The organism is Acinetobacter radioresistens DSM 6976 = NBRC 102413 = CIP 103788 (assembly GCF_006757745.1).
GTDB lineage: Bacteria > Pseudomonadota > Gammaproteobacteria > Pseudomonadales > Moraxellaceae > Acinetobacter > Acinetobacter radioresistens.
In genome coordinates this window covers 2705021-2761067 of the sequence record NZ_AP019740.1, presented here as the reverse complement: position 1 = coordinate 2761067, position 56047 = coordinate 2705021, and the positions used below count along the sequence as shown (strand labels likewise).

The window sequence follows — 56047 nt, the reverse complement described above, 5'->3', positions numbered from 1 at the left end:
ACAGGCACTGCATGAGCAGCAAGCTAAAGAGCGCACCTTTAACATGGGGCTGTTTATTTTAATTGCCGGTATTTTCGGTTCATTTATTGTCGGTAATCGTTTAAGTGCTTCCACTGCTGGTGTAGCTGCAGTGGCTGCAGGTCTGGTAAATGGTGCAGGTATAATTACCAGTTTATTACTCGGTTTTGGGATTTTCTTTTTACTAATTACTTCAATTGCCCAGACCATACTACATCTTTTTATTGCTTCACGTGGTGGAGGCGGTGGTGGCAGAGGCGGATTTGGTGGAGGTGGCTTTAGTGGTGGAGGCGGTGGCTTTGGCGGGGGAGGAGCATCAGGCTCATGGTAACTAAAACAGATACGACAGAGATTGTCACACAGCCAAAATTAGAGGAGAAAACTTCTCATAGTTTAAAACGCTGGTTTAAACACTTCTTTTATATGCCAGCCAGCAAGCGGTATTTCAGTCGTGAAGACCAGAATGCGATTGCCCAAGCAGTACAACAGGCTGAACAGGGACATGTTGGTGAAATTCAGGTAGTGATTGAAGGTCACATTCCCTGTCAGCAGGCTTATAGTCAAGATACCTGTTTGCGCGCCCGGCAGCTTTTTGCAGAGTTAGGCGTCTGGGATACCGAATATAATAGTGGCGTTCTTTTATATCTAAACCTGTGTGAGCGTACTGTTGAGATCGTAATTGATCGTGGTATAAAGCAGGCTACTGAGCAGCATACCTGGAATGAAATCTGTCAGCAGATTACTACTGGTTTAAAACAGCAGCAGTACCGTGAGGCAGTGGTAGAAGGTATATTAAGTATTGGACAGGTTTTAAACAGTTTTTATGTGAACCAGGTCATTGATGATGATAATGAAATAGAAAACCGTCCTATTATATTAAATTAATAAGACGTATTTTTAGACTGATAGTGACATTTTTTGTCAATTTATGACAATTAAATTAGAAATAGATTAAAGTAAAAAAATTTATTTATATAAGTGTCTGTTCTTGTAGCAAAAATAATTATAATATGCCTTGGCACAGTTAGTGCTATATATAAATTAGCTGTACAGCTATATAAAAATCACATGTGGTGGAGAATGTTATGAATACACAAAAAGGTTTTACCTTAATCGATACTCCATAAGTGTCCATATAAAATGAACAATCCATAAGTAAGTTAATATGGACATAAAAATAATAAATTTGATATGAAGAATCACTATTATCTTTTTCTACTTTTTTCAATCTCCGTTTTTACTCATGCTCAAGAACTAGACTTCATTCAATATTCAGATATTTCATCAATTCCTCAAATTGTTTTGAATCCAAAAATCCAAACAGAACTTCAAACATTGTTAAAGCATGATTATCTAAAATTTCAATCTAATTTTGACAATTACTCAGCGCCATATTTACTGAAAACAGATGAGGCGCTGTATTATGAAGGTCGGTTTGGAAGCAGTTTAGATGCTTCATCCGCGATTGTGTTTAAAGATGGGCGATTGTTTGCTGCAATATATTTTTCCAATACCAAGACTTTAAAATACTTTAGCAACGATCCCAGTTGCTCAGAACAGTTACATCCTGCGATTCAAGTTTTTGCTCAGCAGCGTGAAATTCAAGGTATTGAATATGCAACAGCTAGAGCCAATACCGCTTTAAAATATAATTTTGGCCCCGCTTCAAAATGTGAAACCTATTTTAAAAAATTAGGAAGATAGCTGTGTTAGCGGCAGTGTAAAAATGCCCCCTAACGGCATTTAAAAACTGCCCCCCTTGGTTAATATAGGGGTCGATTTATTGTTCGTGTTCCATCATTGTTCATCAAAAACTTGCCTTGGAAGCAGCAGGGCGTGGTGTAAGTATGAATCATCAGGTGTCGGCAAAATTAGCTTATGTGACTATTTCTGGTCGTCTAACAAGTAAGAATAACTGGTATGCTACGAACAGGAATAGGTGATCATTTTATCTTGTAATTTGTATGATATTGTTAGATTTAAGGCTTGATCAGTAAAATTAGAGCTTGAGGTGATGCTATGACGTTATTGGAACAGCAGGTAGTACCAGCAGCTGTATTGGGAAAGTCAGTACTTAGGGCTGCTAAACTGCTTTCCCTTAGTCAGTCTCAGCTCGCAATAGTGCTAGATATGGATGTTGAGGCAATCACTCAATTGCAAAACCAACCTGAATTAGATCCAAATTCTAAACAGGGGAAATTAGCACTGTTGCTGATTCGTCTATACCAGGCTTTACATGCTTTGACAGGTGGTGATCAGGCTGCGATGAAGATTTTTTTAACGTCCGAAAATAGAGTCACTAGCGGTATCCCAATTCATCAAATAGAAACGATGAGTGGCTTGATTTCTGTTCTTAATTTTGTTGAAGCCCTTGAGTGACAATATACTCCTATGGACTAACTTACAATCAACTTTCACAAATTATGTTGTGTAACGCATGTAACAAGTTGGAATTATTAAAAAAAGGATAACTAAAAATGCAACCGACTGAATTAAAACAATTACCAGACTGGTTATTAGAACAGTTACCCCAAATAACTGAACCAGCAATTTTATCACTGCGTGATACGAAACTTGTCGTCACTTACCCTGATCGTATGGAAGCAATTCACGAAAGCTTAAAAGACGTACAACACCAGATCCATCATGTCAAACCTACAGATTTACAGATTCTACCAGAGGTCTATCAATATTTTGGTAAAGATAAAGAGAGTGGTGGTTTATTTTTTAAAACCTCTGAGCATCTTTCTAGTAGTTTGTTTTCCTACACCGATAAAAATAAATTTGAGCATTTACAATCTGCTTTACAGACTGCCTTTGAAAATGAGCAAGCATATCTCGCAAATCCAACAGACTTTTTAACAGCCTATCATTTTATTGATACACACCCAGCTTTTTGGACGGTTATTGGTGATGTACCATCATGGCACTGGAATACATGGGGGCACTGCCAAAATGTTTATCACGGTGCATATAATGATGAAGATAATGGGCAATTAGTGATTTATTTAGAAACTGGCTCACATCTCAATAAAGTAGAAGATGGTGGTAAATTATACCAAGAGCATTATCATGATTATCGTTTAGATGTTTGGGCAAATACGTTTGAACAGGCGTTTATCAAGTTGGCGGCAATGGTGTATAAGTTTTTTGACCATCAAGGCGTTGAGCGTCCAGATGTGCCACATATAAAACCAGCATGGGTTCTGGAGCTTGATGAACGAATTGCAGAATTTAAAAAATGGAAAGATGAGGAGCTGTGAGTATTCACTATTAGGGGGACGTCCACGAGTTGTTAAAGTATGTCGTTTAAAACTTCTGCCAATTTTTGACCATTGTTACGATTGATCAATCTGGCAGACATGCCAAATGTTGTTGGCCCTGTAAAATCTGCAAGTGCTGTATCCCCAATAAATAAAACTTCTGAAGCTTGGCAATCTAGTTGGTCAACGAGTGATTGATAGATTTTCGGCTCAGGTTTAATTGCAGCAACTTCATAACTCCAAGCATAAGTATCAAGGGGCGGTAATAATGAAGAAACAATTTTTCCATATGGCATAGCTAAATTTGAGCATAATGCCAATTTAATCCCCAATTTCTTTAATTCTTCCAAAGTTGATAAGGTATCTTCATACAGTGTAATAGAGCGTAACTCTTCATCTAAATCATGCTCAAGTTCTTGCAGAAATTGGTCTGGAATATTTACTGCTAATCGCTTTGCAAGCTCTGCCAAATTTAAATTGTGGGACATAATAAATTTGGCATCATCAGGTTTTGGTTGTCGCCCATTTTCTTTTAGCCATTTCATTAATTTTCTATATGGGGAACGTCTTTCCCCTATTTTTACAAGTGTACCAAACACGTCAAAAGCAATGACCGATGGCTCAATATGACTTGCTTTTATCGATGAATCCATATTTTTACAACTAATTAAATTAAGTTTCACTTTTAATCGAAATTACAATAAGAGGGTCAGTTAAAAATTAAGGGAGATATTTGATATCTCCCTTTGTTTATTTTATTCACTAAAGTTTGCAAACATAATTTTAGGAAAGTTCTTCATAAAGTGACGTCTAACATGATTGAAGTCACTAAGATCATGTTGATTTTTTTCAAAATAATTAACCCAGGCCAAAGTTGCATCTTGGTCATTTAAGTTAGGATTAACATTCAGGAATAAAGCTAAATCAAATGTACGGTCAATATTAAACTCTTTGATTAGAGCAACAGCAGTTGAGCGGACTTCTTCTGAAACAAAGAATTTTGGAGAAAAATAGTTATTCATAGCTGAACTCGCATAGAAATTATATAATGATATTTAGAAAGGTTAACTTGTTTCACTATGAAACAAAATGCCCTGCTATAGGTTAAATTATCATTCTAAAAATTATTTATCAAGTTAAATTAACTTGCTGCAGGTTATTATTTTGATTTGAAGGTTGCTATGATTAGATGTAGATTGTCAGCTTTAATGGGTGAACGAAAAATTTTAAAGTTAAGTGAGGTAGCTCAGGCGACCAGTATTAATCGCAATACGCTAACGAGTCTTTACTATGACCGGGCAATACGAATTGAACTTTCGGTTGCTGACACCTTGTGTAAATATTTTGATTGTAATATGCAAGATCTATTTGAATATACTAATGGGGATGAAGAAAGGGATGACACTTAGTAAAATGTCATCCCTTTTTTTAAAGCTCAATAGGATGTTTTAGATATAACTCAGGATCATTCCAAATTGTCTGAATGTATTCTTTTTCTTTGAAATCACGCAATACTCTTGCCCTTAATTCATCAAAACCATCCCAATAATCTAAAGTGCGATCAGGCAGCTTATCTGCTAAATCATCTACCCAAGGAATATGATGTAGTTTTTCTGCAATTGTTAAGGGATGAACTGTTCCAGTCAAAATAAGTTTAAACTGCTCTTCTGAAAGCAGATGACTATATACATTCACCTTAGATTTATAATATCGCAACAGTACTTTGGTCAATAAACAAAAATATAACAATGAGTTATATCCACCAACACCATTTACGTCACTGATATGATACGGGGGGTAAAAAGTCTCAACTGCGTAATTTTCATAAATTTTAAGAATAATTAACTGCCCTGTTTCTGATAATTCGCGAATAAATTTTATTTCTTTCACTTTTGATGCAGATAAATATTCATTACTTGGGTCTGAACCTAAGAGCAGCTTTATATCTTGATCTAAATATTCATTTAAACGTATATGTTGAATATTATACGGGGTTTGTTTGCCGAAAAATAACCAATTTGGATTAGCAGAAGTATGTTCTGCTACTTTTCCCAATTGACCGAAAGTCGGTTCTAGCTCCGCCCTAAACCATGCCTCAGCTTCATCAGCTGTATCTTCACCGATCTCAAAGGCTAACTCAGCAATTGTGAACTCTCTAAAATGATGTATTTTTTTTAATTCGTTTAGTACGAAATTTAAACGCTCAGCCACCACTTTTTTTCGTTCTGTAGGTGAGCGTGATCGTAAAAATTTTTCAACGATTTTTGCCGCTTCGACTTGAATATTATCATTCATGACAAACGAATCATAAAGCCGAGAAGTTGCTTCAGCATTGATGGAGCGTTGATTAGCTTTTGCAGCAGCATCCACTTTATTTTTTAACTCTTCAGGAATTCGAAGATTAAATTGAATATCTTTTTTACCCATATATTCCACTAATAGTAGAAATTTCAATACTAGCATTATGCTATAAAAAAAGAGTTGATATAAGTATTAGCACATTGCTATGTTAGCAATATGCTATCAAATAATGTGGTGCATATGAAACAAACGAATCTTCGTTTACCCATAGATTTAGTTTCTTGGGTTAAACAAACAGCAAAGCAAAGACATCAGTCAATGAATGCTTTTTTTATTACGGAATTGGAACGCTTAAGAAAGGAGGAACAGAGTAAATTGGCAAAAAAGTAATTATTTTTATTCGGCAAAAAGTATAAAAGCCCATGCGGGAGCATGAGCTTTTATGAATGTCTTGATTGGCGTCCAGACACTTCAATTTTGATGGATAGGGGCATCTTTGTCAATCCTACCTCAAGCTCGCTTTTTGCCTGTTTTTTATAAACAGGAGGCTCAAATGAGCACTAAACTTAAAAATGGTCAGTCACGCTACCAGTCTAAAGCCAAAGTTGTGACCCTCTCAAAATTTCAACTGTTGAAGCTAGTTAAAACAACTCGTTGTTTAAATGATGCAGAGTTCGAAAAATATGGTGATGCTTACCTTGAATTTCCAGTTATTATTCAGGGAGATGGCAGCCCATCAGAAATTTTTAATCTGTATTTACTAAAAAAGCTACAGCAAACAGTGCAGTATGATTTTAAAACGTTTGCTTCAATTGCTAATCAGCTGGTCGATTTTCAGCGCTTTTTGGAAGATGAGCAACTTGATTGTTTGAAATTTCATAAACTAAAACAGTTGAATGCGATTTTTAAATATCGTACTCGCCTTATAGACCAGGCGAATGCAGGTGTAATTTCAGCCAGTTCTGCAAGCGGTCGAATTAATGCCGTGGTGAACTTTTATCGATTCCTTGTAACAGATGATTTGGTCGATCATCAGCGTTATGGCATGCCCTTTCAAGATGTCTATAAATATATTGCTGTAGATAATGAGTTTGGCGCACGTAGAAAAATGGCAATTAAGTCGCATGATCTTGCGATTCATGTGCCTGCTAAAGCTCATAACTCTGAAATTATTGTGGATGGTGGTGAGTTAAGCCCACTCACTGTTGAAGAGCAGGCTATTATATTAAAAGCACTGCAAAAATCATCACGTGAATATCAGTTGATGTTCTATCTTGCACTTTTTACAGGTGCCCGCCTACAAACAATTTGTACTTTACGAATTAAGTGTTTGCTCAATCGTGAGTCTGATAGTCATGGTTTTATTCGTTTGCCTGTTGGAGCAGGAACAGGTGTTGATACTAAATTTCAAAAGCCAATGACGCTGTTAATTCCAAATTGGTTAGTACAAGACCTTAAAATTTACATCAATAGTGAGCAAGCGCGTCAGCGTAGAAAAAAGTCAAACTATGGCGACTCGGATGAAAATTATGTATTTCTCACCAAACTTGGTACGCCTCACTACAGTAGCAAAGCGGAACAGCAAGAACTGACCGAGAAGATTAAAGCTTCTGACTTATTTGGGACTAGGCTTAAACTCTATGAAGGTGAAGCAGTCCGTAGTTATTTAAAAGTGGTGTTATTGCCAGAAATCCGCTTGATTGATCCGCAATTTCAAAGCTTCAAATTCCATGATTTACGCGCCAGTTTTGGTATGAATTTGCTTGAAAGTCAGTTGCAACATCTGCCTGAAGGGCACTCAGCTATGACAGCAGTGGAATATGTGCAAGCTCGGATGGGTCATAGCAACATCAGTACGACTTTGCAATATCTGAATTATAAATCACGGTTACAGTGGCGTAGTAAAATTCAGCATGAGTATGAGTCTAGCTTGATGAAGTATGTGATGTCTTCTGCAAACTTAGTAGGAGAATCGTCATGAATTTTAGACGCTCTCCGATTTTTGTGCATATCTCAGATATCAACAAACAAATTAATGAGCATGAGCGACTTGTTCTCGTCTGCAAAGATAAGACAGCTTCTTTTGCTTTTAAGACATTTGACATCGGAACTCTGTTTTATCGTAAAAGAGTATCTGGCGAGGCTTTGTCAGAACAACAGTTATCTGCATCTTTTGATGAAAAAAGACGTTATTTTTGCAGTGTTTAACGGACTATTTGTTGCAAATGAGCGGATCAGATTTGTCAAAAGGGCTCTTTTACTACACTAATAAAATGTTTCTGGATTGGGTGGATAGCCAAAAGAAAAATTTTGATTTCTCAAATCAAGACAGTGTGATAGATGCGTATCGTCGTTACAGCAAATATTTAGTTGATCGCACTTTGCTTGCAGATACTGATGAAAAAAACCTAGCTGCACATACAGCAAAGCAATATCAGCTTAATGCGGCGAAGTTAATCGCATATGTATTTGACTGTCATGAAATTGATATTGTTAGTCAAGCGATGCAAGTACAGTCTCAGCGTTATGATGTGCCTGTTTTGCCAATCGCTAAAGAAGATCATCAAAAAACTTATGCAACTTTGTTGAATGTCTTTCTTGAAATTCATCGTATTGTTGTACAAGAAAATGACTTTCCTGCGCATTTTCAATCTGTAGATGAAGAAGATTTTTATTTTTACTCGGGCTTTCATCATCAAACTGAAAAACAGCATATTCAGTTTGATATGCAGAATTATTTAGCCAAATATCCAGTTATTCCAGCCCTTTCTAAAATGCTGGCTGATTTTGAGTTAGAAGAAGATAGTGAGCATCGAAAACGTGTACGTGAAAATCGCAATCAAGCGATTCGTAAACTTGAAGAGCGTAATAAAGACAAGCGACATTTAGAGCGTACAAGACTTGCCTCTTACGGTCTTGCCATCGGTATGCTGTTATTTATTGCGCAAACTGGTGCAAATCTAGACACTGCTCAACAGTTACAACTTGATACGATGGAAATCCTACCGAGTACTCAAGGGCGAAGGTTTTCGGGAACAAAAAGCCGTGCAGGTGGTAAGACACTATACCCAGAATTTGGGGTGAAATTTGAGCCAGTTTTTAGGAAGATTCTGGAACTTCGAGAATGGTATGTACAAGATGAAGCATGTGATTTTGTCTTTCCATTGCGCAATGAAATTCAGCAATTGGGACCTGTAAGCAACGGCAGATTACAATTAATAAAAAATTTTTTACAGCGCATTTTCCCAAAAATGGCCTGGATCACCCCACAAGAGTGGCGCAAACATGTTAGCAGTCAATATGTTGAATTGAGCGATGGCGATATATTGCTGGAAGCTGAAGTGATGGGGCACTCACTTGATACAGCAAGAAATAATTATGCACGTACTTCATTCAAAGATGCAGCTCAGCAAATTTCACAATTTTTTAATGAGTTGAGAGAAGTTGCGGTAGCAAAAACTCGAACCGTTGAGCGTATTCCTGTGCAAACGTTAGATGAGGCTGTTGATGTTCAAACCTTACCTGTCGGAGCTTGTACGACTACCAATCTACAACCTGAAAAAGCAACAGGTTTTACTGCGCAAGCCCCAACTCCAAATTGCCAACAATTTGAGCATTGCCTATTCTGTCAATACTATGCAGTCCACGCTGACGATGAAGATGTACGCAAGCTTTTATCACTAAAAAGTCTGCTCGGATACGTTAAGCAAAAAGCCACGGATTTGATTAAATGGGAGTCACAGTTCGGTGTGGTTTTACACCGAATTGACGAAGTACTCAACGATTTATCAGATACTTATGAAAATTTACGTGATCGTATTTTTTCAATTCAAGAAGAAGTCGAAAGTGGTGATTTAGATGCGTATTGGCTGAATCATTTTGAATTGCTAATTGATTTGGGGTGGATATCATGAGTTCATTTAATTCATATCTATATTCATTGGGTATTGCTGAGCAGTTCTTACCTGATGAATACAATCTACAGAATAATCAGCTGACTGTTCCAAGTACTTTTGTATTATCGCGAATGAAGAGTGGTGAGATATTGTCAGTTTATTCAGACAATATCTGGGATCTTTCTCCATATTTACCGAAGTGTGATTGTCGCCTCAATTTTGATAGTTGGCTTGAAAATGCCCGAGAAAATGACTTTCTTTACTGTCAAATTCGGGCAGAAATGAAAAAAATCAGTTTTGCTTTGCTTTATATAAAATCTGGTAAGTCGATTATTAAAAGTATTGAACAGCGGCATACGGTCTTACGCCAGTTTGCAGCAATTGCATATAAAAATGGTTGTACACTGCAACAGTTATTTAGTGATGTTGCATATATATCAAAAGTGAATGATGCTTATGTTGGTGTGAGCTATCAAAAAGCAATTCACATTAAAGCATTTTTGACGGATTGTTTTGCCTTACAACAGCAATACCCATTGCTCATTCCTGCGTTTAGTACATATAAGCCAATACAGCATTTAGCAAAGTTGGCTGCTCAACTCAGGTTGCAGTCAGGCAAAGTAGGTCCACAAACCAAGTTGATCCCTTCACGGCTTTATATTGCTTTCATTAATGCTTTAGCGGATAAATTAAACGAGTTTAATCAAAATGCTTCAGCACTTCTGAAATGGTTTCAGCGCAAGCAGCAGGATGCAAATTTTGCTTTGATGCCGACAGAATTTAAGCGTGAAAAAAATGCGGTAAGTTTTGCTGATGCTCGAGATTTACTCGGTTTAATGGCACTGTTTGAAAATAATCAGATTCAAAAACATGCCAACCTCACCCGTTATATGACGCTGATTCAAGGTATGGCCAAGTTGTGGATTCATCTGTTTACAGGGATGCGGGACAATGAAGTGAATCAGCTGTCTTCTGATTGCTATCAAACTATTCAAAGTAATGAGCATCTTGTGCATGTCATTATGGGTTATACCTCCAAGTTGCATGGTGGTGGAAATAAATCGACGTATTGGATCACGTTTGAAGATATTCAAGTAGGCGTACATGCAGCACAAAGTATTGGTGAAATATACGCCCTGCTCAACCCACATTATGATATGTCTAATTCTGCTGAATACCCATTATTTCCAACGCTATACTCGCAAAAGCATCGAAATAAAAATAACCGCAATATTGAGCATGAAACGGATTTTATCTCTAATTTTGAGGGTGCTCCGACTCGAACACAGTCTAATTTTAATCAGTATTTAAGCCGTATTTCTGTCTTGCTTGGAGATGGGTTGAAAATCACAGAAAGTGATATCGCCGAGCTTGAAGCTTTTGATGGTTTCCGCAATTGGCGAGAAGAAAAAGACTGCCAAGTTGGTGAGTACTGGAATATCTGTACCCATCAATTTAGACGTTCGCTTGCAGTTTATGGCGCTCGTTCAGGCATGATCGGACTTGGCGCTTTGTCAGTCCAATTTAAGCATCTAACAGAGTCTATGACGTTGTATTACCGTAATAATGCGGTATTTGCACCAAATATTTTAGTGAGTGACAGTCAAAAAGAGTTTATTCAAGAACTGGAATATCAGCGCTTGGTGCATTCTTATGCACAATTTGAAGATGGTGTAATTAATAGTTCTAGTCGCTTGCTCGGTGGTGCGGGAACGTATTTACAACTACAAAAAGACCGTGAGCAATTGCTGAAGGTTTTCCCAAATCGTGATGAAACCATTAAGCGTATGAAAAAGGGTGAAATTGCCTATAAGCCTAGCTTGTTTGGCGTATGTACCAATCCTGATTCTTGCGAAAAAATTTCATTTACTGCGATTACCAGTTGTTTGAGTTGTGCCCATGCTGTGTTTGACGCAACAAGTGCTGAAAAAATGCAAAAAGCGGTTCAGCGGCTACAACGGCAGCGAGATATGCAAGTACAGAACAGTCTGCTATACGGGCAAATGGACAGTGAGATTTTGGCTTTAAACAAAATGATTCAAAAAATTAAAACGATTAATATTGAGGTGTAAAATATGAGTGCACTTAATGATTATTACGCTGCTTTAGAGCGATTAAAAGCCAACAAACCGATTATTCTACCGAAAGGCTCTGCCATTAATAACGATACGGTTGCAATGGAAGCTGGGCGTAAACGAGGCTCGATTAAGAAGAGCCGTCATGCTGCATTAATTGAGGCAATTGAGCAAGCTGCACAGGCAGCAGGGCAAAATGTTCTTACGCCTGCACAACGGATTGAGCAAGCGAAAACTAAGACCAAAGCGGTGAAAAGTGATTATGAGCAGCTGAAAGAAGATTATGAAATACTGCCAGAAAAGTGCAATTCGCTGTTGCTGGAAAATTTTGAATTGAGACAAAGTACTCGGACTATTTGATTAATATAGCCACTCAGTTTATGAACTTAGTGGCTTTTTAATAAATGGAGTTAAAAATATGCCGTTAAAATTATTGCCACGGTCTGAGATCTACAATTTTGATGATAGACGCGGATTCTTTATTGACTAAAACCACCATATCTATTGCATTGGCTTTTAAAGGTAACCACGCATCTGCTTTTGGATATTTGGCAAAAGTTTTTTCAACGTCTGTTTTTGGGTTGTATTGTTCTAATTCTGCAAGCGGTAATGCACGTTGTTGGATTTGGTTTTTTGCTTGAGTCAGTTCTACGTAACGATCAGGCTGTTGAGCAAGGGAAATACCGCCTAATACCTCGGTAAACATATCATTCTTACGCTGCTGTGGACTTAATGCTAATTTTACTGCAGCAAATTGTGGACCAGTCCATGATGCCTGTTGAAACTGAGATTGCGCTTGGTCAATATTTTCGAAAATTATATCATTTTTTCTAACCAATTCAAAACGATCTGCATGAAACACTAACCACGCAGGACGACCTTGTTCAATGCTAAATACCCCATAACATAAAGCCGCGATTTGAATGAGAATAATGATACTAAGGTCAAATTTGAGTGTTTTTTTACCTTCTTTATAGACCAATAAACCTAAAAGTGGTCCTAAAATTACGTCGATGACCAAGAGCATTAAAAAGATATGGGTCACTCCAACTGCTGTGGCGAGCGGCGATGGATACCAAATTAAAAAGACTAATCCAATCACCAATAAAGCGATTAAAAATGAAAGCAATAAATGGCTAAGGGAAAATTTTAGGCGTTTGGACATAAAATTTTTACCATATTGTTTTAGCTATTATTTAGTTAATAATAGCTTCTGGAAGAATATTAAAAATTGCTACGCTTAAATAAATTATTTTACTTATACAAAAATGCATCTCAAGTTTTGAGATGCATTCTAAAACAACCAACTAGCCTTGGTCGCTATTACTAGCTTTAGCTTTCGTTGTTATTCTTAGTTGGAGCAGCAGCACATTTACCATTTTTAAGAATTAACTCTTTAGCAGCCACATGAGTCACAGTTGTTGTAGGACACCAAGTTAGACTTGTTGTACCTTGTGTTGGGGTAAAAGTAATCGTTAATCCATCAACACCAGCAGCATTAATACCTGTACCTAATGTCATCTGAATAATGCCATTTTCTGTAGAAACCGATGCTACTTCTTTGGTTGCTGTAAATGCGTTATTAGCAGTAACACCGTTCGTACCCGCATCACAGTTAGCTAAATCGCCTGTTTCTTGAGCACACAATGCAACTTCAGTTTTAATTGTTTCTGCTGCAGTAAGAGCATTTCCTACTTTAGCCTTAACTGTATAGTTTTGGTATTGCGGAATTGCAACTGCTGCCAAAATACCAATAATAGCGACCACAATCATAAGTTCGATGAGCGTGAAGCCCTTCTGCATTGTATTCATAACATTCTCCACAAATGTTGTTAATTTAGTTATAAGCTTTGTAAGCTATTTTATACTTAGCACTAAACGTGCCAACTTTTATTATAGACAATTTACAAAGAAAAACAGCACCTTACACATAAAAAATTTAAGTCTTTTTATTCGATTGTATATTTTTGTTAAAAAGTGACAAATTTTGTCAGATTGAATTTTATGCTTAGGACAAATATTGTCATTGTGTGATGTATATCACACATTTGTCATTTCTTTCTTTTTGGGTGTTGTGATGTTGTTCTCTATGTTGAAGTAGGTCACTTGAAGTTTTTTAGGTATAGGGTGTTATTTCTACCATCGTTAGTGCATCTCAATCTCACTCTTTACTGAGTTTATGACACGTTGTTTCAGTTGCTTCAATTTGTGCAATTGAGTTAGTTAGCCTTTTTGCATTGGCTGGACTTTAAAGTAAGTACGCTGTTTCTTTAAAGGCATTACAATCATCTAGACTTATTATCACCATGGCTTGTTTATCTTCTCTATTAATAAGTACAGGTGCATGATCGTCTATAACGTAATCGAGTATATCCGCTAAATTGTCTTGCAGCTCAGCACATGTAATGACTTTCATTTCTGCTCCTTAAAAATTTTCTTTATCTAAAAGCTGGGCAGCCTGTTTTAATCGGGCAGGAACTGTATTTTGAGTACGACATGCTTCGATAAATTACTTGAACTGAGTATGACTTAACTGAATATGAGTGTGTTCATGCAAAATTTGTGGTGCGTGATTTTGAATTAAATAAATAAAAAACTCGGTGAGTGTAGCGTAACCCAGAGTAGCGGCAGTTCGTTCTGCTAATTGCTTTGTTTCAGCTTCTAGATGTATTTCTATACATTCATTGTTGGTCATCGTTCATCTGTTTTTGAGCATAAAATTTTTTATATTTCGCATGACGCATAACAAACATAAAATTTTTAAGGTCGGTATGAATACAAAAAGTCTCTTTTGGAGATTGCTCATTTTTAATTAGGCGGACTAAAACACGTTTTTAACACTTTACGCATTTTTTGAGGATATGGACAAACTTGAAAAATTTGTCGTTATAAAAGCATGTCTATATGGACAAAATATAAAATGGAGTAAATCAATAGAATTCAATAGTTTGGAGCGTGTCCATACAAAGTGACTTATGGAATGAATCGAACTCATGATCGTGGTAGCGATCATTGGTATTTTGGCAGCAATTGCATTACCTGCCTATCAGAATTATACGCAAAAATCTGCGAATACTGCCTGTTTAGGGGAAGCGACCGCAGCAGTTAAAGCGGCAGTTGCAGAGATGGCTTCTGAAGGTAAATTGGTAAATACATATGCTGCTGCAGCCTGTAATGGTGGTGGTACTAATACAACAGCCTCAGTCACTGCTTTAACTGCAGAGAAAACATTAAATGATGCTACCCTAAAGTTTGATCCATTAGTTAGAGGCAGTACCAGTAAAATACAAATTACTGAATGTAGTACTAAAACTGCTACTTGCAAACTTTTAGCTCCAACCACTGAGTAATTTAATTGGAATAATTATTTAACTTGATTCAAAAAACGCATCCAAAAAGGTGCGTTTTTTATACAATGTTAAATCATAATTTTTTTCAATAGAGCCGTAATCTGAGTTATAGAGTCTATACCCACTCCTAACCAGCAAGGTAAGGCTAATTCTCTCTATTTAAATAAGTTGAGACTATTAAATTAAATCAGGCAAGTCTGCTCTGGCGGCGTGAATAGGTATTATTTTTAAAAAGCTATAGCTGTCAGTCTGTTGCTTTTATTATATCGGCTGATAAATTAAAGCCAGCTAAACGCTGGCTGTGCTCTTACATCTGACTCTGAATATAGTTCTTAATTCCCACATTTTGAATTAAATCCTGCTGGGTTTCTAACCAGTCCCAATACTCTTCTTCAGATTCTAGAATTTCTTGTACCATATCACGGGTTACATAATCCATAAGCTGCTCAGATAACAACACAGCTTTTTGTAAGGCTTCAATATTCTCTTTTACCTTACGCACATCACAAGAGAGAACCTCTTCAGTATGCTGGCCAATATACAGCTTACCAAGGTGCTGCAAATTCGGCAATCCTTCTAAAAATAAAATCCGTTCAATGACTTTATCGGCATGCTTCATCTGGTGAATAGACTCTTTGTACTCGGCTGAACCCAGCTTTTCAATCCCCCAATCATTGAACATACGGGAATGTAAAAAGTACTGGTTAATAGCGGTCAGTTGATGATAAAGCACTTGGTTGAGCTGATTGATTACATCACGATTGCCTTTCATTGTAAGTTCTCCATAAACAATTTCTGCCTTATGAAAGATATAAGGCAATCTATAGAGTTATCTTAGCGAACCCATCCATGAATGGCGAGTAATTTATAGAACAGCAAATGAAAATCGCAATCAGAAACACAGCAGCTTTTATGGTAGAGAATAAAAACCCGCTTGGAATCACGAGCGGGGAGGAGGAGATGATCGATTGATCATGAGAGAGTTCTTGCATACATCTTTTAATTCTCTTCACAAGAAACTTGAAGCTGAACCTTAATTTATGCAAGAAGAATCTTTATTGTCATTATATTTCGGGACTTAAGCTGCTACAGAAATACGTGCTGCAATTTTGGACAGTTCATCACTAATAATACTACGTGCTTCTGGAGCACAGCGACCACAGCAGGTTCCTAGGTCAAGTAAATCACGAATTTCACGATAGCTTTCTGCACCATTGGCAACAGCATCTTTGATATCTTGATCAGTAATTCCACGGCACAGGCAAACGTACATATCGGCGCTAACCACAGTAATATAAACGGGATAAGTGATATTATTGATAATTATTATCGTTTGTCAATGAAATTCATTTAAAAAGGCTATTTTTTTAATTGGCTTTTTGAATAAAAAAATATCACCTGAGCGGAAATCTGGGTATTACATAGATTACCGCACAAAGTGATTCATGATTTAGATTTGATTATTTAAGATTAAAGATCTGATAAATTTTATAAATTATTGATTAATAATAACGATACCGTCCATCTCAACCAGAGCTCCTTTAGGTAAGCTTGCTACACCTAAAGCAGCACGCGCCGGATAGGGCTGAGCAAAATATTCACCCATAATCTGGTTAACCAGCTGGAAATGGGAAAGATCAGTCAGGTAAATATTGAGTTTGGCAATATCAGCCAATGTGCCGCCAGCAGCTTCACATACAGCTTTTAAATTATCAAAGACGCGGCGAACCTGTGCTTCGATGCCATCGACCAGCTCCATACTGTAAGGGTCTAAACCAATCTGACCAGACAGGTAAAGTGTTTCACCAACTAAAATAGCCTGAGAGTAGGTACCAATAGCAGCTGGAGCATTTTCAGTATGAATCACTTGGCGGGACATCGATTTCTCCTTGATTTTTAACCTGTCTGATCATAAACCATGCTAGGCAGTGACAAAAGTACTAATCGATATAACTGATCAACTTGATTTAACTGGCATTCTGGACCAAAGCAACTGGCATAGACAAACGGCTAATACGTGGAAAACCAAAATGCATGCGTAAATCGCGAATGATTTGGGCAATCTGACGACGGTTATTGACTACGATGTTGACATAAGTCCGGTCATCCTGTGATTGAACCATTTCCACTCCGGTCTTGGCTTTACGACATTGATAGATCAAGTCAGAAATCTGCTCGTCATCCATTGCCATATCGATACACAGATAAGCAGTGAAACTGACTTCTTCCTCACTTTCTGAATTCCAGTGTAGCGGCATGATCGTTTCCGGATGCAGATGCTGTTCATGCATTAAATTATTACAACGGGCCCGATGTACAATTAAGCCACGGCGTGACAGATGGCCCTGAATCGGATCACCCAAGACCGGGTTGCAACAGTGCGCATATTTCACATCTACGCCATCTGTGCCTTGTATTAGGCGTTGTGAATTATATTCTTCATCAGCCTGTTCCTGAGCATAAAGGTGATTAGCAACCAGTTGCGGCAGCAGATCACCTACTGCGATTTGTTCAAACAGACTTTCTTTATGTTCAATATGGCGCCATTGCAAAAGATCAACCCAATCAGCATCAGACAAATCTTTTATTGAGCGATTGAACATCTTCAATGCCCGATTCAAAGCTTGCTGACCTACTAAACGCTGCTCATCAATATCCTGATCTTTTAAAATATTCTGTAAGGCACGACGTGCTTTTTGTGTGTTGATAAAGCTGAGCCAGTCTGGATTTGGAGTTGCCAATACATCTGTAATAATCTCAACCACCTGTCCACTGACCAGAGGGGTAGAAAGCGGTCGTATTTCTCCATTAATTTTGGCACCAACGGCATGGTTACCTAAAAACAAGCTGGCTGCATAGGCAAAGTCAACCACGGTAGCACCTTGAGGAAGTTCATGCAGATGACCGTGTGGGGTATAAACCCAGATTTTTTCCTGATGCAGATAATCCAGTAAATCATTAAAAGTGGTTTTAGCACATTCGCCATCAATTAGCGTATTCAGATTTTGCATAGAAGCCTGAATAGCCGAGCGGCAAGCTTGTGGTGCACTTTCACCTAATACCACACCAAAGCGCGCGGCCTTACGCATCAGTTCAGTCTGAATAGTTAAAGACAAGGTAGTCTGTTCGCCCTTAAGTTTCATCAGAAGCGATTGATTACCACCGGGCAGGGGACGACGGATATGGTCTTCAAACTGTAAAACCTGAAAATTCTGCTCTAAAGCCTCAACCAGGCGATCACAGTCAGCAATACTTTGCAAAATAATCTCGAATGCATGGCTATGGGTTAGCTCTTGCAGATTCATCTCATTTTTAACAAAATGTCGTAATAGTTCAATGTTGTTATCTTTCTTCTTAATTCGCCCTTCAAGATGATAAGCTTTTAACAGCTCTCCAAGCTTCTGTTCCCATATTGCCTGAAACTGGCAACGTTTTGGCTTGGTCTGTTTGAGTGCTTCCTGAACATTATCAAACATATCAAGGTCAAGATTCTGATAACACAAATGCTCAAGGTTATCAGCCATCTCGTTCATACCCACAATACGCGCCATAGGTACAAATATATCAAAGGTTTCTTGGGCAATACGCGCACGCTTGTCAGGGCGTAAGGCATCCAGTGTAGTCATATTATGGTAGCGGTCAGCCAGTTTAATAATAATGACACGCGGGTCTTGTAAAGTTGCCTGCAAAATTTTGCGGAAAGACGCAGCCTTATTATATTGTTTGTCACTGGAATGCGTTAGCTTGGTAACACCATCTACCAGCTCGGCAACTACAGGACCAAATTTTTCTTTAATATCTTCTTTCGAAAAATCGGTATCTTCTACCACGTCGTGCATCAAGGCAGCCATCAGTGTTTCACTGTCAAGACGCATATGCGCCAGAATACAGGTCACAGCAATCGGATGCAGTATATAGGGCTCACCACTTTTACGGGTAATGCCGGTGTGTGCAAGATCAGCAAAATCACAGGCCGCAAGTACACGCTCGACGTCGTCTGGACTTAAATACGCATCGATAATCATTTTGAGCTGTAATCTGGCTTGGCTGACCTCTTCGCCTGGCATAAATCACCCTTTACTGATAGTTTTCAGTTAAATTTAACAATCTTCTAATGAAAATCATATTGCTTCACTTGTCAATTTTTTACAGGCAAAAAATAGCAATTTTTTTCAATCAGACCTATTGTTTTTGCCGATTTTTAAAACATTCAATTCCCTTGGAATAAAAAGGCCTAGTATTGAACTAGGCCTTTTTAGAGAAGCTTGGTCTTATTGAAAAGAGAAACCTTCAAGATTCAGATTATTCGCAGACAAGGCCAAGTCAAGGCTAGAAGTCTGATAATCCTGATCACGCTGTTTCAGGATGTCTTTAGAAACGTGACCAGCTGCAATTTCACGTAAAGCAACTACAGTCGGTTTGTCATTGTCCCATTCAACAGTAGGCTCAATGCCTTGTCGTGCAAGTTGACGCGCGCGCTTGCTTGCCACTAGTACAAGCTCAAAGCGGTTGTCTACATGGTCTAAACAATCTTCAACGGTTACGCGTGCCATAAGAGTTCTCGTTTATTTCAATATAAAATCTGGGCTAGACTGCACAGTATAAAATGCTTTTAGGCTTGACTCAAGTTTATTCACTTACCGGGCTGATGAGTTTTTCGATCAGGCCTTGATGACGATTAGCTTGCTGGACCATGGTAAGGCGGTTAGCATTGATTACAGACTCAAGATCGTGCAAGGCTTTATTGAAATCATCATTAATGATTAAATAATCAAAATTGACATACTGCTGCATGTCTTCAACCGCACAGCTCAGGCGGTGTTCAATTACCTCAACACTGTCAGTACCGCGGTTAGATAAACGCTGACGCAAATCAAACTGACTTGGCGGTAGAATAAAAATCTGTCTGGAATCAGGAAAAATCTTGCGAACCTGCTCGGCACCTTGCCAGTCAATCTCAAGTAAAACATCATGTCCTTTAACCAGTTGTTCTTTTACGGTGGCCTGTGATGTTCCATAATAATTACCAAAAACTTCTGCATATTCTACAAAACCGCCCTCTTCAACTTGGGCCAGAAATTCTTCTTTACTGGTAAAATGATAGTGTACGCCATTCAGCTCGCCGGGACGCTGACCACGAGTTGTATGGGAAACAGATACATGCAAATTGCTGACACGTTCAAGAAGGGCTTTAACAAGAGATGTTTTGCCTGTTCCTGACGCAGCAGAAACGACAAACAATAGACCCGACATGATATTTTTCCTGATATGATAAAATATCTTCTCTATTTTAGAGCAGAGCGCGCCTAAACTAAATAGTTGAGCTGAAATAGTTGGCGGGTTCTGACAAAAATATTCAGCCGTTTAAGTGAACATTGAGGATCTTATGGAAATTGTATTGGCCAATCCACGCGGGTTCTGTGCAGGTGTAGACCGAGCCATTGCGATCGTCAACCGTGCACTTGAATGCTTTAACCCGCCCATTTATGTTCGTCACGAGGTGGTACATAACAAATTTGTAGTAGATGATCTGCGGCAGCGTGGTGCCATCTTTGTTGATGAACTGGATGAAGTACCAGACGATAATATTGTTATTTTTAGTGCTCATGGAGTTTCAAAGGCAGTCCAGCTGGAAGCTGAACGTCGTGGTCTGAAAGTATTTGATGCAACTTGTCCCTTAGTGACTAAAGTTCATATTGAGGTAACCAAGTATGCACGTGAAGGTATAGAAGCAATTCTGATCGGGCATCAAGGTCATCCGGAAGTTGAGGGAACTATGGGGCAGTACGATAAAAGCCAAGGTGGCGATATTTATCTGGTTGAAGATGAACAGGATGTTGAGGCCTTAATTGTGCGTAATCCTGAAAAAGTTGCTTTTGTTACCCAGACGACCTTATCTATTGATGATACGGCTAAAGTGATTGATGCATTGCGTAAGAAATTTCCTCATATTCAGGGACCACGCAAAGATGATATTTGTTATGCCACACAGAACCGCCAAGATGCAGTGCGTGATCTCTCGAAGCAATGTGATGTTGTACTAGTAGTGGGTTCCCCCAATTCTTCTAATTCTAACCGATTACGTGAATTGGCAGAACGTATGGGTAAGACAGCCTATTTGGTAGATAATGCTGATCAGCTGGAACATGGCTGGTTTAGACAAACTACCAAAATTGGTGTAACCGCTGGAGCATCTGCGCCAGAAATTTTAATCAAACAGGTAATTCAGCGCCTGCAGGATTGGGGAGCCCAAGCACCGCAGGAACTTTCAGGCTGTGAAGAAAATATTACTTTTAGCCTGCCTAAAGAATTAAGAATTCCTGTAACCCAAGCTTAAATATAAATTTTTATTAGCTTTTAAAGTTTTAAAACAGATAGTTGTTAAATAACGGTTATCTGTTTTTTTATACCCTTTATCTGTTCTGTATATGTTCTGTTAATGTAAACTGTATTATTTAAAAGGCGTCAAAATTTTGACAGGAGGCGATCATGCAACTCAAGCGCGGTTTTACGTTGGTTGAATTGATGGTCACGATTGCAGTGATGGCGATTATTGCGATGATTGCAGCTCCGAATTTTTCTGCCATGCAAGAAAATAGACAAGTGCAAAAAACGGTTAGAGATTTAGCAAGTATATTAACTATAGCTCGCTCAAACTCTGCAATTTATAGAAAGCCAGTTACTGTTTATTTGAAGAAAGATGGTCAGTCTGATAGTCAGCATATTTATTGGAATAGTAATAATGAAAAAACTGAAATTAAATTTTATACAGCAGAATGTAGAGACAAAATATTAAAAGAAAAACAAGAAAATTTAGAAACTATAAGTTTTAATATTCAAGGAAACGTTAAAGACCTTCAAGGACATATTTTAATATCAGTAAGAAATAATAAGGCTGAACAGTTTTTGCGATTGACTGGATTTGGTCGCGTAGAAGTTTTGCCTAACTCAGGTTTAGGAAGTGAATGCACATGATCATTAACCAAAAGGGCATGGGCTTAATAGAGGTTTTAGTTGCTTTAATTATTCTGGCAATAGCAATTCTTGGTTATTCTATATTACAAGTAAGGGCGCTAGAAGCCTCTGTTGAAGCAACTAAGCGTATACAGGGAACTAATCTTGCACGAGATTTAGCAGAGAAAATTCGTGCTAATCAACAAGGTTTGTCTAAGAATATTGAAGTAGATAGAGCAGATAAAACAGGAAAAGAAAAATTAAATTCTTATGAAGATGCATTTCGGACTAGCTCAGGCAGGCCTTATGAAAATTGTTTTAAAGAAAAAAAATGTGATTACCGAAATTTAGCGCTAGAAGATATTAGGCAAGTAAAAACAAAAGCTTCGGAAATCGGTATGCAGATTGCTTTTGAACCTTGCGATGGTCTAACACGTGAGCGTTATTGTATTTATGTCGCTTGGGATGAAACTAACCCAAAAAATGGCACAGATAAAAATGATTGTACAAAAGATGGAAGCTATCAATCTAATTCTAAATGTGTGGTGATGGAGACCTACTAATGAAAAAAAGTATTCAAGGTATGTCTCTTGTTGAATTATTAGTTACTCTGTTAATTGGAATAATAGTAGCTGCTGCGGCTTTGCAAGTTTTATTAATCAGTACTTTAAACTATAACATTCAAAAATCTATGTCTGAGTTACAAGATAATGGTAATTTTGGACTAAATTATATTATCCGAGATATTAAATTAGCAAATTTGGATGCCAATCAATCAGTTATTAATGATAGAAATAATTATGGCGGTATTGTTTTAACCAGTAGGAGTAGTTATACCGGTTTAACAGAAGAGGAGCTGGCGGCTCAACCCATGAATTTTCCATCTCATTTGAAAAGCAATAGCGGTTTGAATTTAGTCTCTAGAACAGGTATTCATACCTCAGCTGCAGGTACAAGTGATCAATTAGTTATTCAGTATCGCGCCTATGAGCCAGATACTTTTGATTGTGAGGGCAATAAGATTGAGCAGGAAGAAATTAATCGTGGAACATTTATTGTCCAACGGTATTTTTTACGAAAAGATGGAGAGGGTTACGCATTAGCTTGTGATGCGGGACGTTATCAAGCTTTACTCGCAACTCCTGCTCCCAGTATTACTAATTTCGGTGATAATGGGCAAATTATTATCAGACGTGTCGATCATTTTAAGTTTCTTCTTGGAATTAAAGAAAATGATAAAGATGAGTATCGTTATTTGTCAGTAGAAGACTATATGGGAGAAGGAAATAAGCTTACTAAAAATGCAGATCCAAGACCAAGAATTATGTCTATCCAACTTGCAATTTTATCTCGCAGTTATGAAGCAGTAAATAATAATGAAACTATACGTACTAAATTTAATATTTTTAATAAAGAAGTCGAAATAAAGGATGCTGATAAAAAATATCTTCGAGAAGTCATTACTCAGACTATAGCACTTCGTAATGGTTATGGGCTTATGGAGGAGCTATGATGAAATATAAATATCAGAACGGTGCTGCATTCATTGTAGTCATGTTTGTTCTATTGCTTGTAACTATTATTGGTGCTTTAGCGATCAAACAAAGTTTAACTGGTTTAAGTATTGCGACTAATAGCCAGATTCAGGTGCTTTTGCAGCAAAATAGTGATGCGGCTTTTTTTGCGATTGAACGGGATAATAAGGATAATACTATACTTCAAAGAAATTTAAGTTCCTTAGGAATGCTGGGGCTAGTAAAATCAGATCAATTTTTAAATAAAGAAGTTGTATTCTGCTATAGACCTAAGACAGCTTCAACAATGTTCTCTTTATCAAGAACAAGTATTATTTCTTGGGAAGAGAAAGAAGTAGATGGTAAAAAAGAAATCAGTATTAAAAATAGAGAACTAGGATCTGAGGGATTTTGTAAGTACAGTTCTAACTTTTTTACCTCTAAACGAGATGCAGTGATTACTCAAATTGCAGTTAAAAAAGCTAGTCTTAATACTGATGTCCCATTTAAATTCTTTCCTATAGGGGTAGACACAACAACCGTTCAATTAGATCAAGTTCAACCTGTACGAATTATAGTAACTTCAGTATTGCCAGGTGCTGCAACCCAAGATTGGGATGTAGATAAAGTAAATGCGTGTTTTGAAAATAATATGAATGAAAAAATTCCAGGATATTCAGATAAAAATACTGTGACAAAGTGTTTTAGTGATTTGGGTATACCGTATAGCCAGCAGGTGATGGACTATGCAGTCGTTAGTTATGCGAAGCAGGGGGGGTGACTATGAAAATTAAATTTAAAAAATCGATAGTAACAGCATGGGCCGCAGGATTGACTAGTTTGGTCTGTGGTGCGGTGAGTGCAAGTGATATTGAACTATATAAACCTGCCCAAACTTCTAAAACTACTTTAATGTTTATGCTCGACGTGTCTGGTAGTATGGCTTACTGTGATAATCGCGCATCAACAGATTATAAATGTCAATCAGGGGATGTGTCTCGATTAGACTATTTAAAAACTGGAATGAAAGATTTGCTGAATGGAAATCCTGCAAAAAATATTCAAAAATTAGATGATAATTTATATGTGGGACTAGGTGTATTTAGTGGTACAGCTTCAAATAATGATGGGACGGGACGTATTCAAATAGGGGCAAAAAGGTTAGGGGATATTTATACCTATACTTCAGAGCTAGATAAGGAGGTATTTAAAACTGTCGATAAAAGATCTCGAATTTGTTACGTGTTTGGTTGCTTAGACTGGAATCGATGGTCACAGGATTCAAAACAAGAGTGTGATAATTGGGATGATAAAGGTATATGTAAGAGTTGGAAAAATTATTCAAAAACTATAGAAGGTACTTCATATAGTATTTCCGAAGAGCAAACAGAGTGTTCATTTAGTATCATAAACTGTTTACAAGAAAAAAGAACAACAGTTTACTTTTTAAAATCTTCTGCGTCAGGTAGCGTAAAGGAAACTCATCGCAGTAGATTATTAAAAATAATAGATAATATAAATGCACATGGTGGAACACCCACTGCTTTTGCCTATGCAGAAGCTGGTGCTTATATGCTAGGTGAAACCACAGCCGGGGTAGATAATAGCGGTTACAATGCAGCTGTTTCAGATGTCAAAAATAGCGGAAAGTATAAAGCACCTGAAACGATGCCAACTGCCAGTATTGATACTTCACAATGTTCGGGCTATGGTATTTATTTCCTAACTGATGGTGTACCTGAGTATGGAAAAAATGCCTCTTCCCTGAATATAATGAAAAAAAGTTTAGGAACTAATGGCTCATCTTTTAGTTGCTCCACTGCCTCTTTAGGTGGAAGGGGTTCTTATTATAATTCTGAAAATAATACCAATAACTGGACTTGTATTGGAGAATATACAAAAGCCTTGCTTGATCCTGAGAAAAACCCTCTAAAAGTTTCTATTAAAACAGCAGTGGTCGGGTTTGGTAGTACCATGGATCAAGCCACCCCAACAGGGAATACTAAGAATGATATTCTGGATGCTCAAGCATGGGGTGCTTTAGGCAAAGGCGGATTTTATAGAGGCAGTGATTCAGCATCAGTTGTTAATAGTGTTAACCAGTTTCTACAAGTATTAGCTACAAATATTCCTTCAGTCACTACAGGTACAGCTACAATTCCAGTAGATAACCTTGATACACAAATGATCCAGCCTTGGGTATATTTTCCTCAGTTTGATCCGCAGCCAGCCAGTACAGCAGTCAGCTGGATGGGGAATGTAAAAAAATTCTCCTCAGAAACAGGGGTTCTTAAAGATCGAGATAATAAGGCTGTCATGAGTAAAGAAGGCATTCTAGCAGATGATGTCTACGATTTTTGGGCTGACCCTGCAATCATCAAAGAAATTACGAAAGGGAGTGGAGCAAATGCAGAGACGATTCGAGTTAAGTTGGGTGGTACTTTAAGTAAAGTTAAATTAGGCAGAACGATTTCTCCTTTTGTGGAAAGAAAAATCTATACAGATCGCGCTAAGATTACAATTTCAGGTGCTGAATCAAGTGCAACTACAGTTAAAAAAGGAGATTTAAACCTTTTAGTGGCTAAGGATTTATATGAATCAAATGCTACGAATAATTTTGTGCAGGACAAAAAACGTGGATATTTGGCTGCGTTATTTGGTTTTGATATCAGTAAAACTATGGCATCAGCCTTAACGATAAGTACGAGTGATACGCCTCATACCAATTTTAAAAACTTTATAACAAATCAGAATAATGCAAAATTACGACAAATGGGTGCAGTAATGCATTCTAAGCCACTTTTAATTACCCAAAGTGGTACTACTTCATATACTGCTGCTACAGATACTTTAACTTATACCAATCGTGATGATTTGATCGTATTTGGATCAACTGCAGGATTGTTGCATGTAGTTAAGGCTGGAAATAATGAAAATGGATATAGCGGCGGAGCTGGGGAAGAGATTTTTGTCTTTGCACCAAGTGAATTGATTGACAAACAACCTCAAGCTTTTTTGAATAATAAAGAACAAGCAGGGGAGCTTCACTATGGTATAGATGGTCCTTGGACTGCTTATACGGAATATGTGACTACAGGTACAGGTATTAACCCTAAAGTTACTGTACAAGGTGGTAAACAATGGATTTATGGCGGTCTTCGTATGGGTGGGAGAAGCTACTATGCTCTGGATTTGTCTGATGTAACTTCTTCAGGTGGGACACCAAAAATTAAGTTTAAGATTGACCCATCAGCATTAGATGCACCAGTAGCATTAACTCACATGGGTGAAAGTTGGTCAAAGCCATTAATAACTTGGGTAAATTGGCAAGGTAAAAGAAAGTTAGTCATGGTAGTTGGCGGGGGATATGATCGTTCCTATGAGAGTCCTGATTATGCTTCGGAACCTTCCAAGGGAGCGGGTGTCTATATATTTGATGCAGATAACGGAAAACTTTTATGGTGGGCCAGTAAACACGCTAACAATACTGCCACAGAGAGTAAAGTTGATGATTTAAAATATAGTGTGGTAAGTCAAATAAAAGCAGTTGATCGCAATAATGATGGCTTGACAGACCATTTCTATTTTGGTGATTTAGGTGGTCAGCTTTGGCGTATTGATTGGGGTAACTTATCTACAACTGGTGTTTCCGGCGAGACAGCTCGTGTAACTCGTCTCTTGAATTTAAATGATGGTAAAAACTCACCGCGCTTCTACACTACCCCTACTTTTACTATTCATAATACTGTAAATGATAAGTTAGCTGTGATTACTATTGGATCTGGGGATTTCAGTTCTCCTATGTCAGCAGGAGTAAATCCAAATGATGCTGTTTATGTCATTTTTGATAAAGATGTAACAAAGAGAAATTTACCAGTTTTGAAACCTGATCAGCTAAAAACACGAAATTTAGTCCTAACAGATTTAGTGAAAAACAATAAAACTGACAGTGTAGGAATAGATAAAAATGGCTGGTACTATCCATTACCTTCTAAGTCTCGAATTTTAAATGACCATATAGCGATTGATAATGATTTATATGTAAGTATTTTTAATGCAAATGAAGATATTGATAATAAATCTTGTACAGGAGGCATTCGAGGAAAGAGTACTGCTCAATTATTCTGTTTGCCCTATGGAGGCAAACAATGTTTCACAGGCAAGTCACCAGATGGAAAAGATATAGAATATGACTCTGAATTTGATTTAGGGCGTGGAAATGTAGGGATAAATCTTGGTGGCCTCAAGCGTAATCGGTCTATAATATTGAATACTGTAAATAACTTAAAATTAAAGGGCTATCAAGGAAAAACCCAGTTTATTTCTCAACGATGGTATGAGAGATAAGGACTAGTTATGAAAAAAATGGAAGGGTTTACTTTAATAGAATTAATGATTGTCATAATTATTATAGCTATTCTTACCGCAATCACTTTGCCAAGTTATCAAGCTTATGTACGTAAAAGTCAGGAAGCAAAAGTAGAGTCACAAATTCTATTTCTTGCTGAACAGCTTGAACGACATAAAGCAAGAAATTTTAACTATAAAAACTTTACTGGAACAGCTAACTTACCCTCAGAATTTAAACTAAAAATAGTGGATCTGGATAATACAGCTAAATCATTAAGTGAAACTGATATTTTGGGCAGAGGGTGGATGATTCAAGTTCTTGCCCCTGATAATAAAACGTATAACTATTTAATGTCGAGTGATGGACTTAAATGTAAATCGTTACAATCATCTAAGATTAATTTTAAATGTGCTGATGGGAGTGAATCATGGTGAATAAGTCTCATGGATTTACATTAATAGAATTAATGATAGCGGTTGCTATAATTGGGATATTAGCAGCAATTGCTATTCCTTCTTATCTGCAATACATTATCAAAGCAAATCGAGTTGATGCCCAAACCACTTTAGTTGACATTGCTTCTAAGATTCAGCGCTATAAAGTTTCTCAAGGAAGTTTATCAAACGGAAGTTCTGTGATTAAACTGACAGATTTAGGATATCCAGCATTGTTGGAAATTCCACAAAATAGTAAACCCTTATACAAGGTTGAATTATCATCTGTGACAGTAGAGGGAGCGTGGGAGTTAATAGCTGAACCAAAAACTTCGACAAAACAGGAAGGTGATGGATGGCTTTGTTTAAATCATAAAGGTGAACAATTCTGGTCTAAAGGAGTTGATGCGTGTAATTTCTCGTCAAATTCATCATGGAACTAATACCAGATACAGTAAACCCAAATTTGTAGCCAAACACTTTTTGATCTTTCATTCAGGGCAAACTTCGCGTAAAATACTGCCCTCTATGAAAGGGGTTTGAAGTGTTCCGGTGGTCGGTACATGGATAATCCGTAAAAACTATAAGGTTCTATCATGGTTGTTATTCGTCTTGCACGCGGTGGTGCTAAAAAACGTCCGTTCTATCAAATCATTGTGACTGATAGCCGTAATGCACGTGACGGTCGTTTCATCGAACGTATCGGTTTCTTCAACCCTACAGCTCAAGGTAAAGCAGAAAAACTTCGTTTAGATGCTGACCGTTTTGCTCACTGGGTAGCACAAGGTGCTCAACCTTCTGAACGTGTTGCTTCTTTAGCTGCTCAAGCTAAAAAAGCTGTAGCTGCTGTTTAACACGGTAGTAGCTAGCCCATGACACCAACACAGAATGTTCCCGAAGATCGTATTCAGATTGGACAGCTACGTTCAGCATATGGATTAAATGGGTGGCTCTGGGTCTATTCCAATACAGAACCTATGAGCAACATATTTGACTACCTGCCTTGGTACATTGAGACCAAAGCAGGTTGGCAAGTAGCAGATGTAAAACGTTGGAAACCACATGGCAAAGGCTTGGTTGTTTCGCTAAAAGGTGTGAGTGATCGTACCGCAGCAGACAATCTGGTTGGCGCAAATGTCTGGATTTCAAAATCGCAACTGCCTCAAGCAGGTGTGGACGAGTATTACTGGTCAGATTTGAAAGGCTTAATCGTATTAGGTCTGGATGATGAAGAACAGGAAGTGAATCTCGGTCAAATCCACGAAATGTTTGAAACAGGTGCCAATGATGTGATGGTGGTTCGCGCAACCCCTGACAGCATTGATGGCGAAGAGCGAATGATTCCATGGCATAAAGATGTGGTACAACGCGTTGATCTCGAAGCAGGTCGTATCTATGTCAATTGGGGCGTAGATTACTAACATTTTTGGAAACACGGGAGTCTGCGATGTTTTTTGCAGTCATTACGCTTTTTCCTGAAATGTTTGAAGCGATTACACGTTTCGGTATTAGCGGGCGCGCAGCACAACGTGATTTGATGCAAATTCATTGTATCAATCCACGCGAATTTGCTGAAGGGAATTACAAACGGGTGGATGAACGTCCATTTGGTGGTGGTCCCGGTATGGTGATGATGGCTGAGCCATTAGCGAAAGCAATTCATCGTGCCAAAGAGCTTGCAACGCAAGCGGGTGCAGTTCATGTTCCTGTGGTATATATGTCACCGCAAGGAAAAACCTTAAATGAACCTGCGGTACAGGACTTCGTTCAATATGACGGACTGATTGTACTGTGTGGCCGTTATGAAGGGGTTGATGAACGTCTGATCCAGAAATATGTTGATCAGGAATGGTCAATTGGTGATTACGTGTTATCGGGTGGTGAACTGCCGGCGATGGTTTTATTAGACAGTATTATCCGGAGGCTTCCGGGTGCGATGTCTGATGAGCAATCTCATGTGCAAGACTCTTTTGTGGATGGTCTGTTAGACTGCCCGCAATATACCAAGCCAGACCATTTTGAGGGAATGGATGTTCCAGAGATTTTAAAATCGGGACATCATGCCAATATTGAAAAATGGCGGTTTTTGCAGCGCTATCAACGTACTTTAGAACGCCGGCCCGAGCTGGTAGAAAAAGTTGAATTGACCAAGCAGCAAAAGAAATGGCTACAAGATTCGCAAAGACAGGCCAAATAACAGGTATTGTCCAAGCATATATACTACAGGCAGTTTGCCTGAAGTATTTCAATAGGCTCTTTATGCATTGAAGCGGTCAAGCATAAAGGGAAAGTCAATCGGGTTTATGCGTTTTAGCCTCTATACCCAGCGATGATCAGACCTCTTCTGACTCGCGCATATTGGAGATACCCCATGAGCGGTAAGCATCCTTTAGTACAAGCTGTAGAAAATGCTCAGCTTAAACAAGACATCCCGGCTTTTGCACCAGGTGACACAGTAGTTGTCCAGGTAAAAGTAAAAGAGGGCGACCGTGAACGTCTACAGGCATTCGAAGGCGTAGTAATTGCTAAGAAAAACCGTGGTCTGAACTCTGCGTTCACAGTACGTAAAATTTCTAGCGGTGTTGGTGTTGAGCGTGTATTCCAAACTCACTCTCCAATCGTTGCTCGTATTGATGTGAAACGTCGCGGTGCTGTACGTCGTGCTAAACTTTACTACCTGCGCGATCTGTCTGGTAAAGCTGCACGTATCCGTGAAAAACTTCCAGCTCGTAAAACTGAAGCTTAATCAGTTTTGTACAGCTAAAAAATGCGCCTTCTGGCGCATTTTTTATAATTAATAATATATTATAATCCCTGAAGTTTTAGGCGATTGGCATGCTGCCGGTAAACATCTACCGGGTCAGGTGCAAACACATCTCTTAAACCTAAAACCTGATTCACTTCATCTAAATGATTCCAGTGATAGTTATCACGGATTGTTTTACCAAAGCGGGCGCTACAGCGTGAAACCAGCCCATCATTATCTTTACCCTGGTCAATCAGTAAACTGGTGGCCTTTAATGCCGAGTCTGGATCAAGAGCATTAGTAATAGCTCCTACGCCAGTAAATGAATAAAAATAGATTCCTTGTTGCTGATACGGACCTTCATCACAGCTCGTAGTAGGCATACCAAGTCGAAATTTGCTGTTAAATTGGGCTGAGCCTTTCAGGCTTAAGCTGTTGCCACCTGCCAAGGTATCATGTGGATAACTATTTGGATCAAGTCCTTGAGCCCAAGTAATCATTTTTGAAACCAAATTGACTACGCCCACCAGGGGTGCCTCTACGACAGTACCTTCAGCCTTTAAAATCAGGTCAGCTACTGGTGAACCTTTATTAGGTGCCCCGACTGCTGTCAATGAAGCCACACGTTCAGGTAAAACTCCGGCAACATAACGGATGGTAGGACCACCATGAGAGTGTCCGACCAAATTCACCTTTTGTGCGCCTGTCAGGGCCAGAATTTCTTCGACCTGCTGCGCAAGCTGCTCTCCCCGTACTTCAGTAGAGTTTAAAGGTGATACCCGGGTTGCCCACGTATTTGCTCCATTACGTGCCAGATCTGGCAAAATCTGATAAAAATAGTCGAGACCGAACTGGTCTGTACCAATACTGATAAAACCTGCCATACCATGATTGAATACGATTGGATATTTAGTTTTAGCATAATTTGAAACGATCAGTTTGGTCGTAGCCTGTTCAGCACTGGTTGCCGCTTTTGCTGTTAAAGCTACTGAGGCAAAAAATATAGCAAGAATGAATTGTCCGTATTTCATAATAATCCTCAATTTTTTTATTTTGATACTGATTTGATTCTTAATTGGCAAGGTCTGTATGATTCAGGTTGTAGTTATCCCGAACCACAAGGCCAATATGGGTGCTACAGCGTGCAACCATTCCGTCATTGTCTTTGTTGCCATAGGACAGTGGCCCTAATTGCATCAGGATGCTGTCAATATCCAGTAAATTAGTTGTTTGTGCTGTACCGGTCCAGGAATAGTAATGAATTCCTCGATCTACTTTAGTACCTTGCCGGTTACAGTCAGAGGCCAAGGCAGAGGTTGGGAAGCGCCGGTTGAAATCGGCCGATCCTGTTTCAGTAAGGGATTTCATTGAGCCATCAAAATCAATGGGCAAGTCAAACTGCAACTGTGCCAATGAAATCAGAGGCGCGATTAGATAGTCACCGACAATATTAAATACGGTCCGGGTTGCTGTATTATTCTGGATATCATCTGCTACCTTTGAACCACGAAATGTTCCACCTACGCCAGTAACCGAGGCAACATATTGTGGTTTGATGGCGGCTACATAACGTGCCGTAGGTCCGCCATGCGAGTGACCAATCAGATTGACTTTATGCTGGCCAGTAATGGCCAATACATCTTCGACCTGACTCAGCAGCTGTTCGCCACGTATTTCAGTAGTGTTGGCCGGCGAGAGTTGAGCGGCAAATACAGTTGAGCCATTACGCGCCATATCTGGCAGAATCTGATACCAGTAATCAATATTAAAGCTTGAGTTGCCAATTCTAGACCAGCCTAACCAGCCATGAGTCATCACAATTGGATATCTGGTCTTGGCATAATCTGATAATGCTTTTTCCTGAACCTGTAATATCGCAGGTTTGGTATGCGCTATTGTGGTCAGGGACGTGATGCTGGCTAATAGCATAGCAGCACTGAGTATTTTTATTTTTTTACTCGTATAATCCATAATCTATCCTTAATTTTGTTTCTTTTTTTATTTATGACTTAGCAACACCTGTTTTAGTTTTTCCTCCCTGATGTGATGAAATAATAAAGTCCAATTTAGATATAGCTATGTACCTCCCTGATGAACTGGTTTTTTTATTTTTCAGTTATCTCATGCAAATAAGCAGAATATTTAAAGTGCCGAGTAATTACTGATCTTCTTTAAATGGCTGTTAAATCAATATACATTTTCTGGAATTTTAGGATAAGGGTTTTGGTTAATTTTTGTACTCTGATATTTATGCCTGAACATTGTATTTGGTGTATTGCACATAAAAATTTTCCTGTTTATAAAGTGCTGGACTAAATTGCTCAAGTCACTGTTTACCTTGTTCATCAAGCAGAACTGTTGTTGAGCTATACTGATAGATGAGTAATCCATACATTAGATTAGTTGGCAAAAGGCAGCTTGCCACCCTGGTCATGTACAGTTTCAAAGGTTTCAACCCGTAACTGCTCTTGTGCATTATTAAAATATTGCTGGCGTAGCTGCTGTATTGCCTGGTCTTTCGCTGCCTCGCTCATCCCGCCTGTCTTAATATGATCGCGTGCGCTCAGATACTGGTTCACCCGGCTTTTCCAGTCGTCACGTTCAGTGTCCAGTCTTTCCAGACGTTGGGTTGCCTCTGGTCCCACCAGATTTAGCCGCATCTGGCGTATCTCATCATTTGAACCACCGCGTGCCTGAATATCTGCGGTAAGTTTTCTTAAATCTTCGAGTTTATTAAGCTGCTCAAGATTATCCTGCCAGTCTTGTGGAAGCTGTTTGAACAGTTCTTTAAGTTTCTGTGCTTTCTCACTTTCAGACAGATTTTTATCATCCAGAATGTCCATGCGGTCCAGTGTATATTGATGATAAATATTTTCGGTTCCAAACAGACCTTCTATTTCATAAGCCGAGAAAAACTGCTGACGCAGATTTTTCATCTTGTTAAAAATAGCGCGATAGTATTGTGTGCTGTCTCTGTCGGTACTTGAAGCCTGCAAGTCACCTAGAGCAATACGGTAGTCAATATAACGGTTCCACAGGCCCAGAATCTGTGACTGTGCGGGGTCTTTATGAACTGTCTGAATATAGGACTTAAAATCGAGCTTGATCTGCTCAATATTTTTCTCACCATATTGTGTAATAAAATATTCAAAACAGTTACGGGTCTGTTCATTAATGATGAGGCGATTAGAAGAATCTAGCCGGAGCTGGCAGTTTATTTCAGTATCCTTCTGGCTTGGACTCAGGTAGGGAATACCTGCTTTAACCTGCGCTTGAGTTAGTACGGTTTGTTGGGGTAACAGCCCAGAAGCCGCTGCTGGTCCAACCGGCTGTTTTATGGTTTTATCCTGAGGCATAAGCCAGAAAATCAGGCCTGCTACACAAATGATAACAATAGATAAAACCATCCATATTTTATATTTCTGCATTCCTATGCACCTGTAATGCCGTTCTATTTATTTTAATTTTTAGAATCGGGTTCAATATGCCATAAAATTTTCTGGAACCTATAGAAAAGTTGTAAAAGGTGGGAACAGATTGATAACATGACGGCACTTACTCTAATCTGATTTTTCTCATGAAACGATCCTCATCCAAGATTCAGCGCCGCCCGGTTAACGGGGTTTTTTTATTGAATAAACCGCTGGGGATCAGTTCAAATGCAGCATTGCAAAAGGTACGTTGGCTGTATCGTGCTGAAAAAGCCGGGCACACTGGGGCACTCGACCCTTTGGCTTCAGGCCTGTTACCCATTTGTCTGGGTGAAGCCACCAAGTTTTCGCATTACCTGCTTGATTCAACCAAACGTTATCAGACCACTATACAGCTTGGGCACAGTACGACTACTGGTGATGTCGAAGGTGAAATACTTTTACAGGCCGAGATACCCGAACTGGACGAAGAGAGAATCCGGCAGGTACTGGCCCAGTTTAAGGGTAATATCGAACAGGTGCCGCCGATGTATTCGGCTTTAAAAAAAGAGGGTCGTCCCTTATATGAGCTGGCACGTAAAGGTATTGAAATTGAACGTGAAGCACGGCCAGTGAGCATTTATGCGATTGAATTACTGTCATTTACGGCGCAGAGTATTACGCTGGATATAACCTGCTCTAAAGGAACTTATATTCGTGTCCTGGGGGAAGATGTTGCTCAGGCGCTCGGGAGTTATGGCCATCTGACTTATCTGCACCGTATAAAAACAGGGCCTTTCGACCTGATTCCCAGCTATACCATCGAATACTTGGAAAGTCTGAATGAAGCTGAACGTGAAGCACTATTATTACCAGTTTATGCACCGGTTGACCATTTTCCTAAAATACAGGTACCAGAAGGACGAAGCGAATACTTTAGCCGGGGTATGGAAAGTAATATCGAGCATATAGCAGAGACCCAAGTGCTGGTATTTGACGGTGAAAAATGTCTGGGTCTGGCAGAAATTACTGATAAGAAACGGCTAGTACCAAAAAGGGTGCTGAATCTCTGATTCACTGCAATATTAAACATCAAGGATAGATCTGGATATGGATATCGAAATTATTATCAGTCTGGTTTTTTTTGCCTTTTGTGCCGGCCTGATTGATGCTGCTGTTGGAGGCGGTGGCCTGATCCAGATTCCAGCACTGATGGGAACTTTCCCGCATTTGCCCCCAGCAACAATTTTCGGTACTAACAAGCTGGCGTCAATCGCAGGTACTGCTTCAGCTGCATTTTCCTACGCCAGACGGGTGCGTTTTGTCTGGAAGTTACTGGTGGTCATTGCCAGCTGTGCATTTGTCAGCAGTTTTATCGGGGCTGCCTGTGTATCGATGATTCCGGTTTCTGTATTACGTCCACTGGTACTGCTTATGCTGATCATCATGGCTGTATATACTTTCATGAAAAAGCAGTTCGGCCAGGTACATACTGAACGTCCGGTTAACTCTAGTTTCTTGTTAATGGCGGCACTCGGCAGTATTTTAATCGGATTCTATGATGGTATTTTTGGCCCTGGTACAGGTAGCTTCTTTATCTTCTTCTTCATCCGGTTCTTAAGTGTTGATTTTTTACATGCTTCTGCACTGTCTAAAATTGGTAATTTAATGACCAATCTGGCAGCTTTAAGTTTTTTTATTCCAACCGGTCATGTTCTGTTTAGTATTGGTTTAGGTATGGCACTGGCCAATATTTTCGGGTCTTTAATAGGGGTCCGGCTGGCTTTAAAGTATGGAAGTGGCCTTATCCGGATTTTATTTTTAATTCTGGTGAGTATCCTGATTATACGCCTGACCTATCAGATGGTAACAGCAGGCTTCATATAAAATAAAAAAGCACAGCGAATACAAGCTGATACAAAAACACGGTTTTTTAAAGACAAATTGAAGCCTGCAAAAAAGTTAATATAAACAAACATTAAAGATAAGACTCTAATAAAATTATATCCAACTGGAAATATTTTGTACGGGTTGCATCATCACCTTAGCCAATGAATATTTTAGTGAAAGGGGAGTAGTATGAATATATTTGAAGCATTGCGCGAGAGCCATGAACGCCAGCGCGATCTTGCTGACCAGCTTTTAAAAACCCATGGAGACTCTCCAGAGCGCCGTAGTGTATTTCAAGCACTTAAAAACGAGCTGTTCGCTCATGAAGTGGCTGAAGACCGCTTTTTTTATATTCCCTTAATGATGACTGATTCCGGTCTGGGTATTACTCGCCATGCTTTGGCTGAACATCATGAAATGGATGAAATGGTTGAAGAACTCACCGAGCTGGATATGAGTAATACAGGCTGGCTGGCACTGGCAAAAAAACTGACTGAGACGGTTCATCACCATCTGACTGAAGAAGAACACCGTTTTTTTCAGCAGGCTGGCAAAATTCTGGATGAGCAGCAAAAAACTGTATTGGCCAAACAATATCTGAACGAATATGAACACTATAAGGAAATCAGTAAAACCATGCTGTAGTATCAGAAGAAGATGGCGAAAGCCATCTTTTTTGGTTTATTGGGCTTTTAGAAATCGGTGACCGGTTGGCGTGAACGTTTGCTAGTTCCTACCGTTACACCAACTGAGGCAAGCATAATGCAGCCAAGTGCAACCCACTGCCAGGTATTAATCTGTTCTTTTAACAGGACCATGCCAGCCAGCGCAGCCAGTGCAGGTGAGAGACTGGAGAGGGTACCATAGCTAAGTTTACTCAGGCTTTTCAGTGCCAGCAGATCCAGTGCATAAGGTATAGCGGTAGCCAATAAGGCAACCATAAGTACTTTACCCCAATGCTGGGTTTGCACTAGTGCAGGAGCATCCTGATATAATCCGATAGGCAAGAGTGCCAGTGCCGAGATAATAATGGCAATTGTCAATGCATGCATTCCAATATTTTGCTGTACTACTTTTTGACCAAAATAAATATAAATTGCCCAGCATAAGCCGGCCCCCAGTGCACAGGCAGCTCCAAATACTGAAAAGTTCTCGGCATTGGCACTGCCCCAAGGCACCATCAGTACAATTCCAATAATAGCCAGTAATACCCAGATGTAGTCGCTACGGTATTTGACCGACAATAAAGCCAAGCCTAGCGGCCCGGCAAACTCCAGCCCAACTGCAATACCTTGAGGAAGTTTATCTAGTGACAGATAAAACAGAATATTCATCAGGCCAAGTGATGCGCTATAGCAGAGCAGATCATGCCACCGTAAATAAGGCAATCTTGAAATGATACGCCAGGAACGAAACATGAGAGTTACGAGCACAGCGGCAAAACACAGCCTTAAAATAGTTACAGTCAGCGGATCCAGAACTGAAAAAAGCTGTTTGGCAAAGGATGCACTGATCTGATAGGAAATCATGGATAAAACCATGAATAGCACAGCAAGCAAAGATGAGTTTGACATAGGCGCGCGTGATCAGAGCATTTACCCAGATCGTAAAGAAAGAGATAGAGTCTATTATAACCAAAGTCCGGATAAATAGAGCTGGGAAAAATACTTAGTTTGAAGAAGTTGAGGAATCTTTAGCTTGGGCGCGCAGGCGCGCGCGTTGAGTTGTTACTGTACAGCCAATTGAAGCAGCAATAATAGTTGCCAATGCGAGCCACTGGCTCCAGAGTAGCTGTTCACCCAGAAATAAAAAACCTGAAAATGCAGCAATTGCAGGTTCCAGACTCATTAAAGTACCAAAGCTAAGTGCAGTCAGATTACGTAGTGCAATCATTTCTAGAGAAAAAGGCAAGGCACTGGCCAGTATGGCAAGGACAATAAAAGAACCTATATGAGGTAATTCAAATGCGCTAAGAGTGGCAGGTGTAAACAGTAAAGCGGCTGGAAGCAAACAGCATGTGCCGACCATCATGCCCAGGCAGACCGTATGATTCCCTGAAATACCCGAAGGTTTTTGCCCTGCAATAATATAGACAGCCCAACAGGCGCCGGCCCCTAATGCATAAGCTACACCTAACAGATCAAGTGACTGCTGCGTTTCATCTAAGGGTAGAAGTAATAAAAGGCCTAATACCGCAAGGCCGATCCAGATAAAATCATAGCGCTGACGGGCAAAAAACAGAGCTACACTCAAAGGGCCAATAAACTCAAAAGCGACTGCAATTCCTAATGGTAACCGGGCTATAGATAAATAAAACAGCAAGTTCATGCCAGCTAGTGCCAGTCCATAACTCAAGATAGCTTTCCAGCGGATATTCCTGAGATTAATTTTCCAGATTTGAAACACTGCAGCCAGAATGAGTGCACTAAACATTAAACGCAGTGCTGCCACAGTAATGACCGGAAACTCACTGATCAGTACTTTGGCAAATGATCCGCTACCCTGTACTGAAAGCATCGCCAGTATAAGAAGCAACAGAGCTTGTAAATGCGGTGCCTGTTTTATATTAAGCATGAAGAAAAGACTGGAGCAATCAAAAGGATAATATCAGGTTCACTATAGGACTGGCACAAAGAAAAAGCCACAACCTCACGGTTGTGGCTTTGTCAGTATTTGTACGGATCAGAACAGTACACGAACGCGGATTGTGCCTTCTACTTGATGCAGAGTATCGAGTGCTTCTTGAGATGCGGAAGCATCTACATCCATCACCAGATAACCTACGTCACCTTTAGTCATTAATGACTGGCCCGAGATATTAATATTATGCTCGGCAAACAAAGTATTGATTTTTGATAGTACGCCAGGCACGTTTTTGTGAATGTGTAGCAGACGGTGTTTGCCTTCGGTCAGCGGTAAGGCAATTTCCGGGAAATTAACTGCAGAAAGTGTCATACCTTTATCAGAATAGGCCACAAATTTTTCAGCTACTTCCAAACCGATATTTGCCTGTGCTTCCATGGTAGAGCCACCAACATGTGGTGTCAGGATCACATTATCAAGACCACGCAGTGGAGAGACGAACTCTTCCCCATTTGCTTTTGGCTCTTTCGGGAATACGTCCACAGCAGCGCCAGCAATATGGCCAGATTTAATAGCATCGGCCAGATCTTCAATCACTACACAGGTACCGCGTGCTGCATTTAAGAAGATTGAACCCGGCTTCATTTTTGCAAACTGTTCTTTTGTGAAGAAATTACGGGTAGATGGAACGTCTGGTACATGTAGAGACACTACATCAGCAGTTGCAAGCAACTCATCTAAAGAGCCTATCTGACGGGCATTACCCATAGGCAGTTTAGTTACTACATCATAATAAATAACTTGCATGCCCAGGCTTTCAGCCAGAACAGAGAGCTGTGAACCAATTGAGCCATAACCCACAATACCTAAAATTTTGCCACGTGTTTCAAATGAACCGTTGGCAGATTTATTCCAGCCACCACGATGACAGGAAGCAGATTTCTCAGGCACACCACGAAGCAGCAGGATAGTTTCTGCCAGTACCAGCTCTGCTACAGAACGGGTATTTGAATAAGGTGCATTAAATACCGGAATACCACGTTCCATTGCTGCTTTTAGGTCAACCTGGTTGGTACCGATACAAAAACAGCCAACCGCGATAAGCTTGTTGGCTGCTTCGAAAATCTCTTCGGTCAACTGCGTGCGAGAACGTATACCGATGAAGTGGGCATCTCTGATCGCTTCCTTGAGCGCTTCGCCTTCAAGCGCAGTCTTGCGATAGTCAATGTTGGTATAACCTGCAGCATTTAAAGTGTCGATCGCGTTTTGGTGAACGCCTTCTAGCAACAAGAAACGAATTTTATCTTTAGGAAGTGAAAGGTGTTGGCTCATTACCGCTCCGCTACAAAGGCCAAATTTAGTGGCAGTATGATAACATATTGGTCGCCCTATAGACATTTGCTTTATGACTGCCTCAGTGGATATTTTCCTGCTTTATGGTCGCTAGGCTGGTTTTATAAAACGCCAGCATGCCAAACATAACCTGAAAACCTGCTGTATTTATATATATGGTGTTGTGACAGTATATTTTTAGCATGCTTTATCCCGACCTGACTTAGGGGTAAAATGTAAGCGCTTTTAATACCGGAATGAAAAAATTTCACGGTTTTTTCATCTTGTCCAAAGCAGTGCTTCTATTTCATGATTAGATTGGTTTTCTTTAAATTTTATTGGAAATGAAGCTTCTATAGTGCCGCACTTCTAATCTATTTCTTGCTAGGTCCGCAAAACGATGAATGCTCCAGTTACTTTAGCACCTGAATTATTGATCCAACTTTCTGCAATTGTTGGGGAAAACCGTATTAAAACCGATGCTGCCAGTCTGGATGCCTGGGGTAGGGACTATACCAAGCATTTTGAACCTAACCCGTCAGTCATCGTTTTTCCATCCAGTACAGAGCAGGTTCAGCAAGTCGTCAAGCTGGCTAACCAGTTTAATATTGCGATTACCCCTTCAGGGGGGCGTACCGGGCTCTCTGCTGGAGCAGTAGCAGCCAATGGTGAAATCGTGGTAAGCCTGGATAAAATGAACCAGGTACTGGAATTTTTTCCGGCAGACCGGATGGTACGGGTACAGGCAGGTATTGTAACCGAGCAGTTGCAGTCTTATGCAGAAGAACAGGGGATGTACTATCCGGTTGATTTTGCTTCTTCAGGTTCATCTCAAATTGGCGGCAATATCGGTACCAATGCAGGCGGTATTAAGGTCATTAAATATGGCATGACTCGTAACTGGGTGTTGGGCCTGACTGTAGTAACTGGTAAAGGTGACATTTTACGCCTGAACAAAGGTATGATTAAAAATGCAACCGGGTATGCCTTGCAGCATCTGTTTATTGGTGGAGAAGGTACACTGGGGCTGGTAACTGAAGCTGAAATCAAGCTGGAACGTCAACCACAAGACTTACAGGTCATGGTACTGGGTGTGCCAGATTTTGACGCGATCATGCCTATTCTGCATGCGTTTCAGAGCAAGATCGATCTGACAGCATTTGAGTTCTTTGGTGAACTGGCAATGCAGAAAGTGCTAGCCCATGGTCATGTACAGCGTCCATTTGAAAGCCAGTGCCCATTTTATGTTCTGCTTGAGTTTGAAGCACCTTATGAGCCAATCATGGATAAGGCAATGGAAATCTTTGAACATTGCATGGAGCAGGGCTGGGTACTTGATGGTGTGATGAGTCAGACTCTGGACCAGGCACAAAATCTATGGCGTCTGCGTGAAGATATTTCCGAGTCAATTGCTCCATTTACTCCCTATAAAAATGATATTTCAGTATTGATCACGCATGTACCGGCGTTTATTAAGGAAATTGATGCAATTGTTCAGGCCAATTATCCAGATTTTGAAATCTGCTGGTTTGGGCATATTGGCGATGGCAATCTGCACCTGAATATTTTAAAACCTGAAAATCTGAGTAAAGACGAGTTCTTTGCTAAATGCCAGGTCGTTAACAAATATGTATTTGAGACCGTAAAAAAATATGATGGTTCAATTTCTGCCGAGCATGGGGTTGGAATGACCAAAAAGCCTTATCTCGACTATAGCCGTTCTGCTGAAGAGATTGAATATATGAAAGCACTTAAAAAAGTATTTGATCCGAATGGTATTATGAATCCGGGTAAACTGTTTGATCTTTAAGGCTACATAGCTTTAATAGTGTAAACAAAAAAAGCGTAGCACAATAGCTACGCTTTTTTTTGCTGAAGGGGAACATGCAATGTTAAGAGTTTTTATTTTATCTTCGCTGTTACTGGGCGTGATGAGTGGCTGCGCTACAACCAGCAAGCTCATGAACTTTAAGTCTGATACACCTATACAGCAAGTTTTACAGGAGCGTCCCGAGCTGCTCAAAGATCTTGCTACAGTAGAAATACGCCAGTTTTTTAATAATATTGAGCGTCCGACAGCAGCTCAGGTAAAGGTTACTGAAACCGGCTTAAAAGATGATTCGGTCCGTTCAGTTCGCACTATTTATAGTTTCAAACATATTGAAAATAACTGGGAACTGGTAAATACCCAACGTTCATACCAATGCATGCGTGGTAAAAATACCAAGTCTTTTCAGGCTGCTCAGTGTCCCTGAAAATATATAACTGATGTATAGAGATAATTCGGCTAAAGGTGGATCCGCTCGATATAGCCTTATTTTCTGGAATGGGTGGATCACTGTAAAAAATATAATTATTTATTTTTCTTAAAAGAAGACTGCTACACATAAATTTTGCGGCTGTAAAATTCACAGTATTTAAGATTATTCTCTGTTAGACTATACTGACTTGACCAAGTGGGTGTACTTGGTGAAGTCATAAAATCTCACATCATTATTTTTATCTTGCTAGACACTTTGTGAATACAGTGTTCTAAGTCGCTGCTCTCAAGCGCATTTTCTAAAACTTAATTTTTAAATACTCAGTGCTTGTCATTGGGCTGACGTTTATCTCCCTAAAAATGATACTCAGCCTTACAAGCCGATAAAGATATGTAGATAACAATGCAAAATATTCAAACCACCACATTGAGCCGCGCTACGCTCATGTTCCCATTGGCTTTGGTCCTGTTCGAATTTTCAGTGTATATCGGCAATGATCTGGTCCAGCCGGCAATGCTTGCTATTACTAGAGACTTCGGAGTCAGCAGTAGCTGGGCACCTTCTTCAATGTCATTTTATCTATTGGGTGGCGCCTGTGTTGCATGGCTTTTAGGACCACTTTCAGACCGTCTTGGCCGCAAAAAAGTTCTGCTCTCTGGAGTATTATTCTTTGTAGTGTGCTGCCTGCTGATTTTATTGACGCAACGTATTGAAACTTTCCTGGCCCTGCGTTTTTTACAGGGCATTGGCCTGACGGTAATTACCGCAGTAGGCTATGCTGCCATTCAGGAAACTTTTGAAGAGCGTGACGCGATTAAGGTCATGGCACTCATGGCCAATATCTCCTTGCTGGCACCTTTGCTTGGCCCTATTTTGGGTGCTTTTTTAATTGACCATGTTTCTTGGCACTGGGGTTTTATCGGTATTGCCTTGCTGGCATTTTTAAGCTGGTTTGGTCTGAAAGCTAAAATGCCGGAGTATAAGCAGAGTATTCCTAAACAGCCGATCAGCTATATTCTTTATGATTTCAAAAAGGTTTATCAGGATAAGCATTTTTTAGGCTTAACATTCGCTTTACCGATGGTCAGCATGCCGCTGATGTTATGGATTGCACTCTCTCCAGTCATGCTGGTCGAAGAACTCGGACTCAGCAGTCTGCAATATGGCATGGCACAGTTTCCGGTACTTGGCGGTCTGATCCTGGGCAATATTGTACTGATTAAAGTGATCGACAAGCTGGCATTAGGAAAAACAGTACTTATAGGCCTGCCTATTATGCTATTCGGTACTTTTATCCTGCTTCTGGGCGTGATCTGGCCAGCATATTTTTTGTGGAGTCTGATCATTGGAATGACCTTGATCAGCTTTGGAGAGGGACTGAGCTTTTCTGTTCTTTACCGGTTTGCCCTGATGTCATCACAGGTTTCTAAGGGAACAGTTGCAGCCGCAGTATCAATGCTATTGATGTTCAGCTTCTTCATTATTATTGAGCTGGTTCGTATGCTTTACGAGCAGTTTCATTTATTGGGATACAGTCTGGCATGTCTTGTACTGATTGCGCTCTGGTTTACATTTCCACGGATGCTTTTAAATAAAGTAATGCAGCGGCGTCAGCAGCAGGATCTGAATTAAATACCCATTAAGTAGGCAATAAAAAATATGGACATCTGTTGAGATGTCCACATTTTTTTTATAGGAGCTATATTCTATTTAATTACACCACAGGCAATACGCTCACCACCACCACCAAGCGGTTTAGGGTGATCTGAATAGTTATCACCACCTGCATGTACCATGACCGAAAGTCCTTGGATCTGGCTCAAGGTCAGACGCGGTGCTAGCAAGGTCTGATTAGCTTTCCCGTTGGAATCTACCGTAACAGTGGGCAGGTCCCCCAGATGACCAGTGGTTGGAGTACCATGACCTGTACCTGTCGGGTTAAAATGTCCACCAGCAGCCTGGGCGGCAGTCATTTTTCCGTCTTTCATCGCTGGTTCGCATGAGCCACGTTCATGGATATGGAAGCCATGCTGACCTGAAGGCAGACTAGACAGATTGGTCATGACTATAAGCCCCTGCGGACTGTCATGAAAGGTAACTGTACCGATTTTACTACCCACACCTTCAGGTGAAACAGCATGTACAGTAACGGTCTGCTGTTTGGCTGAATTGTGATGATCCATGGTAGTACAACCTACCGATACCGCCGCAGTCAGTGCACAAAGCGCGCTAACTTTAAATAGGGAGGGAAACATACAGTGCATCCTGATTGTGACTATTGTGCAGTCCAATTCAAGCAAAGCACTATTCAATACACAATCAGCATTAAGTATGGTCTTGTATAAGTTTATTAACTTTAATCATTTATGGTGATTTCGGCGGCTCTTCATCATTTAAGATTTCATAGGCCAAAGAAGCATCCGGCACAGGTTCGGGTTCAGTGGTTTCATGCAGCCATTCACGCCAGATTGCCAGTATTACGGCTAAGATTACCGGACCAATGAATAGACCAACCAGGCCAAAACTGGCGACTCCACCTAGAACCCCAAACATGATAAGCAGGAAAGGGATTTGAGTCGCACCAGAGATTACCAGTGGTCGAATAACATTATCTGATGTACTGACAATACAGACACCCCATGCAAATACACCAATGGCTTCTACCGTCTGTCCCTGTGAAAATAGCCAGAGAGCAACCGAGCCATAGGCGACCGGGGTACCAAATGGAATTAATGCCAGTAAGAAAGTTGCAATAGTCAGGACCATTGGATTAGGCACCCCCGCTACTACATAACTTAAGCCAGCCAGGATTGCCTGAGCAATTGCAGTTAGACCCACACCATAAACTACGGCACGGGTAGTTTCTGAAATAGTGTCCATATAATGATGGATACGTGGCCCAATTACTTTTTCCATGGCTGTACTGACCTGTCTTAAAATAGTCTGTCCGTCACGGTAAAAAAAGAATAAGGACATGATCGCAAAACAGAGTTTAATAATATTTTTGCTAATTTCATTCAGGACGAAACGGCCATAACCTAAATGACCTTGGATCCAGGCAGCTACATTTTGGGTAATGGACTGCGGGTCAGTATTTAGCTCTTTTAAGGTCCGGGTAACTTCTTTACCAATGATAGGTAACTCGCGGATAAAATCAGGTACAGAAACATGACCGGAAAAAATCTGGCGTTGCAGCTCGTAATACAGGTTACGGCCTTCATGCTGCAAAATGAAAATAGCAAAGGTCAGGGGAATACCAATGACCAGAATAATCAGAACAATCATGACAGACGCACTGATACTTGAACGCTGCCCGCACATCCGCTGGATAGACAGATAAAGTGGCCAGGTCATATAGGCGATAATTGCTGCCCAAAGGACCGGTACAATAAAGTATTTGAGCACATGGAAGCCCAAAAATACCAATATAAAAAACAGTCCAAATAACAAAACCCGCTGTAGGGTTGGAGCATATTGTTGCACTGATTTCTCTGATCTTTGATAGCCGATTAATCATATTAACCGAAAATACTCACCGGGGAAATGAATGCCGGGTGTAGGTCCGTGAATAAATTACACGATATAAAAAGAACGGATAGCAGCTCAAAAATCAGAACCACTCGGTTGGATCTTCAATAATGCTATCCAGAACCGGTTGCCACTGAGCTTGTAAAACCAGCAGATTTTTCTGATATTTATCAAATATAGCCAACCCCTGCATGGCCTGTTTGGCATAAGCTGAACGTTCTGCAATCCAGGCTACAGGTTCCTGTCCAACTTTTTGAAAAAAGCTTTGCATATCCTGCTGATTACTTTTTGGTGACTTGATCCGGTTTGCCAGCAGCAGAATTTTTACCTTGCCTTTTTGTATCCGCCTGATCTCTTGGAGATGTTTTAAAAAACGCCGGGTACTGTCAATATCAAAAAAAGAAGGTTGAAGCGGAACAATAATATGCTGGCTTTCACGGATCAGCTGTTCAGCATGTTCTCCACGTAATGCACCGGGCGCATCAATAATTAAATAGTCCAGGTCTGCGGGAGCTTCACCGATCTGTTTTTCTTTTCGCCAGTCTAGAGCAATAATTGGCGTGGCTGTTTCAGGTCGTAGCTTTAGCCATTGTAAGGCTGACTTCTGGTAATCTGCATCTGCCAGCCCGACCCGATAACCTTTTTGGGAGAGTGCCGTGGCTAAAGTGATTGCTGCAATGGTTTTTCCACAGCCCCCTTTCTGGTTGGCAATCAATATTGTTTTCATTCACTTTAGTACAATGATCTATCTCTACCCTAGCTTAGCAGCTTTTTATGTGAGAAATGTGACACATGACAAAAGTTGTAAGACTCTATACATTACTATGCACATGAAATATGAGGAATATATATGTCAATCTGGATGGCCATGCTGATTGGTGCCTGCATCGGTGTGGTACTTGCCACTTTCATTTTGTCAAATACACGTAATGGACGAATCAAGGCAGAATATGAACAGTATATTGCCGAGCTAGAACGTGAACACCAGCAGGCACTGACTCATGCACAAAAGCGCAGTGTAAACACTAGCCGTGCAGTCCTCAAGGGCAAAATGGCCGAACAGCTGGCTCCAATCCTGCCTGAGTTCCAGTATTTGCCGAGCGATGCCAAATTTTTAGGGGACCCAGTGGATTATGTAGTATTTGATGGCTATACCGACTTTCGTGATGGCGAAGGCCGAGCAGATGAAATTGAAGTAGTGCTGATTGATATTAAAAGTGGAAATGCACGCTTAACCAAAGGCCAGCAGGCAATTGCTCAGGCAATCCGTGACGGGCGGGTACGTTTTGAGACCGTGCGTATTGATTTTGATGAAGTATAGCGCTTAGACCCGCGTTTAAATAAATAGAGTCAAGGCAAAATCAAACCTAAACCATGCTGATTGTTACTAAAATTTGATACTATTTTCATATTTTCTTCTTCTAATATAGAGTTAAGAAACACGCTGATTACAGGGGGAAATTGATGTCAAAACGCTTAATATGTAGTGTATTACTGGGCTTATGGGTAGGACAGGCCAGTGCATCGACCTCTGCTGAATATAATATTGCTAAAGGATTGGCACCTGCTGTAAAAGATCAGTCTATTGCAGTACTTAAACCTTTCGCTGGTGATTTCCGTATATTAGGTTCAAAAATCTATACTCATGATGAACAAGCCAAATTTTCCCCCATTGATTATGCAGTCAGTTGGGGAATGTTTGCCGAGCCGGAAATTGCCCGGCGTATCAGTGTGAACCAATATGACCGTTTCCTGAACTGGAAAATAGACAAGCTTCCAGTACCACCGAAACAGGCCATGCAAATGGTATCAAATATGCATATTATTCCAGCCAATCCTAAAATTGCCCAAGAAATTAAGAAAGTGAAACGGGGTGATCTGGTCCGTTTACATGGCGAGTTGGTTGAAGTGAAGGATAAAGATTTGGTCTGGACCTCATCACTTACTCCAACTGATTTGGGAGAAGGGGCTTGTGAATTATTTCGAGTAAACTCGATTCAATGGATCGAGAAAGTCAGAAGTTAAATTTAAAGTTGTTACGAAATTAAATAAAGGAAGTTTAATCCAGGCAACATATACCCGACTTCAGAATAATGCAGTCGGATATATGTTTTCGGGTTTCAGAGGTATAATTACCAAGAATTATATATTTTAGCTCTGCCTTTTTTTACTGCTGTTTTGTAGGTTCAGAAAATGGTGGCTGTGATTGTTTGCTGGCAGTTTGCTGCTGGTTTTTCCAGTGCTTCAATTGCTCTTGCGCATGTAAATAATCGCCTAAGCCCTGTACCTGATTGTTATTACCTTTTTGTTCAGGTTGCTGTTCAAGTAATTTAGCCTGATTATCCCAGTATTCTGCATGTAATCCCTGAATATAGCGACCCTGCTCAGTTTTTAAGTCCAGTTCACGCAACATATTACGTGCTGACTGAATATGCTCGCGTTTGCGCTGCTGCTCAAATTCTTCAGTGAGCGAGCCTTCCTGACGCATTTTACCAAGTTCTTCCTCCAGTTCGTCACTCATGGCTAAAAAACGGCTTTCATAGTCTTCCAGTAGCTGAATATCGTGAGCATCATTCGGAGTAGCCGGAAATTGTTTAACTGGAGGCGTTTCCAGCTGTTTCATGACTTCTGCATCTTCCTGCTGTTGCTGCGAAAGATCACCAGTTTCCGGGTTTTCCTTTTGGCAGCCGCCCAGTAGCAGGCCTGAACAGAACATCAGAGGTAAAGCGAGACGGGCTGTTTTATTCATATGTACTCCCTCATTTTAAACATGATTTTTTCAGTTATTTATAACTGACTTTTTTAAAGCTATAAGCATAAGTTACATATGGAAATTCAATTTCATCATGAGGTTGCTTGTTAGTATAGTGCCGGACGGTTTCTTCAAACTGCTGTTTCAGGGCCTGCTGTTGAGACTCTGACATGGCTGCAATAAAGCTGGTCGACAGTAAACGTTTGGATACCACCTGTTCTACCGTACCTTTTTGTACTTGTGATAAAACCTTGACCTTTTCCAGCTGAAACAGAAACTGATTGTCAAAAACTTCTTTCCAGTGACCACTATGATAGCGTGGAGTAGTTCCTTCAAATGGTGCAATCAGCTCAGCCAAGGCACGCACCCATTCAATTTCAATATCACGCTGGTTCCAGACCAGTCCCAGATAACCTGCCGGTTTAAGCACCTCATAAATTTCATTCAGGCTCTGAATATCAGCAAACCAGTGAAAAGATTGTGCACAAAGTACGGCATCCTGACTCTCATTCCCTAAAGGTAAATGCTGTGCGGTGCCCGGTAATGCGACAACACCCGGATAACGTTTTTCCAGTTCTGCGAGCATTTCTGCAACAGGTTCAACCGCAGTAATATGAGAAGTTAAAGCTTGTAAATATGGTAAAAATTTGCCTGTACCTGTGCCCAGATCGACAACATACGACGATTGACTTAAATTCAGGTCATTCCTTAGCCAATCAATTACCTGTTTAGGATAGCTGGGCCGTACCTCCTGATAAAGTCGGGCAGCCTGACTAAAGCCTTTTTGTGCGGCAGGATGTATTGAATGTGTCATATTTTGCGCTTTTTAATTTGAGTGACCTCGATAAAATAAGATACTGAGCAAATTGGCTCAGGCAAAGGCCTTATTGTTTTCATTTTTATAGGAGAAGTGTAGGCGCTACGGTGCCTCATAGGCGAATGGATAAGCAGATAGTTTTTGAAGACGACGATATCCGGGTAATTTTTTTAAAAGGACATTCTCGTGAACTGGTTTTTTCCTTTGGTGATTTAATTACCAAAGCTAATGGTATGTCAATTAATGCCGAGAAATCTCTTTCTAAATATGACTACAACGTTATTGGGGTCATGCCCAAGCGGAAATCATGGTTTCCGGCAGCCAGTATGCAGGCCATGCTGGAACAGATACAGCCTATTTTAGCGCAGTTCGACTATGTAGTTGGATATGGGGGCTCAATGGGTGGTTATGCTGCGATAAAATATTCTCGCTTGCTTGGCATGAACCGGGTCATTGCTTTTGTTCCGCAATACTCCATTAATCCAGATGAAGTCAATGACCGCCGTTATAGCGAGTTCTTTGATGCTGACCTGAATGCCAACATGCGGATTGAACGCTCTGATATTGCCCCAGATAGTGAGTATATTCTGGTTTATGACCCGTATTTTGAAGCTGATCATGAGCATTATTCAAAAATTCAGCCCCTAATTCAGCAACTGTATACTATTCATTTACCGTTTACCGGCCATGATGCCTTGGCTGTACTGGCCAGCTCGACCCTGCTAAATGACTTTATCTCACATGAATGGGACCAGCAATATTTTTATAAACAGGTGCGTGAGGTTAAAAAGAACAGTAAATTCTATTACCGTAATGTTATTGCCAGGTTCCTGCCAAAACACAGCGCCAAACTTGGAAAAATCCTGAAAAATGGTGAATTCCAGCTCGACGGGCAATATCTGGATGCTCAATTAAAGCAGCTGATTACCCGAACCTTGCTGACCAACAAGCAGGTAAATGAGCAGGACCTGTTGAAGCTGGGTATTAAAGTCAACATGCCCCATGATCAGGAGCAGCGCAGCCTGTTGCAGGACTGCCATCAGGCCTATCTGGTATTTAATTTAATTACACAGAAGCTGGAAAGCTATAGTCAGGATGCAATTAGTCTCAATAACAAGTATCTGATCTCTCTACAGGCGAAAGAAACTGGTCTGCTCAGTGTTGATCTGAACAATGAGCGCTATATGGTGGTAATGAATGACCGCCGTATTATGCGGCTGGTAAAAGAGCAAGATGCACTTTCTCCAGACATGAGTCCGATTGTTCTAAAAAAATATCCGGATTTTTATGTACTCAGTTATAAAAACCTGAACCTGAGCTGTGATGAATATGGCAATTGCCATTTTTCTGTAGAACACGTTCAAAATACAGAGAAATTTGTGGTGATCTAAAGGCCAGCTTAATCTGTTAGCCGGGCTAAGCCTTCATGGTTTAGCCCGGCTTTTTTAGGTCTGTAAATAGCTGGAATTTAAATATGAAAGTTACCTGATCTTACAAACTTGCTTTATTCTGTATGTGGGCTATAGTCGGGATTCAGTAATAGGTTTTTTGTAAATACCTAAATTTAAAGAAAAAAGATAAGGAGTGTAGATGTGAATGTTTATCCATCTTTGCTGTTTAGCTTAATATTTTTATTCCCTGGCTTCGCTCATGCGGGTGCAGTACATACACCGCATCTGGTTTTTGGTCTGGGAGTCATGGTAGTGCTGACTTTCGCGCTGTATGTCTTAAAAGAGGCCTGGCAATTTTATAAAAGCCATCAGCACAAACCAGTGATTAAAAAACGCAAATTGCTGTCACCTGAAATTTAACACTAAAACTGTAGGCTAAGGATCATCTCTTGCACTGCTCTGGAATAAACATGGACGAGCTGTTTAAATAGAGTAGAGTCGCAGGAGATGAATCCAATGAAAGCCGTATTTCTAGACTTTAATTCACTGAACCAAAATGATCTGGAGATCAGCCATCTTCAACAGCAGTTTGACCAGCTGACTTTACATGAAGTTACTGCACCAGATGAAATTCTGGAGCGTGTACAGAATGCCGATGTCATTATTACCAATAAAGTCAGAGTAAATGCCGAACTGATTCGTCAGCTTCCCAAGTTAAAACTGATTCTGATTTCTGCTACCGGCACCAATAATGTAGATCTGAGCGCAGCCCGTGAGCATAACATCGTGGTCTGTAACTGTCAGGGCTATGGCACACCGGCTGTTGCCCAGCATACCTTATTGCTTATGCTGAGTCTGGCGACGTCTTTTTTAAAATATGACCATGCGGTGCGGACTGGTGTATGGAACAAGGCCGAGCAGTTCTGTTTGCTCGACTTCCCGATTGTTGAACTGGCTGGAAAGACTTTAGGAATTGTAGGGTATGGCGAACTTGGACAGGCTGTAGCCCGGCTGGCAGAGGCATTTGGCATGCAGGTCAAGATTGCCTCTTTACCGTGCCGTCCGGGGGGGACTGACCGGATTCCATTAAAGGAGCTGCTGCCGCAAGTTGATTTTCTGAGTCTGCATTGTCCTTTAACCGAACAGACCCAAAACCTGATTGGAGCAGCAGAGCTGCAACAGATGAAACCTACCGCCTTTCTCATTAACTGTGCACGTGGTGGACTGGTGAATGAGACAGCATTGGCCCAAGCCTTAAAAAATGGTGAAATCGCCGGAGCTGCCAGCGATGTACTCACCGTTGAGCCACCTAAACAGGGTAATATTTTACTGAATGAGGATATTCCAAATCTGATTATTACACCGCATTCTGCTTGGGGAAGTGTTCAGGCGCGACAGCGTATGCTAGAGCAGCTTGCTGAAAATACTGAAGCCTTTAAACGAGGCCAGCCTATCCGGCAGGTCAATTAGTAAAGAGTTTTAACCAGCCAGCCCATTCCAAAGCATGGGCGTTGCATAATCCTAATCTCTTAATATTTTGCTCAAATATTGTGTAAGCCTGTTAAGCATTTAAAGAAACGTGTTAGCTCAATATATTTATTTAACCCCACGCAAGTTTAAAGTTCTGTGATTGCATAGCTTGTAGCACCTGAATGGGGTTGTAAGGGCGCTGTAGTTTGGGTAGCTGTCGATGACTGGCTTAGAGGTTGCTGAATAATAGGCGCCGGTTGTTGCGGTGTACCACCCCATGCTTCTCGAGAGCTCTGGATTCTCTGGTTAGCTTGTTGAGCTGCCTGCTGTGTTCCCTGATCCACCTTTTGAATAGTATCTGAGGCAACAGATTTGGTGTTGTTCCAGGCGCGGTCGACATCTGGTTTAATTCTGGCGATACTTTTTTCAGTCACCTTTCCCACTTTCTCCGCAGTATTGATTACGCCTTCTTGTGCTTTATAGGCAAATACATGCAGCAGATTTGGGTTCTCACCATAAGGTGTGACCGGTTTAGTAATCTGTGAAGAGGTCTGAGTAGAATTCGCCTGGGCGAGGAGTGGTACAGCGCCCATAAGAGCGATGAGCAAAAGTATTGGAGTTTTAATATTCATTAAGAATCGACCTCGAATTTGTTAAAGAGCGGTCTGAATGTTTTAGTGTAGCGGATGATGTTTTAAAAACAATGAATATCCTGTGAAGAATCGCTAAAGAAGAATATTGCAGTATCTTATAATTATTTTAATTTAAAAAAGATATAGAGGGTTATACAGCGATTTATGCAGCAACTTCATAGAGGACGCCCTATCTTTTATAAAACAGGGCGAGTTTGCTAGTTACATTGATCTAGCGCTTCTTTGGCAAAATGATCGCGCAGGGTAACAAAGTTCTTTTGAACATTCGCATCATGCAGGTTAAATTTTTCTGCTTTGCTGGTGCCATCACGCTGGAATGTGGCCGAACCGGCATTCATTAATCCCATACCTTTAAATGACCACTGCTCCACAACACGGTTTTCACCAATATCACCTGTAAATTCAATCACGCATTTATCAAGGAATTTGGTCAGTTTTGCCTTATTGTTGGTAGTTGCAGGAACAACTTCAAGATTTTGTACTTCCTGTAAGACGCCAAGATCAAGCTGAGGAATTTTTGGGGCTGAGCTACAGGCTGTAACTGCGATACTCGCAAGACCCGCCAACATGAGTGTTTTAAATGTCATATGATTCTTTCTTGTTGAGTGTTGTTAGTTTGAGTATATGAAATATATAGTGAAATGCCTATAGTCATACATTATCTATTCCAATCTTGAGGACGAATACGGCCTGTTTGATAGTAAATAGAAACAAGTTCTATAAAATTTCTAAAATCAGAATTTTCATTTAATATTCGATTAATGGATTGCCAATCAACCTCTGGTCTACGACGAGCAGGTAATAAAATTTCACTTTCACTTGGATTTTCAGGAATTAGAAGTATTACCCCGATACCGTGGAGGGCAGAAAGCATCCGAAGCTCTTCTTCAACCTCACTCGTAGATATTGATGTTGCGACTAAATATCCTTCATTAGCCCAACTTGAATTACTCACAGCCTGAAAAAAACTACTACGAATATTACTGCTATTTAGTTCCTTCTTGACTTCAAAAGACCATAGACGAACATTTTGACCAGAGCTATGTTTTACACAGGTTCTAATTAATTCATTCCAACGGTCATCTAATGCTTGCATAGCAACAACGTCAGGATGTAGCCATTGATTTCCATTCTGACCACGGGAATTTTTTGAACGTTTCTCATCAATTCTAAGGCAGTTTAGATTAAATTCAGAATTTAAAAACTCAATAAGAATTGGATAAAGATCATGTTCAGATAAATGATCTAATTTAATAATAGGTAAGTGAACTTCAGCATCAATATTTTCAGAATTAAAAATAGTATTAATTTCCCGTGTTAATTCATATGTTGAATTAGGATCAAACCAGAATTGTCTTGGACGAGGTTGATCACGTATATGAATATGCGGCGATACCTTTAAAATACTAGTTTTTGCATTACTACTAATTTCACGAACAATTTATTGTACAAAATCTGAATTTGATTCAAATCGATGATTTAATCTTTTTTGTTAGTAATCTTCAGGAAAAAGCTGAATAATAGCCTCAGCTATTTCACGCGATGTAAATTTTTGATTTGGGTAAGATTTTAAAAATTCTACAACTTTTTGCGATTGTGATAATTTCATTATATTTAAAAAAATAAAAACCCCACTAACTTATAGCGGGGTTCTATAGACTTTTCAACTAATTAAAGCTTAGTGCTGCAACACCGAAATATCAGCTACTTTGGTAAACAAGTCACGCAGCTGAGCTAGCAAACGTAAACGGTTTGCTTTTAGCTCGCTATCATCAGCCATGACCATTACGCCGTCAAAGAACGCATCGACTGGCGCACGAAGAGCAGCAAGTGCAGACAACGCAGCAGTGTAGTCTTTGGCAGCAAATAATGGCTCAACCACAGGCGTAATTTTCGCAAGTTCAGCGAACAATGCTTTTTCGGCATCTTCAATCAGGCTCGCTTCAACTACTAAACCTTCAGGTGCAGCTTCTTTCGCCAGAATATTGGCTACACGTTTATTGGCAGCAGCAAGCGCAGCAGCTTCAGGCAAATTGCGGAAATGGTTAACGGCATTAACACGCTTGTCAAAGTCAAGCGGAGAAGCAGGTGACATCGCCTGGACTGCCTGAATGACATCTACCTGAACACCTTGGTCTTCATATTTGGCCCGGTAACGGCCTTCAAGGAAGGCAACTGCATCACTACGGGTTTTATTCGGATCAGTAATCAGCGCGCCATAGGCATGCAGGGCAGAGTTCACCAGTGTTTCAATCGTTACATCAAGATTATTTTCAATAATCAGACGCAAGATACCAATTGCCGAACGGCGAAGTGCAAACGGGTCCTTTGAACCTGTAGGAGCCTGCCCAATCCCAAAAATACCTACCAGTGTATCCAGACGGTCGGCCAGTGCAATCGTAGTGCCAGTTTTGGTTTTTGGTAAAACATCACCTGCAAATTTTGGCAGATACTGCTCGCCAAGCGCTTCAGCGACTTCATCATTTTCACCCTCAAGTCGGGCATAGTATGTCCCTGCAATCCCTTGAAGCTCAGGGAATTCACCTACCAGCTCAGAAGTCAGGTCGCATTTAGACAGCATGGCGGCTCTTTCAGCATCGGCAACCTGTGCACCTGTAAACTTGGTCAGTTCCACAGCCAGCATTGCGATACGTACAGTCTTGTCCCATAAGGTGCCAAGCTGTGCCTGAAATACCATGTTAGCCAGTTTTTCTGAACGTGAAGCCAGCGGCTGTTTCTGATCCTGCAAAAAGAAGAACTCAGCATCTGACAGACGTGGGCGAACAACTTTTTCATTACCTTCAATAATCTGCTTCGGGTCTTTTGACTCAATATTCGATACGGTAATAAAATAAGGCTGAAGCTTGTGGTCGCTGTTGACCAGACAGAAGTATTTCTGGTTATCCTGCATGGTCGTGATTAGTGCTTCTTGTGGAACGGCAAGAAAACGCTCTTCAAAGCTGGCACGCAGAGCCACCGGCCATTCTACCAGTGAAGTTACTTCATCACGCAAGTCAGCCGGTACAATGGCAATTGCATTAACTTCATCAGCGAGAGC

The 56047-nt window shown here is 40.1% G+C and carries 61 protein-coding genes and 2 pseudogenes (2 of these 63 cut by a window edge); 35 read left to right on the top strand and 28 right to left on the bottom strand.

The window, feature by feature from the left end; all coding sequences use genetic code 11:
- The 5 genes from ACRAD_RS13085 to ACRAD_RS13060 all read left to right on the top strand — a co-directional run.
- Window positions 1-349 carry the final stretch of a TPM domain-containing protein gene (locus ACRAD_RS13085; protein ID WP_005024227.1) on the top strand. 716 nt of this gene lie to the left of the window's left edge, so only the last 349 of its 1065 coding nucleotides appear in the window; its start codon lies off the left edge, out of view; the stop codon is at window positions 347-349.
- On the top strand, window positions 343-903 hold the full coding sequence (locus ACRAD_RS13080) for a TPM domain-containing protein (RefSeq protein ID WP_005024229.1): 561 nt from the start codon (window positions 343-345) through the stop codon (window positions 901-903). The genes ACRAD_RS13085 and ACRAD_RS13080 overlap by 7 nt, the downstream gene beginning before the upstream one ends.
- Before the next feature lie 306 nt (window positions 904-1209).
- The gene (locus ACRAD_RS13075; protein WP_005024231.1) at window positions 1210-1722 is read left to right on the top strand and encodes a hypothetical protein; all 513 of its coding nucleotides are present in this window, start codon (window positions 1210-1212) and stop codon (window positions 1720-1722) included.
- A gap of 315 nt (window positions 1723-2037) precedes the next feature.
- Complete coding sequence (locus ACRAD_RS13065) at window positions 2038-2397, top strand: antitoxin Xre/MbcA/ParS toxin-binding domain-containing protein (RefSeq protein ID WP_005018086.1); 360 nt, start codon at window positions 2038-2040, stop codon at window positions 2395-2397.
- A 98-nt stretch (window positions 2398-2495) separates the two neighbouring features.
- The gene (locus ACRAD_RS13060; RefSeq protein WP_005024233.1) at window positions 2496-3281 is read left to right on the top strand and encodes a hypothetical protein; all 786 of its coding nucleotides are present in this window, start codon (window positions 2496-2498) and stop codon (window positions 3279-3281) included.
- Between the two features lie 32 nt (window positions 3282-3313).
- On the opposite strand, the gene ACRAD_RS13055 is transcribed toward ACRAD_RS13060, so the two are convergent.
- Both ACRAD_RS13055 and ACRAD_RS13050 read right to left on the bottom strand, forming a co-directional pair.
- Window positions 3314-3934, bottom strand: a complete 621-nt coding sequence (locus ACRAD_RS13055) for an HAD family hydrolase (RefSeq protein WP_005024235.1) — start codon at window positions 3932-3934, stop codon at window positions 3314-3316.
- A gap of 102 nt (window positions 3935-4036) precedes the next feature.
- The gene (locus ACRAD_RS13050; protein ID WP_005024237.1) at window positions 4037-4303 is read right to left on the bottom strand and encodes a hypothetical protein; all 267 of its coding nucleotides are present in this window, start codon (window positions 4301-4303) and stop codon (window positions 4037-4039) included.
- Window positions 4304-4462: 159 nt separating this feature from the next.
- On the opposite strand from ACRAD_RS13050, the gene ACRAD_RS13045 reads away from it, so the two are divergent.
- The gene (locus ACRAD_RS13045; RefSeq protein ID WP_004994336.1) at window positions 4463-4690 is read left to right on the top strand and encodes a helix-turn-helix domain-containing protein; all 228 of its coding nucleotides are present in this window, start codon (window positions 4463-4465) and stop codon (window positions 4688-4690) included.
- A 19-nt stretch (window positions 4691-4709) separates the two neighbouring features.
- Here ACRAD_RS13045 and ACRAD_RS13040 read toward each other — a convergent pair whose 3' ends face one another.
- Window positions 4710-5708, bottom strand: coding sequence for an Arc family DNA-binding protein (locus ACRAD_RS13040; RefSeq protein ID WP_010699889.1), 999 nt, complete (start codon window positions 5706-5708; stop codon window positions 4710-4712).
- A 114-nt stretch (window positions 5709-5822) separates the two neighbouring features.
- Between ACRAD_RS13040 and ACRAD_RS13035 the strand changes: the two genes are divergently transcribed.
- The 5 genes and pseudogenes from ACRAD_RS13035 to ACRAD_RS13015 all read left to right on the top strand — a co-directional run bounded on the left by ACRAD_RS13035 (window position 5823) and on the right by ACRAD_RS13015 (window position 11913).
- Window positions 5823-5972, top strand: a complete 150-nt coding sequence (locus tag ACRAD_RS13035) for an Arc family DNA-binding protein (RefSeq protein WP_227548691.1) — start codon at window positions 5823-5825, stop codon at window positions 5970-5972.
- A gap of 163 nt (window positions 5973-6135) precedes the next feature.
- Window positions 6136-7563 (top strand): tyrosine-type recombinase/integrase, encoded by a 1428-nt coding sequence (locus ACRAD_RS13030; protein ID WP_005024241.1) that lies wholly within the window; start codon window positions 6136-6138, stop codon window positions 7561-7563.
- A pseudogene (locus tag ACRAD_RS13025) lies at window positions 7560-9496 on the top strand (hypothetical protein). Before ACRAD_RS13030 ends, ACRAD_RS13025 begins: the two are co-directional and overlap by 4 nt.
- Window positions 9493-11550: a hypothetical protein gene (locus ACRAD_RS13020; protein ID WP_005024246.1), complete on the top strand. Its 2058-nt coding sequence runs from the start codon at window positions 9493-9495 to the stop codon at window positions 11548-11550. Before ACRAD_RS13025 ends, ACRAD_RS13020 begins: the two are co-directional and overlap by 4 nt.
- Window positions 11551-11553: 3 nt before the next feature.
- Entirely contained in the window at window positions 11554-11913 is a 360-nt protein-coding gene (locus tag ACRAD_RS13015; RefSeq protein ID WP_005024249.1) for a hypothetical protein, read from the top strand.
- Window positions 11914-11983: 70 nt separating this feature from the next.
- Here the strand turns inward: ACRAD_RS13015 and tfpZ are convergent, their stop codons facing one another.
- The 4 genes from tfpZ to ACRAD_RS12995 all read right to left on the bottom strand — a co-directional run bounded on the left by tfpZ (window position 11984) and on the right by ACRAD_RS12995 (window position 14248).
- Window positions 11984-12718, bottom strand: a complete 735-nt coding sequence (tfpZ, locus tag ACRAD_RS13010; protein WP_005024251.1) for a TfpX/TfpZ family type IV pilin accessory protein — start codon at window positions 12716-12718, stop codon at window positions 11984-11986.
- Between the two features lie 167 nt (window positions 12719-12885).
- A complete protein-coding gene (locus tag ACRAD_RS13005; protein WP_406565409.1) occupies window positions 12886-13356 on the bottom strand; it encodes a pilin in 471 nt (156 codons plus the stop codon).
- A gap of 445 nt (window positions 13357-13801) precedes the next feature.
- Entirely contained in the window at window positions 13802-13969 is a 168-nt protein-coding gene (locus ACRAD_RS13000) for a type II toxin-antitoxin system Phd/YefM family antitoxin (protein ID WP_005024258.1), read from the bottom strand.
- A gap of 93 nt (window positions 13970-14062) precedes the next feature.
- Window positions 14063-14248 carry a type II toxin -antitoxin system TacA 1-like antitoxin gene (locus tag ACRAD_RS12995; protein WP_005024261.1) on the bottom strand — a complete coding sequence of 62 codons (186 nt, stop codon included), beginning with the start codon at window positions 14246-14248 and terminating at the stop codon, window positions 14063-14065.
- Window positions 14249-14546: 298 nt separating this feature from the next.
- On the opposite strand from ACRAD_RS12995, the gene ACRAD_RS12990 reads away from it, so the two are divergent.
- Window positions 14547-14903: a hypothetical protein gene (locus ACRAD_RS12990; protein ID WP_005024263.1), complete on the top strand. Its 357-nt coding sequence runs from the start codon at window positions 14547-14549 to the stop codon at window positions 14901-14903.
- A gap of 307 nt (window positions 14904-15210) precedes the next feature.
- Here the strand turns inward: ACRAD_RS12990 and bfr are convergent, their stop codons facing one another.
- The 6 genes from bfr to gmk all read right to left on the bottom strand — a co-directional run bounded on the left by bfr (window position 15211) and on the right by gmk (window position 20156).
- Window positions 15211-15675 carry a heteropolymeric bacterioferritin subunit Bfr gene (gene bfr, locus ACRAD_RS12985; RefSeq protein ID WP_005024266.1) on the bottom strand — a complete coding sequence of 155 codons (465 nt, stop codon included), beginning with the start codon at window positions 15673-15675 and terminating at the stop codon, window positions 15211-15213.
- A gap of 306 nt (window positions 15676-15981) precedes the next feature.
- Window positions 15982-16176 (bottom strand): bacterioferritin-associated ferredoxin, encoded by a 195-nt coding sequence (locus ACRAD_RS12980; protein WP_005024269.1) that lies wholly within the window; start codon window positions 16174-16176, stop codon window positions 15982-15984.
- A 222-nt stretch (window positions 16177-16398) separates the two neighbouring features.
- The gene (locus ACRAD_RS12975; protein ID WP_005024272.1) at window positions 16399-16782 is read right to left on the bottom strand and encodes a RidA family protein; all 384 of its coding nucleotides are present in this window, start codon (window positions 16780-16782) and stop codon (window positions 16399-16401) included.
- Window positions 16783-16870: 88 nt separating this feature from the next.
- Complete coding sequence (locus ACRAD_RS12970) at window positions 16871-18970, bottom strand: RelA/SpoT family protein (protein ID WP_005024275.1); 2100 nt, start codon at window positions 18968-18970, stop codon at window positions 16871-16873.
- Between the two features lie 204 nt (window positions 18971-19174).
- Window positions 19175-19456 carry a DNA-directed RNA polymerase subunit omega gene (gene rpoZ / locus ACRAD_RS12965; RefSeq protein ID WP_005024277.1) on the bottom strand — a complete coding sequence of 94 codons (282 nt, stop codon included), beginning with the start codon at window positions 19454-19456 and terminating at the stop codon, window positions 19175-19177.
- Window positions 19457-19532: 76 nt separating this feature from the next.
- Entirely contained in the window at window positions 19533-20156 is a 624-nt protein-coding gene (gene gmk / locus ACRAD_RS12960) for a guanylate kinase (protein WP_005024279.1), read from the bottom strand.
- A 133-nt stretch (window positions 20157-20289) separates the two neighbouring features.
- On the opposite strand from gmk, the gene ispH reads away from it, so the two are divergent.
- The 12 genes from ispH to rplS all read left to right on the top strand — a co-directional run bounded on the left by ispH (window position 20290) and on the right by rplS (window position 30902).
- Window positions 20290-21240 (top strand): 4-hydroxy-3-methylbut-2-enyl diphosphate reductase, encoded by a 951-nt coding sequence (gene ispH, locus ACRAD_RS12955; RefSeq protein ID WP_005018168.1) that lies wholly within the window; start codon window positions 20290-20292, stop codon window positions 21238-21240.
- A gap of 152 nt (window positions 21241-21392) precedes the next feature.
- Complete coding sequence (locus tag ACRAD_RS12950; protein ID WP_005024282.1) at window positions 21393-21878, top strand: prepilin-type N-terminal cleavage/methylation domain-containing protein; 486 nt, start codon at window positions 21393-21395, stop codon at window positions 21876-21878.
- Complete coding sequence (pilV, locus tag ACRAD_RS12945) at window positions 21875-22420, top strand: type IV pilus modification protein PilV (RefSeq protein ID WP_005407206.1); 546 nt, start codon at window positions 21875-21877, stop codon at window positions 22418-22420. The genes ACRAD_RS12950 and pilV overlap by 4 nt, the downstream gene beginning before the upstream one ends.
- Complete coding sequence (locus tag ACRAD_RS12940) at window positions 22420-23370, top strand: PilW family protein (protein ID WP_005024287.1); 951 nt, start codon at window positions 22420-22422, stop codon at window positions 23368-23370. Before pilV ends, ACRAD_RS12940 begins: the two co-directional genes overlap by 1 nt.
- Complete coding sequence (locus ACRAD_RS12935) at window positions 23370-24152, top strand: pilus assembly PilX family protein (RefSeq protein WP_005024290.1); 783 nt, start codon at window positions 23370-23372, stop codon at window positions 24150-24152. The genes ACRAD_RS12940 and ACRAD_RS12935 overlap by 1 nt, the downstream gene beginning before the upstream one ends.
- Before the next feature lie 2 nt (window positions 24153-24154).
- Window positions 24155-27718 (top strand): PilC/PilY family type IV pilus protein, encoded by a 3564-nt coding sequence (locus tag ACRAD_RS12930; protein WP_005024292.1) that lies wholly within the window; start codon window positions 24155-24157, stop codon window positions 27716-27718.
- A 9-nt stretch (window positions 27719-27727) separates the two neighbouring features.
- Window positions 27728-28156: a type IV pilin protein gene (locus ACRAD_RS12925; protein WP_005024295.1), complete on the top strand. Its 429-nt coding sequence runs from the start codon at window positions 27728-27730 to the stop codon at window positions 28154-28156.
- Complete coding sequence (locus tag ACRAD_RS12920) at window positions 28150-28599, top strand: type IV pilin protein (protein WP_005024297.1); 450 nt, start codon at window positions 28150-28152, stop codon at window positions 28597-28599. Before ACRAD_RS12925 ends, ACRAD_RS12920 begins: the two co-directional genes overlap by 7 nt.
- A gap of 153 nt (window positions 28600-28752) precedes the next feature.
- Window positions 28753-29010 carry a 30S ribosomal protein S16 gene (gene rpsP / locus ACRAD_RS12915; protein ID WP_005024300.1) on the top strand — a complete coding sequence of 86 codons (258 nt, stop codon included), beginning with the start codon at window positions 28753-28755 and terminating at the stop codon, window positions 29008-29010.
- A gap of 18 nt (window positions 29011-29028) precedes the next feature.
- On the top strand, window positions 29029-29577 hold the full coding sequence (gene rimM, locus ACRAD_RS12910; protein ID WP_005024302.1) for a ribosome maturation factor RimM: 549 nt from the start codon (window positions 29029-29031) through the stop codon (window positions 29575-29577).
- 26 nt (window positions 29578-29603) lie between these two features.
- Window positions 29604-30353, top strand: a complete 750-nt coding sequence (trmD, locus tag ACRAD_RS12905) for a tRNA (guanosine(37)-N1)-methyltransferase TrmD (protein ID WP_005024304.1) — start codon at window positions 29604-29606, stop codon at window positions 30351-30353.
- A 174-nt stretch (window positions 30354-30527) separates the two neighbouring features.
- Entirely contained in the window at window positions 30528-30902 is a 375-nt protein-coding gene (gene rplS / locus ACRAD_RS12900) for a 50S ribosomal protein L19 (protein ID WP_005024307.1), read from the top strand.
- A gap of 59 nt (window positions 30903-30961) precedes the next feature.
- On the opposite strand, the gene ACRAD_RS12895 is transcribed toward rplS, so the two are convergent.
- From ACRAD_RS12895 to ACRAD_RS12885, 3 genes and pseudogenes are all read right to left on the bottom strand, one after another.
- Window positions 30962-31933 (bottom strand): esterase/lipase family protein, encoded by a 972-nt coding sequence (locus tag ACRAD_RS12895; RefSeq protein WP_005024309.1) that lies wholly within the window; start codon window positions 31931-31933, stop codon window positions 30962-30964.
- 43 nt (window positions 31934-31976) lie between these two features.
- Window positions 31977-32831: pseudogene (locus tag ACRAD_RS12890) on the bottom strand (esterase/lipase family protein); the annotation flags it as partial.
- Between the two features lie 470 nt (window positions 32832-33301).
- On the bottom strand, window positions 33302-34330 hold the full coding sequence (locus tag ACRAD_RS12885) for a lipase secretion chaperone (RefSeq protein ID WP_005024314.1): 1029 nt from the start codon (window positions 34328-34330) through the stop codon (window positions 33302-33304).
- A 149-nt stretch (window positions 34331-34479) separates the two neighbouring features.
- Here ACRAD_RS12885 and truB point away from each other — a divergent pair, with 149 nt between their 5' ends.
- The 3 genes from truB to ACRAD_RS12870 all read left to right on the top strand — a co-directional run bounded on the left by truB (window position 34480) and on the right by ACRAD_RS12870 (window position 36847).
- A complete protein-coding gene (gene truB, locus ACRAD_RS12880; protein ID WP_005024316.1) occupies window positions 34480-35385 on the top strand; it encodes a tRNA pseudouridine(55) synthase TruB in 906 nt (301 codons plus the stop codon).
- 37 nt (window positions 35386-35422) lie between these two features.
- Complete coding sequence (locus ACRAD_RS12875) at window positions 35423-36199, top strand: sulfite exporter TauE/SafE family protein (RefSeq protein WP_005024318.1); 777 nt, start codon at window positions 35423-35425, stop codon at window positions 36197-36199.
- Between the two features lie 192 nt (window positions 36200-36391).
- Window positions 36392-36847, top strand: coding sequence for a hemerythrin domain-containing protein (locus tag ACRAD_RS12870; RefSeq protein WP_005018199.1), 456 nt, complete (start codon window positions 36392-36394; stop codon window positions 36845-36847).
- Window positions 36848-36894: 47 nt separating this feature from the next.
- Here the strand turns inward: ACRAD_RS12870 and ACRAD_RS12865 are convergent, their stop codons facing one another.
- From ACRAD_RS12865 to serA, 3 genes are all read right to left on the bottom strand, one after another.
- Complete coding sequence (locus ACRAD_RS12865; protein ID WP_005024321.1) at window positions 36895-37776, bottom strand: EamA family transporter; 882 nt, start codon at window positions 37774-37776, stop codon at window positions 36895-36897.
- Window positions 37777-37870: 94 nt separating this feature from the next.
- On the bottom strand, window positions 37871-38776 hold the full coding sequence (locus tag ACRAD_RS12860; protein WP_005024324.1) for an EamA family transporter: 906 nt from the start codon (window positions 38774-38776) through the stop codon (window positions 37871-37873).
- A gap of 108 nt (window positions 38777-38884) precedes the next feature.
- Window positions 38885-40117 carry a phosphoglycerate dehydrogenase gene (serA, locus tag ACRAD_RS12855; RefSeq protein ID WP_005024326.1) on the bottom strand — a complete coding sequence of 411 codons (1233 nt, stop codon included), beginning with the start codon at window positions 40115-40117 and terminating at the stop codon, window positions 38885-38887.
- A gap of 400 nt (window positions 40118-40517) precedes the next feature.
- On the opposite strand from serA, the gene ACRAD_RS12850 reads away from it, so the two are divergent.
- The 3 genes from ACRAD_RS12850 (at window position 40518) to craA (ending at window position 44010) form a co-directional block, all read left to right on the top strand.
- Window positions 40518-41927 (top strand): FAD-binding oxidoreductase, encoded by a 1410-nt coding sequence (locus ACRAD_RS12850; RefSeq protein WP_005024330.1) that lies wholly within the window; start codon window positions 40518-40520, stop codon window positions 41925-41927.
- Between the two features lie 79 nt (window positions 41928-42006).
- Window positions 42007-42372, top strand: a complete 366-nt coding sequence (locus tag ACRAD_RS12845; protein ID WP_005024332.1) for a hypothetical protein — start codon at window positions 42007-42009, stop codon at window positions 42370-42372.
- A gap of 408 nt (window positions 42373-42780) precedes the next feature.
- Window positions 42781-44010 carry a chloramphenicol efflux MFS transporter CraA gene (gene craA, locus ACRAD_RS12840; RefSeq protein ID WP_005024335.1) on the top strand — a complete coding sequence of 410 codons (1230 nt, stop codon included), beginning with the start codon at window positions 42781-42783 and terminating at the stop codon, window positions 44008-44010.
- A 74-nt stretch (window positions 44011-44084) separates the two neighbouring features.
- Here craA and sodC read toward each other — a convergent pair whose 3' ends face one another.
- The 3 genes from sodC to ACRAD_RS12825 form a co-directional block, all read right to left on the bottom strand.
- Window positions 44085-44633, bottom strand: a complete 549-nt coding sequence (sodC, locus tag ACRAD_RS12835) for a superoxide dismutase family protein (RefSeq protein ID WP_005024337.1) — start codon at window positions 44631-44633, stop codon at window positions 44085-44087.
- 109 nt (window positions 44634-44742) lie between these two features.
- Window positions 44743-45861: an AI-2E family transporter gene (locus ACRAD_RS12830; protein WP_005024339.1), complete on the bottom strand. Its 1119-nt coding sequence runs from the start codon at window positions 45859-45861 to the stop codon at window positions 44743-44745.
- Between the two features lie 127 nt (window positions 45862-45988).
- On the bottom strand, window positions 45989-46633 hold the full coding sequence (locus tag ACRAD_RS12825) for a ParA family protein (RefSeq protein ID WP_005024342.1): 645 nt from the start codon (window positions 46631-46633) through the stop codon (window positions 45989-45991).
- Window positions 46634-46756: 123 nt separating this feature from the next.
- Between ACRAD_RS12825 and ACRAD_RS12820 the strand changes: the two genes are divergently transcribed.
- Window positions 46757-47227, top strand: coding sequence for a Holliday junction resolvase-like protein (locus ACRAD_RS12820; RefSeq protein ID WP_005024343.1), 471 nt, complete (start codon window positions 46757-46759; stop codon window positions 47225-47227).
- A gap of 143 nt (window positions 47228-47370) precedes the next feature.
- Window positions 47371-47931, top strand: coding sequence for a hypothetical protein (locus tag ACRAD_RS12815; RefSeq protein WP_005018223.1), 561 nt, complete (start codon window positions 47371-47373; stop codon window positions 47929-47931).
- A gap of 142 nt (window positions 47932-48073) precedes the next feature.
- Here ACRAD_RS12815 and ACRAD_RS12810 read toward each other — a convergent pair whose 3' ends face one another.
- Complete coding sequence (locus ACRAD_RS12810) at window positions 48074-48655, bottom strand: hypothetical protein (protein ID WP_005024347.1); 582 nt, start codon at window positions 48653-48655, stop codon at window positions 48074-48076.
- 34 nt (window positions 48656-48689) lie between these two features.
- Window positions 48690-49472 (bottom strand): class I SAM-dependent methyltransferase, encoded by a 783-nt coding sequence (locus tag ACRAD_RS12805; RefSeq protein WP_005024349.1) that lies wholly within the window; start codon window positions 49470-49472, stop codon window positions 48690-48692.
- 125 nt (window positions 49473-49597) lie between these two features.
- Between ACRAD_RS12805 and ACRAD_RS12800 the strand changes: the two genes are divergently transcribed.
- The 3 genes from ACRAD_RS12800 (at window position 49598) to ACRAD_RS12790 (ending at window position 52336) form a co-directional block, all read left to right on the top strand.
- Entirely contained in the window at window positions 49598-50866 is a 1269-nt protein-coding gene (locus ACRAD_RS12800) for a hypothetical protein (RefSeq protein ID WP_005024351.1), read from the top strand.
- 201 nt (window positions 50867-51067) lie between these two features.
- The gene (locus ACRAD_RS12795) at window positions 51068-51286 is read left to right on the top strand and encodes a hypothetical protein (RefSeq protein ID WP_005024353.1); all 219 of its coding nucleotides are present in this window, start codon (window positions 51068-51070) and stop codon (window positions 51284-51286) included.
- Window positions 51287-51382: 96 nt separating this feature from the next.
- Window positions 51383-52336, top strand: a complete 954-nt coding sequence (locus ACRAD_RS12790) for a 2-hydroxyacid dehydrogenase (protein WP_005024355.1) — start codon at window positions 51383-51385, stop codon at window positions 52334-52336.
- 146 nt (window positions 52337-52482) lie between these two features.
- Here the strand turns inward: ACRAD_RS12790 and ACRAD_RS12785 are convergent, their stop codons facing one another.
- The 4 genes from ACRAD_RS12785 to glyS form a co-directional block, all read right to left on the bottom strand.
- Window positions 52483-52968 carry a hypothetical protein gene (locus ACRAD_RS12785; protein ID WP_005024357.1) on the bottom strand — a complete coding sequence of 162 codons (486 nt, stop codon included), beginning with the start codon at window positions 52966-52968 and terminating at the stop codon, window positions 52483-52485.
- Window positions 52969-53186: 218 nt separating this feature from the next.
- Window positions 53187-53576, bottom strand: coding sequence for a hypothetical protein (locus ACRAD_RS12780; protein ID WP_005024359.1), 390 nt, complete (start codon window positions 53574-53576; stop codon window positions 53187-53189).
- Window positions 53577-53647: 71 nt separating this feature from the next.
- Window positions 53648-54085, bottom strand: coding sequence for a hypothetical protein (locus tag ACRAD_RS16710; protein WP_005024361.1), 438 nt, complete (start codon window positions 54083-54085; stop codon window positions 53648-53650).
- 582 nt (window positions 54086-54667) lie between these two features.
- Window positions 54668-56047, bottom strand: partial view of a glycine--tRNA ligase subunit beta gene (glyS, locus tag ACRAD_RS12770; protein WP_005024372.1) — the 3' portion only. The gene runs 690 nt beyond the window's last position; 1380 of the gene's 2070 nt are visible here — the last part of the coding sequence; its start codon lies beyond the right edge, outside the window; it ends in the stop codon at window positions 54668-54670.

What these genes read in the sequence shown, in the direction of transcription:
- ACRAD_RS13080 (WP_005024229.1), top strand. Translation starts at nt 343, where the DNA reads ATGGTAACTAAAACAGATACGACAGAGATTGTCACACAGCCAAAATTA.
- ACRAD_RS13075 (WP_005024231.1), top strand. Translation starts at nt 1,210, where the DNA reads ATGAAGAATCACTATTATCTTTTTCTACTTTTTTCAATCTCCGTTTTT.
- ACRAD_RS13065 (WP_005018086.1), top strand. Translation starts at nt 2,038, where the DNA reads ATGACGTTATTGGAACAGCAGGTAGTACCAGCAGCTGTATTGGGAAAG.
- ACRAD_RS13060 (WP_005024233.1), top strand. Translation starts at nt 2,496, where the DNA reads ATGCAACCGACTGAATTAAAACAATTACCAGACTGGTTATTAGAACAG.
- ACRAD_RS13055 (WP_005024235.1), bottom strand. Translation starts at nt 3,934, where the DNA reads ATGGATTCATCGATAAAAGCAAGTCATATTGAGCCATCGGTCATTGCT.
- ACRAD_RS13050 (WP_005024237.1), bottom strand. Translation starts at nt 4,303, where the DNA reads ATGAATAACTATTTTTCTCCAAAATTCTTTGTTTCAGAAGAAGTCCGC.
- ACRAD_RS13045 (WP_004994336.1), top strand. Translation starts at nt 4,463, where the DNA reads ATGATTAGATGTAGATTGTCAGCTTTAATGGGTGAACGAAAAATTTTA.
- ACRAD_RS13040 (WP_010699889.1), bottom strand. Translation starts at nt 5,708, where the DNA reads ATGGGTAAAAAAGATATTCAATTTAATCTTCGAATTCCTGAAGAGTTA.
- ACRAD_RS13035 (WP_227548691.1), top strand. Translation starts at nt 5,823, where the DNA reads ATGAAACAAACGAATCTTCGTTTACCCATAGATTTAGTTTCTTGGGTT.
- ACRAD_RS13030 (WP_005024241.1), top strand. Translation starts at nt 6,136, where the DNA reads ATGAGCACTAAACTTAAAAATGGTCAGTCACGCTACCAGTCTAAAGCC.
- ACRAD_RS13020 (WP_005024246.1), top strand. Translation starts at nt 9,493, where the DNA reads ATGAGTTCATTTAATTCATATCTATATTCATTGGGTATTGCTGAGCAG.
- ACRAD_RS13015 (WP_005024249.1), top strand. Translation starts at nt 11,554, where the DNA reads ATGAGTGCACTTAATGATTATTACGCTGCTTTAGAGCGATTAAAAGCC.
- tfpZ (WP_005024251.1), bottom strand. Translation starts at nt 12,718, where the DNA reads ATGTCCAAACGCCTAAAATTTTCCCTTAGCCATTTATTGCTTTCATTT.
- ACRAD_RS13005 (WP_406565409.1), bottom strand. Translation starts at nt 13,356, where the DNA reads ATGCAGAAGGGCTTCACGCTCATCGAACTTATGATTGTGGTCGCTATT.
- ACRAD_RS13000 (WP_005024258.1), bottom strand. Translation starts at nt 13,969, where the DNA reads ATGAAAGTCATTACATGTGCTGAGCTGCAAGACAATTTAGCGGATATA.
- ACRAD_RS12995 (WP_005024261.1), bottom strand. Translation starts at nt 14,248, where the DNA reads ATGACCAACAATGAATGTATAGAAATACATCTAGAAGCTGAAACAAAG.
- ACRAD_RS12990 (WP_005024263.1), top strand. Translation starts at nt 14,547, where the DNA reads ATGATCGTGGTAGCGATCATTGGTATTTTGGCAGCAATTGCATTACCT.
- bfr (WP_005024266.1), bottom strand. Translation starts at nt 15,675, where the DNA reads ATGAAAGGCAATCGTGATGTAATCAATCAGCTCAACCAAGTGCTTTAT.
- ACRAD_RS12980 (WP_005024269.1), bottom strand. Translation starts at nt 16,176, where the DNA reads ATGTACGTTTGCCTGTGCCGTGGAATTACTGATCAAGATATCAAAGAT.
- ACRAD_RS12975 (WP_005024272.1), bottom strand. Translation starts at nt 16,782, where the DNA reads ATGTCCCGCCAAGTGATTCATACTGAAAATGCTCCAGCTGCTATTGGT.
- ACRAD_RS12970 (WP_005024275.1), bottom strand. Translation starts at nt 18,970, where the DNA reads ATGCCAGGCGAAGAGGTCAGCCAAGCCAGATTACAGCTCAAAATGATT.
- rpoZ (WP_005024277.1), bottom strand. Translation starts at nt 19,456, where the DNA reads ATGGCACGCGTAACCGTTGAAGATTGTTTAGACCATGTAGACAACCGC.
- gmk (WP_005024279.1), bottom strand. Translation starts at nt 20,156, where the DNA reads ATGTCGGGTCTATTGTTTGTCGTTTCTGCTGCGTCAGGAACAGGCAAA.
- ispH (WP_005018168.1), top strand. Translation starts at nt 20,290, where the DNA reads ATGGAAATTGTATTGGCCAATCCACGCGGGTTCTGTGCAGGTGTAGAC.
- ACRAD_RS12950 (WP_005024282.1), top strand. Translation starts at nt 21,393, where the DNA reads ATGCAACTCAAGCGCGGTTTTACGTTGGTTGAATTGATGGTCACGATT.
- pilV (WP_005407206.1), top strand. Translation starts at nt 21,875, where the DNA reads ATGATCATTAACCAAAAGGGCATGGGCTTAATAGAGGTTTTAGTTGCT.
- ACRAD_RS12940 (WP_005024287.1), top strand. Translation starts at nt 22,420, where the DNA reads ATGAAAAAAAGTATTCAAGGTATGTCTCTTGTTGAATTATTAGTTACT.
- ACRAD_RS12935 (WP_005024290.1), top strand. Translation starts at nt 23,370, where the DNA reads ATGAAATATAAATATCAGAACGGTGCTGCATTCATTGTAGTCATGTTT.
- ACRAD_RS12930 (WP_005024292.1), top strand. Translation starts at nt 24,155, where the DNA reads ATGAAAATTAAATTTAAAAAATCGATAGTAACAGCATGGGCCGCAGGA.
- ACRAD_RS12925 (WP_005024295.1), top strand. Translation starts at nt 27,728, where the DNA reads ATGAAAAAAATGGAAGGGTTTACTTTAATAGAATTAATGATTGTCATA.
- ACRAD_RS12920 (WP_005024297.1), top strand. Translation starts at nt 28,150, where the DNA reads ATGGTGAATAAGTCTCATGGATTTACATTAATAGAATTAATGATAGCG.
- rpsP (WP_005024300.1), top strand. Translation starts at nt 28,753, where the DNA reads ATGGTTGTTATTCGTCTTGCACGCGGTGGTGCTAAAAAACGTCCGTTC.
- rimM (WP_005024302.1), top strand. Translation starts at nt 29,029, where the DNA reads ATGACACCAACACAGAATGTTCCCGAAGATCGTATTCAGATTGGACAG.
- trmD (WP_005024304.1), top strand. Translation starts at nt 29,604, where the DNA reads ATGTTTTTTGCAGTCATTACGCTTTTTCCTGAAATGTTTGAAGCGATT.
- rplS (WP_005024307.1), top strand. Translation starts at nt 30,528, where the DNA reads ATGAGCGGTAAGCATCCTTTAGTACAAGCTGTAGAAAATGCTCAGCTT.
- ACRAD_RS12895 (WP_005024309.1), bottom strand. Translation starts at nt 31,933, where the DNA reads ATGAAATACGGACAATTCATTCTTGCTATATTTTTTGCCTCAGTAGCT.
- ACRAD_RS12885 (WP_005024314.1), bottom strand. Translation starts at nt 34,330, where the DNA reads ATGCAGAAATATAAAATATGGATGGTTTTATCTATTGTTATCATTTGT.
- truB (WP_005024316.1), top strand. Translation starts at nt 34,480, where the DNA reads ATGAAACGATCCTCATCCAAGATTCAGCGCCGCCCGGTTAACGGGGTT.
- ACRAD_RS12875 (WP_005024318.1), top strand. Translation starts at nt 35,423, where the DNA reads ATGGATATCGAAATTATTATCAGTCTGGTTTTTTTTGCCTTTTGTGCC.
- ACRAD_RS12870 (WP_005018199.1), top strand. Translation starts at nt 36,392, where the DNA reads ATGAATATATTTGAAGCATTGCGCGAGAGCCATGAACGCCAGCGCGAT.
- ACRAD_RS12865 (WP_005024321.1), bottom strand. Translation starts at nt 37,776, where the DNA reads ATGTCAAACTCATCTTTGCTTGCTGTGCTATTCATGGTTTTATCCATG.
- ACRAD_RS12860 (WP_005024324.1), bottom strand. Translation starts at nt 38,776, where the DNA reads ATGCTTAATATAAAACAGGCACCGCATTTACAAGCTCTGTTGCTTCTT.
- serA (WP_005024326.1), bottom strand. Translation starts at nt 40,117, where the DNA reads ATGAGCCAACACCTTTCACTTCCTAAAGATAAAATTCGTTTCTTGTTG.
- ACRAD_RS12850 (WP_005024330.1), top strand. Translation starts at nt 40,518, where the DNA reads ATGAATGCTCCAGTTACTTTAGCACCTGAATTATTGATCCAACTTTCT.
- ACRAD_RS12845 (WP_005024332.1), top strand. Translation starts at nt 42,007, where the DNA reads ATGTTAAGAGTTTTTATTTTATCTTCGCTGTTACTGGGCGTGATGAGT.
- craA (WP_005024335.1), top strand. Translation starts at nt 42,781, where the DNA reads ATGCAAAATATTCAAACCACCACATTGAGCCGCGCTACGCTCATGTTC.
- sodC (WP_005024337.1), bottom strand. Translation starts at nt 44,633, where the DNA reads ATGTTTCCCTCCCTATTTAAAGTTAGCGCGCTTTGTGCACTGACTGCG.
- ACRAD_RS12825 (WP_005024342.1), bottom strand. Translation starts at nt 46,633, where the DNA reads ATGAAAACAATATTGATTGCCAACCAGAAAGGGGGCTGTGGAAAAACC.
- ACRAD_RS12820 (WP_005024343.1), top strand. Translation starts at nt 46,757, where the DNA reads ATGTCAATCTGGATGGCCATGCTGATTGGTGCCTGCATCGGTGTGGTA.
- ACRAD_RS12815 (WP_005018223.1), top strand. Translation starts at nt 47,371, where the DNA reads ATGTCAAAACGCTTAATATGTAGTGTATTACTGGGCTTATGGGTAGGA.
- ACRAD_RS12810 (WP_005024347.1), bottom strand. Translation starts at nt 48,655, where the DNA reads ATGAATAAAACAGCCCGTCTCGCTTTACCTCTGATGTTCTGTTCAGGC.
- ACRAD_RS12805 (WP_005024349.1), bottom strand. Translation starts at nt 49,472, where the DNA reads ATGACACATTCAATACATCCTGCCGCACAAAAAGGCTTTAGTCAGGCT.
- ACRAD_RS12800 (WP_005024351.1), top strand. Translation starts at nt 49,598, where the DNA reads ATGGATAAGCAGATAGTTTTTGAAGACGACGATATCCGGGTAATTTTT.
- ACRAD_RS12790 (WP_005024355.1), top strand. Translation starts at nt 51,383, where the DNA reads ATGAAAGCCGTATTTCTAGACTTTAATTCACTGAACCAAAATGATCTG.
- ACRAD_RS12785 (WP_005024357.1), bottom strand. Translation starts at nt 52,968, where the DNA reads ATGAATATTAAAACTCCAATACTTTTGCTCATCGCTCTTATGGGCGCT.
- ACRAD_RS12780 (WP_005024359.1), bottom strand. Translation starts at nt 53,576, where the DNA reads ATGACATTTAAAACACTCATGTTGGCGGGTCTTGCGAGTATCGCAGTT.
- ACRAD_RS16710 (WP_005024361.1), bottom strand. Translation starts at nt 54,085, where the DNA reads ATGCAAGCATTAGATGACCGTTGGAATGAATTAATTAGAACCTGTGTA.